Origin of the sequence: Bacillus sp. 491mf, from assembly GCF_900112415.1 — a bacterium.
Classification (GTDB): Bacteria; Bacillota; Bacilli; order Bacillales; family Bacillaceae_G; genus Bacillus_A.
In genome coordinates this window covers 1-57,671 of sequence record NZ_FOLV01000010.1, presented here as the reverse complement: position 1 = coordinate 57,671, position 57,671 = coordinate 1, and the positions used below count along the sequence as shown (strand labels likewise).

The following is a 57,671-nucleotide window of genomic DNA, read 5'->3' as shown; positions in this document are numbered from 1 at the left end:
ATATCATGACCTTGAAAAATTCAAATAATGTTAAAGGGTTTATTAGTTAAAACAAGCATTCCTCCAACAAATTTGCAGCCGTACACTATTGAAGTAACTCCATAAAGTTGGACAGGTTATTTCGTTAGGCAGATTTTTGGGCATAAGATCGCGCGGTATGTATGGACAGTTTATCCTGTTCCAACACCGTAAAGGAGTTATTGTTATGTGTGAGTCCAAAGTAAAAGAGATATTGAAAAGGTACAGTTTTAGAGAATTGAGTAAAATAAACGATTTCTTAATCCTAGAAATTGACGATGACAATTTAGAAGAAACAATAAATTTTGTAAAAAGCAATGATAAGGAAAAACAGAAGAACTTTGACGATATCCTTTATTCTGGTGATAAATATATTGGATTTTTTTTAGAGGGAAATCAATATCTAATAGGAAGCACTGAAAATAAAGGAATTATTATTGATTTTATTGGTGAAGCAGATACTAGATTAATGTTACCAATAAAAGATTTTATTTTTATGATTTCTCACAAGAAACAAGTATTAAATGATATAGATGCAATAAGAGACTAAAATAATCAAAATGGTAATTTATATAAGGTGCTATCGAGTTTTTTCAAGGGGCTGGCGATGTAACTTTCGAAAACTATACTGAAATAAAACCAAATGTAAGTGATAAATTAGAAAGCAAGCGGTATTCCTGTTAATGAACAGCCAACTAAGGTTACACCAGCTGTAGATAAATATGGAAGAGACTATTATTTCAAAGATGGTAAGATTATAAGAGAGCATTCAGGCGGTCATACTTACCTAGATGATCCATCCAAAAATAGAGGGTCACATTTTAGTGATATACATGGAAATCATTATGACCATTAAAATTGAGGTGGGAAGATGAAGTGTTGGAATGAAGTAAAAGAAGATGCATTCTCATACTACAAATGGTTTAGTAAAGATGAAGCAATTAAAAGAGTTGGTAATTTACCAAATTTAAGTGTATACAGTGTTAATGGCTCCATGTTATTTAGCCCAGATGAAAAGAATCAATTCAAAGAAGTATGTGGCACTGAAATCAAGCAAGTATGTATGAAACATGATTTAACTAATGTCTACAAATTCTACTTGCTTGCAGCTATTGAAATCAAAGACACGAACTCTAAGATTGAAAAATACCGAAAAGTATGGAAGGCTCTTCAAACCAAATGGAAACTTGAGGTATTTCATAAGGGTCCAGAAGTTGAGATGGAAGTTGGAGGGAAAACTTTCTACTCAAGTATTGCAGAGTTTTGTCTCGAGAAACTTCCAGCTGCCATTGAAATAGTTTCTAGTAACTCTAAAAGATTTACAATCATTGCAAGTAAAAGTAGTGATATGCTTACGGAAGAAAACATTGGCGGAATCTTCGAAAAAGCATTTAATGAATATAATCAATGGAAAGATGAAATAGATTATTTTAATCTTTCCATTCATCTCTGCCCAAAAGGTGATATAGTTTTTAGATGGGGAGATTCATTAGAGGAAGCAGAAATAGCTGCTATATTTAAAAGAGATATGCTTATCCTTTTAAATAGCTAACTGCAAAACTTTGCTAGAAGTCACTGCATTTCAATTAATAATTATAATATTTTAATAGAGTTAAAGAAAATCCGACTTGCAAGAGCCGGATTTTTTCATTATCTAAGCCAACTTACATATTCCTTATCAAAATACATCCAACCACCAGTTTTCAATTCGTCACCATTTGCGAAAATCTAATTTTCATAGCGATAGAAATGAAGAATTAGAAAGTAAGCTAACCTATCAAGCTGGAGGGTTTGTGGGAAATGGTGTTACTGGATTATGGAAAATTAAATTTATAGAGTAAAAGGGAGTGTATTTGTTGATAAATGAAATTACTAATGAAAATACTAAACAGGATTTAATGCATACTTTTGAGAAAATTTTTATGAGCACCAATCCTTTTCAATATGTGTTTACTAAAAATATAAAGGAAGTAATAATTTTATTTCCAACTGATGGCTATTATTTAACTGAGAAGCAGTTTATTGCACTTCAAGAAACTATGGTTACTTTTAAAGAAAATGAATTTTACATTTCTGAGGTTGAGGGAACAGATATTTTTAAAAATGTTGAGAAGACAAATAGTTATCAAAGTAGACATTGGATAATAGATGACGTTACAAGTTTACATGATTATGATGAAGTCCAATTATTTTTAGAGAATGCTATATATTCAACTCAAGGAAAATGGGGACTTATTGTTTCACATGAAGAACATGCATTACTAGGAGGAACAAGTGAGTTTATTAGGCGGTTTAAGATGAATTATCCAGAATGGGAAGAGTGTACAAATAATCTTTTAAAACAATGGAAGGATAATGAAAGGTTATATGGGGCAAGTTCTATTTGGGTTGATAATTTAATTAAGTCTATTAAATCTATTAAATAAAAAGTATTGCATATCTCCATGAACACAAACAAAAAACAATGGGTATATATGAGTATCTAGGTACGTCTAATTAGAGGTACATGAAGAATAAATTTAGAAATTACTAAAGAATGATTACAGTTCAAAAACGTAGTCTTATTGAAAAGAGAGTGAAGGCTCGTTCGATTAGAAAATAGTTCTTGTAATCGGATAAAAAAGTATAATTTACATCCTTGTATAATATTGAATATAAATTTTTATCTAAAAACAGCTACCGCTGCTCTGGAATTTCTACAAGGTGTTGCCGAATTTGGTCAAGTAATAGGAAAATACTATGATATGCAAACTGGGAAATATCTAGAAACTACTAGAGGCATGATACATTATGGAAAAGATGGTGCGCACATAGTTCCTTCAAAACCATTAGAACCATAAGAAAAGGATGATACAAATGGAATATAATTCTTTAATAAAAACACTAGATGAGTATGGAGGTAGTAAACTGATAATAGAATGGCAAAGTGGATTAAAGATTATCGGTAAACCAGACACACTCTTTGAAACAGACAATGGGTTGGATGACGATGATGTGAATTATACAGAATATGATGCAGTTGCATTTCAAGTAAATCATATTATATCCCATCCTGCTACTAACGAAGGTAGTGTATATGATTGGTTAAGACAAGGGAGAAGTTCATTGATTGAAATTTCTCTCTATGATGATCCACCAGGTGCAGTATTTTTAATCGACGGAAAGAAAGTATGGGAAAGGGAAATACATAAATAATAGTCGCTATTTAAACTTTGACCTTGATTGGCCTTTAACCTTTCAAGGTTTTTTAAAGTTAAATGAAATGTAAATCGATATTTGAATCAAAAGACCACGAAGATAACAAACGTGCAAGATTAATTGCAATGCCTAAAAAACTTATTATTTGATTTATACTTTAAACACGATAGTGACAAAGCTCGTGAAGATGAAATTGAAAAAGAAATTGAAGAAGTAATAGCTATAGAAAATAATGAGATAATAACAGCATATCCTATTCATACGAGGAGGTGAAAAATGAAATATACATATGAATTTTATCGTGATGGGCTTGGGGGATTGAGAATACGTTTACCAAAAGAAATTTTTATTATCTCTCATTTTTTAGAAGATACTTTAGACGATGAGGTAGATGAATATGTACAGATTTTAGATAATGTAGTAGACAAAAAATTTCCACATTATGAAATAGAGGGGAATATAGCAGCCGTTTATATAGAATCTAATTATACAAGTGCAATTAACCTTTTTATGAGCCCTCCAAATAACCAGTGTAGAATTGAAACCTCTGAATTTAGAAAATTACTAGTATTATGGAGAGATAAGGTAGTAGAAGAAGGGAAAGATATAGAATTGTAAAAGAAGACCTCTAAGAGTTTATAGGCTATGTTGTAACTCGTTTGGACAAGAAATTACTTGCTATGTGGAATGTCTTATCAGATTCCTTTTGGTATAGAGCAATAATAAATGGAATTGAGATTGATGTTATCAAAATTGCTGCTGATGTAACTAGCGGTTACTCAACAGGAAGTGTGAGTGCACCTCGTTCATCGGGATTTTAAGATTTAAATGGAAAGGTGATAAAAATGTATAGAGAATTAGATGATCTTTTATCTGCGAATACAACTGAGGACGCATGGTACGATGATGGTTGTATAATTGCAAGCGAGATATTATTAGAGTTTAGCCAAAAAGATTGGGAGGAATTAGCAAGTAAGGCACTTACTAAACCGATAGAATGGCAGAAAAAACTGGCATACTGTATGGATAGTAACTGTAATGTGTGTGAATTCGGAATATTACTATCATTGCTTAGCATTGAAGCTGAAGAACTATTTGTGATATGTATAGATACCCTAAGAAGCTTTACGACTCTAGAAAACAAGCAAATGCTATTGAACGATCCATCCATACTGCATCGAATAAATGAAATACTTCCAAAGGCAAGCAAACCGGTAAAGAAAATACTCGAAGATTTCCTCGTGAAGATTGATTCTTAAAGAATCTAATTGTTTACAACCAATAAATTCAAACATTAAAATCCTTAGCAAATAATTGATAACCTTTTTAAAGTTTATTCCCACACGAATCATATATAGGAATAAGCTTTCCGCATTGAGCCAGTTTCATATGAGAGTGGTTGCGGTGACATTTACATAAAACTTACTATATCAAGCTTTAATGTTTTCACTCTATTTGTGAAAGCAGGGGCTTTTGGGGGAGCATGAGTGGACAATTTAGAGATTATATTAACTGATTTTAATAAGAGAAAAATTGATACGTTAATTTACGAAGAACTTAAATTGTCTATATTAAAAGTTAAATCATCACATTTTTATGATAATGCTTCTGGAAAAGATATGGACTTTTCTCAAGTGAAAAGCATAGAAGAGATTTTATCACCAAAAGGTACAGGAAATATATTTTTAGAAGAATCGCAGTTAGGTATTTCATTAAAAAACGTAGTAATAGTTCTCTCGTTTGATGAACAATATGGTGACATTGTATTTAACTTTCCCGAAAATGAAATATTAAAAGGTAAGAGATACGATAACAAGTTAAGGTTAAAAGGGCTAGTACATTATCTAGTTGATTTGAAAAAAAGTTATGATATTCCAAAAGTTATAGTTGGTTACGAGCCTGCAACTGATGAAGATACTGTGTTAATAGAAATTAATAACACGATAAATAATTATGAAAAAGAAATAGAAAAAATATTTTCTTAATTTATGAGTCTTAAGGATTTTTTAGGGATGGAGTGTCGAATAGAATCAGCTATTCGTGACATGTAGCGATAACCGTTGCTAGGTTGTGATATTATCTCAAATTAAAAAGTATGTCTTATTTCATATTTATTATTTTCAGCATATATTCAAAATAGCAACAGTTACCACCATTCCTATTCTTCAATACCCTATTTCCTCTTTCCCTTTCCTTTTAAAAAGGTACTAATGGCATGTATTAAATTACTAGGAAAGTAAATGGAGTTAAATATGTTGTTGGTTTTAAAAACGGGAAAGTAGGATGATTTTATAAAAAATAGGTGGTATCAAAATGTTTATATGTCATTCGTATATGAAAAGACCTGAAGTAATAATTAGAGATTTAAATAAAGATCTCGAAAATTATTTTATTCATATTTGCAAGACAGATGAAATGAATAGGATAAAAAAAGATATCGACTTAGATTACTTAGAAGGTGTGATTTACTTAAAATACTTCGATAACATTATAATGGATTTCAGATACTGGGATTTAGTTGACCAATTATGGGCGTATATACTCGATATGATTGAGGGATTTCTTGTTAATGATACAGCTGAAACTTATTTTCCAGACCAACCTATTTTGCTTAGTTTCAAGAGTATTTCAAAGAATTACATGCTCTTAAGTATAGATGGGAATGTAAAGAAGAGTTGGACTTTGCCGAAACAAGAGTTTTTAAATACTTTAATTGCTTCTGCAGAAGAGTTTTTTACAGAAATGACAAAAATTTTCTCTTCAGATGTGCAATATGGCTTAGAGCTTGAGAAAATGAAAAGACTAAAGACTAGCATTAATAAGAGTTAGTAGCCATGTGGAATTTTTGGGGTATTCTGGAGTAAATACAGGAGAAATAGCTTTAATAATTTACCAGGTAAGAAAACTCAATGGTTTGAAAGGGACTCAAGTAAAGATCCATATTGCTAAAAAGGGTAACATCCATGGCTACTCGGTAAAATAATGGAGGCTATTTATGAAACAAAAAGTTTTAAATACCATTGGAGGACTTTACCATTGTGGTGATTTTGGGTATGTTTTGCATAATTATATCGATCCTAATGTTTGGACTAATAAATTCACTCATGAAATTAAGGATATTCACATTGATAATCTTACAGATTTTAATTACTCCAAATGTTTTACGCTATATATTCAATCTTCAATACACCCTAGATTACAAATAGGTACCCATAAGTTTAATTCATATATTAGAGAGAATGTGTATTTAAATGGGGTATTAGTTTATATCTCGGCAATCGCTCCATATGCTGCAATACAATATATTAAATATGAGTATGTTGAAGATGATGTTGAAATACAAGAACAATATGAGCCATTCGATGAAGCTACAAAACAAATTGGTAATGAGATTTTGAAGTATTTAGAGAGTGAAGGAATACAACTACTTGAAAAGAATGTACTAGAAATAGAAATACCTAATATTTCATTAGAACTTAGAGAGGAAAATGTAACAGTATTTCACTGCTTATTTGAAGACGGTTATTAAAAGATACTTATAAGATAGGAATAAGGCGCTTGATTGTTTTTTAGGCAAAAGGTGCTTTTTTGTTATATAGAATGCAATAGTTGAAAAGTTCTTCTATTTAATTCTAGAGAACAACATGAATGATAAATTCCTGACATCCATAACTTATGAAGGTAGTAGCATCATAGAGTTTTATTTTAATACTGGGCTAGGAAGAAAATCGTGAGAATTAGGCAAGATAGTATTGGAGAAAGCCGCTTTATCATAGTGTAAGGCCTGAATACAATACACGAACAGGACAGATAGATGGGATGGTGAATCATTATTATTTTGAGAAGAGAAATAAAAAATGGGGAGTATCAAAATGAGTAATCCATTTAAAGTTTTAAATCCACAGGCGCTAATTAGTGTTTTTGGAAAAATACCAAAATTTGAAGAGTCAGAGCTATTAGATGTGCGTCTTAAAAGAGACGGTCCTACGTTAGTTATTCAATTGATGACAAAAGAACATGTCGAAAATAAGCCAAAACGATGGAATAAGTGGGATGTAATTTATATAGAAATAGCTTTCTTTACTATTCGTAACTTAACAATAGAAGGTTTAGGTGCAGAGAATATCATTGATCATTTTGAAATACATACGACAGAAGAAGAGAGTTTATTAAAAATTAAGTGTAAGAATCAAATGATAGTTGAATGTTTATTTGAGTGGGCGAGAGTAGAAGGGGTAACTCCAGGTTTAATAGGATTATCATAACTTTGATGAGAAACAGATAATTCGGTTTATAGTGCACACCACTCTAAAGGTGGGGACTGGTAGACCTGCAGATAAACCTCGAACAGGTAAATTTGAAGGCACAGAAGAGCACATTGTCCATTTAATAAACAATATATGGAAGTGATCATATGTGGTACAGTGATTTAGAAGGAAATAGATTTATATCCACTTTATATAAAGAGGCTCCTTCATTGTTAGATGTACGTATTGTAGCAGTTAAAATTGAAGATGAAGGCAAAAAAGTTTCTATAAATTTTAATATGCCTAAATTCGCAGATAATCCTCCGGAAAAATGGGAACAGTTAAATTATAATACTGTATTTGTCCAACTAGACTTTTTTGATATACAGGAATTAACATTGAAATCTTCCAATGATAAATACAGAGGAGATATTCATATCGAATTAGACAAGGATGGGAAATTTAATATTAACATATCAGGTTCTGTAAGTATGAATCTTAAAGCTGACTACGGTATCATACAATCTGTCAGTGGCTATATTGATACAATTGAATAGTTATCCTTAATTGACTCGATGTTTTTCAAGTTTTTTAATAGATGAGCATAGCAATTTATATATATACAACTTAAAAACCCGACATAAAAACCTCTTTCTTTTTAGGGGAGGACGAGAGCATCTGGCCGTGCATAGAAGCGGTCAGGGCCCTTTCCTGCCACATGCAATGTTTTAAAACAAGGGGAGAAAGTGAATACAGGTCGTGTTGCAGTCTGTATAATAGCAACCTCGACCTATATGTCGAAAAATTAAAATGGATTTATATAGATTTGGAAATTGAATGAATACAGTTCTTTATCTTAAATGTAAAACACAAAATCCACATGATTCGAGAGTGAAATAAAAATGAGTAAATCGGTACTTGAAAAAATAGAATTAGTTAAAAATATTTTAGGTGATGATCCATTTAGTTTGGTTATTGGTGAAATTATAGAGGAAGAAAAACCAATAAATAAAGAATTAGAAGATAATATTCTAAAAGATTATTATTTTATTACAAGAAAATATAAAATATTGAATGGTGGTGTAATTACTATATACGGCCATCAAAGACTTGAAAGTATTCAATTTTATGTGGAAGACATACCAGGTGGTACTGAGAAATGGATTTGTATAGGAACAATAGAAAATTATCCATTATGTATTAATAAAATTAATGGGGATGTATCTTGTTTGTTTGGAGATTTAATTGACCAAAATTTTGTTATTGAATTATATGGTGATTTTAATAATTTCTTACAAAATTATTATTTAGGAAAAAAATATTGCGAATTAGGTAATACGTTTGTTCAATCTGGAGGTACTAGTAATACAGTAGGTAGCAAAGATGATGATTGGTACCAATTACTAGAAGATAATAATTTATTGTAATTAAGTTGATAAGTTATTAATAGATTTTAGATTAGAATTTAGAGAAATAAAATAGTGAGAGAGTGTGGTTACTAAAATGTCTGATGGCTTATATGATGAATTAAAGTTATTAAAACAAAATTTTATCAATAAAAATTTAGAAAAAGAATTTGTAATAGCTGTGCTAGGAAGGTTAGTTCTACAATTTGATTTTATAGATATACTTGAGAGATTTCTCAAAGAAGATGTTAATAGAAGAGACACAATTGGTATCGTATATTCTGATGAGTTTGAATCGTACGAGGAGGAGTATTTTGGAGAAAATAAAGTTTTATTCTACTATGGTGTAGACGAAGATTGGGAAGATATTGTAACCCATAAGGAACTATGTGAATATCTGCAAACTGCTTGTGAATTTTACATTGAAAGACACCCAGATCATACTGTGGAGGTTGAAAAGCTCTTAGTAAAAATAAAAGAAAAATATAATATAAAAGATTAATAATTTTTTTCTTGATTGGCTGTATGCCTTTCAAGTTTTTTTGTATTTTAAAGATCTTTAGGATTAAATTACCAAATATTTAATTAAAATAAGCAGGATGTGTAATGTCTGGATAAATAGAAGCCCATCCTATGAGTGGGGGGCATCGCTCCTGAAATACTTCTAAATTATATTGATTATGCTTCTTATTATTAAACTATCAAGTTGTTTAGTTTGATAAAAGGAGAATACATAGTATATATGACTAATATGTACTCTCCTTTAATTTTTATCATTTAGCTCTTGATAATACACGATATCAGTATTTTGTCAGTAGTACCCATATTTATGAAGCTAATATTTTGAGATATCCCTAAAAAATTTTATATCTCCATAGTTTGGGAATTCAGCTCATTTTTTTGTTTAGAGGACAACCTCTTCTGTTAGCTTGACGGGCATGCGGCAGGCCACCTATTATTGTACATGTGCTCGTACACTTCGTTTTCTCATAGTAATTTTCCATCGCGAAGTGTTAAAATTCGATCACATACATCAAGCATTTTTTCATCGTGTGTAATCATAATCGCTGCTTTTTTATTTTTCTTCACTTCTTGTTTCATTAATTCAACGACTTCTCTTGCACGTTTTGAATCAAGGCTAGCAGTAGGTTCATCAGCTAAGATTAAATCTGGGTTATTCATGAACGCACGAGCAATAGCTACCCGTTGTTTTTCCCCGCCTGAAAGTTGATTTGGATAACGATTCATTCGGTGTGATAATCCAAATGTTTCTAGTAATTTTTCTGCAAATTTACCAGCTTCTTTTTTATCTTCTCCCTTTAACTTAGCGATATACAGAAGTTGTTCTTTCACCGTTAAGAAAGGTACGAGATTCGCAAATTGGAATATAAACCCAATTTTTCTTAAGCGAATATCTGTCATCTCTTTTCCCGATAATTTTGCTATGTTTTGATCATAAATATAAATATTTCCTTTCGAAGGAGAGAGCAGTGCACCTGCAATGGAAAGCAAAGTGCTTTTTCCTGAACCAGATGGACCAACAATGCCAATGAATTCTCCTTCCTTTACATCCAATGTAATTGGGTGTAAAGCTGTTACTTCTGTATCTCCTTCTCCATATACTTTACTTACTTGATCGAGCTTTAATAATGATGATGTATTTTCCCATTTCACTTCCGTTACCATCACATGCCGCCTCCAATTGCTTCTAATGCATCTACTTTCAATACATGATATAGAGAGAACAATGTACCTAATATACTAATTACAATAAAAATACCTGAAAATTGCGCGATTGTTGTTGCTGTTAATAAAAACGGCATAGTGGCTGGCAAAACAGTCCGTACTGCAAGGACTAAACTGATGCTGATTACAACGGAAATGCTAGTTAAAAATACAGATTGTATAACTAAAGCCTTTACTAAATATGAATTTTTTGTTCCGATTGCTTTTAATACACCTAGTTGGTGTGTTTTTTGTAATGTAATGACATAGAAAAAAACGCCAATTAATAATGCTGCAATGACAATTAAAAACGCAATAATCATCGTTAATGTCTGTTGTTGTTCTTTATGACCTGGAATACCTTTCAATACTTCTTTTTTATCTACAACTTTTGCATTCTTAATTTCTTTATCCGTATTTAAAGCGATTACGTTATAATCTTTTTGATGTGGCATTGCAATGCTATCCCATACAGCTTCATTCATGCGAACAACAGGTGTATGGCTAAATATTTGATTTTTTGTAAATCCGACAACTTTGAACACTTTATTAGAAATAGGTTCTACAAGTTCGTCTCCAAGATTTACTCCTTTTTCTTTAATAGATTCATCCGCAATGATTTCATTGTTTTCTAAAGGGGTATTTTTTCCTTCAATTACTTTTGGAGCAATAAATGAATCTGGCTTACTTGAAAAAATAGCAGCATCAACTTTTTTTGAACTTCCTTCTTTTTCAAATGTTGACACTTTCATATACATTGGAACTGCATCTTTTTCATCAACCTGTGCCAATATGTTTTTAACATCCTCTTTTTTAATTTGAGAACGCAACAATTTCCCCTCGGCATCATCGGATAATATAAATTTGTCTGCCTTCATTTCTATAATAGAAGAAGCACTGTTATGAGATAAACCATTTGCCAAACCTGATATGATAAGTACAAGAAATGATAATAATATCATAATTGTACCAACTAATCCGTATCGTAATTTCGATTGTTTTAATTCTTTAAGTGCTAAAAACATTAAGTTCGTTCCTCCTTGTTTCCTGTTATGTACTTATCATAAAGGGGACAGCCGAGATGCATGTAAAAACGGACTATAAACTGTATTTTATTATAAAGTGAAACTTTAATCAGTGGGGGTTTTCTTCATCCCCCACTGATTATTAGTTGAACCAATCGGGCTTTTACGGGCAGTTTATCTCCCACCTAACTTCTTTGCTTTCGCCGAATTTTGAGGTGGGAGTATTACTGCCCGTTAATGCGGGATAAATAAATAGGAACAGAAAAATAGCCCATCATCCAGCGCGAATTTGATAAAAAATTTCGATATATTAAATTTCGCCCCTTTACATATGATGTTCTTTTCAAAATGCGATAATCAGTGCAATGGATAGCATTCATTCTGAGGATGCTGATCCCTGTGAGACAAATAGCGCTGTGAAAAATATAGTTCCAACCATTCTTCCTAAACTGTCAAATGAAAAATTTAGACTCGAAATTGTACCGTAATCTGTTTTTATCCCGCTATTCGTGGGCAGTAAGACCCCCACCTCAAGATTCAGAGAGAAGCAAAGAAGATAAGTGGGGGATGAAGACCCCCCCACTGACGGAAGTTTCACTTTATTTGCTTCGCAAAAAAATGTTCCCAAATTGAAATGATGTAAGTTTAATTGCTTCTTTTCCAAACAATTGAAATGTGTTCTCTAATCCAGCTAACCATGAAAATAATAAAAGTAACAAAAAATAAACCAATTGCCGGGATTGGTAAACAAAATCCATTTCTTAAGTAAGGATTCCTTGCTTTCTTCTTCTCTTGTACTCACACTCTCTTTGAAGGCAAAGAACGTATATGGGAATAAAAGTAAAATAAGAGCGCTAACGATTTGGAATGGAACAGCATATCAAATCCGACTTAACATCCCCCAATTGCTGTTCCAATAATAAAGTCCATCCCCATACATGCACCAATCATTCCCATATAACGATTACGGTTCGTTTCAGTCGTCATATCGATAACAGATGCTGTTGCGGCGGTGTATAATGCACCTACGAAGAAACCATTAATAAATTCTTGATATGTACAATCCCACTATCAATAAAGATGCTTGTTAAGATAAATCTAATAATATAATATAACGATAAAAGGCGTAGGACACCGACTTATTCGATCAGAAATTATTCTCCAAAACTGAGCTGTTAGGAAAGAGGGAATCGAGTAACAAGATAACCGTAATTCTAAATTACATGAATTTACATCTAAATTTACAATTACCTATGGGAGAATAGGAATAATGATGCTGCAACCTAAAAAGATAAAAAATTAAACAATCATTAGCGGGATTATACCATCTTTATCATATCCCCCTTTACTTTTATTATAAAAAGAACATATGACTAAAAAGTCATATGTTTATACTAACGGTTTATTAAAATCTTACAAGCGATATAATAAAATTGAAACAAATTATGCATAATTTAAAAGCGAAGTTAGGATTTTTAAGAATGTCTATTCGATATGCATTACTAAGGCTACTTTCAAAAAAAGAACAAACTGGTTATGACCTACATCATACTTTTCAAGAGCAGCTCATTTATTTTTGGAATTCAGGTCATTCGCAAGTATATAAAGAATTATCAAAAATGGAAAATGATGGTTTTGTTACGTTTGAATATATTTATCAAGAAGGAAGTCCAAATAAAAAAATATACTCGTTAACGAAAGAGGGAAAAAAAGCTCTGATTGAATGGATCATTCATGAAAAAACGAACCCTCCGCGTATAAAAGATGAGTTTTTATTAAAAGCTTCGAGTTTCCATATTATTTCAGTGAAAGAAGCCATTTCTTTATTGCAGAAAGTGATTGAGAAAGAAATGCATGTGATTCGGGAAACGCAAAAGTGGAAAGACCATCAATTCCCTAATCAAACCTCCGTTCAAAAGCAAAAAATAGGAGAATATGTTGCGGTCGAATACGGGATAAGGTATGCAAAAATGTACATTGAATGGTGTGAATGGGCAATTGGCGTGTTAGAATCATTAGAAGCAGAAGAGTAAAAAATTGTAAAGATGTTATTCTTACAACTAGCAAGTTTAGGCTCAAAAGCTTATAGTTTTTGAGCCTTTTGTGTGCGCTCAGCATGCACATATTCTCTAGGTCTAGTCACAGGATTACTGACATAAATCGCAAAGTAATAAAACGAAATGAATTTTTTAGGTATTCTTTATCATCTAGTTCTCTTTTTTTCTTTGAATTTTGAAGTTAGGAGTGTTTACTCAAATTAAAGCCGTATAATCAACGATATTGTATGAGCTTTAAGGAAAGTGTTGACGTGAAGACCATTTAAATTGGTATGAATTGAATGCTGTAAAGACAGTGCAACTTGTACCGACAGAGTAAGGAGTAAATTTGGGCGTCTTGGCGGAGGGGACTCAGGCTATTAGAATAAAATAAGGAGTTAGATAATGATGAGTGAAGAACTAAAAAAACTAATAAAGAATTATGGTATAGATGTGGAAGACGAATTAGATGTTAGTCCATTTGAAATTGCTTATACATTTAGAACTAGAGAATTTTTAGCGAAACAATATGAATTATTAGATAGTGAAGATAAAAAAAGGTTAGCATACTATGATACGGTATTAATTAGTCGGGCAAAAGAGTTTTATGAATATTTCAAACCATTAAAAATATGGGGAAATAGTAACGTTCCAATTGAATACTGGTGGTGGCATTTAGAAAAAATTATATTAGGGGAGCTTATCGTTGAGGTTGAAAAAAATGAAATTAACTATCGTGGAAACATTACTAGGCTAACGATAAAATGAATTTATCTTACCGTATAAACGCTATAAAATAACCGTAATAATCAAAATACTGTAAATATTACGGATTGAATTATGTTTAAATACAAGAATTAGATGCATAATTTCAGTTCGGTAGTAAGTTTGATAACTACAATAAAAAAACGTATTTTTACAACAATAAATATGTATCAAAAGTGATAGTAAAGAGGCAAGAGTTTTTGGAAGATGTTACATGATAAAACTGTACAAGAAATGAATCCTGTAGAATAAGGAAAGGGGGATTTATAGTGAGATATGAGGCGTTAGTTAAGGAGATAGACTCATGTATTGAGGAAGAAATTGTAGTGAAAATTAAAGATATTGAATTAACCGGCTTTGCAAATATTTTTCCATATGAGATAAAAATCGGGGGAATCTACCCTGTGGAATTAAGTCTTTGGTTTCTAGATGATTTTGCAATTGATATACAAGATAGTCAAGAAAAGCAAATTACAAAGCTAGGTGAAGGCTTTAAATATGAGTTTAAAGGCTTACTTACTTCAGATGGGATGTTTGATATAGGAATACGAATTGAAGATGAGATTTTAGAGGATTATGAATACCTATATGGGAAATATATTAAGTTAATAGTTGATAGAATAAATATAGAATTTCTATAATGTGTAAAATTCAAATGCTATATTTAAAAGCAAAAAGGTAAATTATAATGATTACAGTTCGAAACTATTGAAAAGAACTTAAAATAAAGATAAACCGAATCAGGAATAAAGTGATCCCATAAAGTTAGACCGGTTATTTCACTAGGAAACTTTTTGGGGATGGTCCCGGTATTGTACCAATCAATCATGGTTACCCGAATCTCGGATAAGAGATGATATAAAAATGCAGGGGATTTACCTGGAAATGTAAAAACACCTGATGGAGTACCGGTTTGGAGAGAATACAAGGTTGTTAGGGTTGACGAAATAAAACCTGTAACGATTTTTTCAGATACTGCACAACCATAACTTAATAGGCGGTGAGAAAGTGTTAATTGATTGTGTGAAAGAAGTAATTAGTGAAAGGGTGTCAATAGATCCAGAAGATTGCTTTAGAATAGAGCATTGTTGGAATAAGCTCACAAACTTATTGAGTGAAGATACTCAAAAAACAATCGAAGTTCTTAAAGAATTAGATGAAGAGCAGGTTCTTTATGTAAGTGAAGTGTTTGAAGATATAGCTTATAATTTGCAAAGTCAAGATTACATTAATGAACTTGAAAAACTAGAAAAAAAATTTCCTAATCTAAATCTTGCATCTTTTGTAGAGACGGCTAAAGATTTCATGAATTAAAACAAGTATTCGTAAGGGGATTTTTGTGTGAACCTGATAATTATTACCTAGAGCACAAAAATATTAATCGCTCGGAAGATGGTAAAAGGACTGAAATCTATTTACCGCCAGAATGGGTTGAAAAAAGGAGGATAATTATGGAACTTTCAAATGAAGCTTATGAAAAAATACAACTACTATGTTCGGAAGGAGATACCTTAGTAGAACAAAACTTGTTTGATCAGGCAATTGCTAGGTATCTAGATGCATTGTTCTTGGTTCCTGAACCTAAAACTGATTGGGATACAAGTACTTGGATTTATACTGCTTTAGGTGATACTTGCTATTTAAAAGTAGATTATACACAGGCGGTGGAGTATTTTTATGAAGCATTGAATTGCCCAGAAGGTATAACAAATCCGTTTATACTCTTGAGACTTGGCGAAAGTTTCACTGAGTTAGGTGAAAAGGATAAAGCAAAAGAATATTTACTAAGGGCTTATATGCTTGAAGGATATGGGATTTTTTATGATGAAGATGATAAATATTTAGATGTAATTAAAAACGAAATTTAGGAGTGATGAAGTTGGCTTATGTACCTGGGGAACAAGGAGCCTATATTGAAAAATTAATGGATCGATCTAATGATGAATGGGATAAAAACAATTTCGAGAAGAGCATTTTGCTTTTAGAAGAAGCATGGGAGGAGATTCCTGAAGATAAAAATATTTATGATGAGAGTTTTTTAATTGTATGGGGGATTTTAGAAATCTCAATTCAAATAGGTGATTATGATAGACTTAGGCACTGGGTAGATAGAATATTTACAGCTGACCCTGAAAGAGGAGATTTTGGAGAAAGGGAAATGTGGGCGGGGAGAGTGGCTTATGAACTTGGAGAATTTTCTAAAGCGAAAAAGTATATTGAAATTGCCGTTACGAAGTCAAGAGGTAAATGTTTTAGCTCAAAGGATGATGGGAAATATTTAAAATTTTATAAAGAGAATTGATTGTTTTTACATCGGTTTTCTATGGATTGGAGCCCATTTTGATAAAAGTATCATTTATGATACTGGTAACTCAACTAGTTGAAGTAGAAGAGGACTTATAAGTGGAAATATATATCATGGAAATCTAATTGCTGGAGATAGATTACATAACTAGAAATCACTAAAGAGGTTATGATTATGAGAAAATATGTTAAGTTAGAGGTTCCTGAAGTAAATATTCATCCCTTGAGAATAACAGAAGGATGGAAAGTGAACTATAACAATTTTTTTGAAATAGATCCACGAAATTTGGAACCTGATGACGATTGCTGGTTTATGTTTACTGAGAGTTTGTTGCAGCTTTATCATGAGAAATCATCGATCACATTGGATCTCGGGTGGAATCTTGATATTTCCCCTGATGGTAATTACCTAGTTTGGATTATAAAAAACATGGACTGGGAAAACCCTATTCACGAATTTACATCTGATAACTATAAAAAAGTTATTGAATATATTGAATTTCATTTGAAACAAATTACATTTACATGGTGAAAATATAATTGTTATTGGCTGCAGTGATAAAGATATAAAACGACTATCTTACTATTTAATTTATATTTGGATACGAGAATGACAAAACCTGTGGTACTAGATGAAGGAAGACATAGGTACATAAGGCAAGTTAACAAAAAATAAATAAAGGATTTATGTATGGGGTAACAAGAACGATGGTTCCATGAAATTCATAATTCATGACGCTTGTACCATCATGGAGTTTTGTTTTAATACTAAGATAGTATAACAGGTACGAGAATTAGGCGAGATGAAATTTCATTATTCAAGTTTTATCATTATCTTATAAATATTTGGCAGTTTTTGAGAAAGAAGGTCTTGATTTGTGGAAAAATATGGTTTTAGAAATCGAAAAAATAGAGAAAAGCTTCAATGGTAAACTGAATACACCTGCAACAGATACTGAAGTTCAGAGGTTGAGAGAACGTGTGAAAGAGAATTTTAATGTTGATTTACCGAGTGAATACGAAGAGTTTCTTAAAACTGTAAATGGTTTAGATTTTGATGGACTGGTACTTTACGGAGTTGATCCTTCTTTACTAGAAACAGAAAGAGATGAACAAATTTGCGGACTTATAGAAACAAATGAGATTTGGTATGAAAATGAATTTCAAAAAGAGTATCTTTTCCTTGGAGATTCAAATATAGCATGGTTTTGTAAAAACTTATCTGATGGTACGTATCTAGAACTTGACAAACCATCTGGTACAGTGATGGAAACATATGATGATTGTAATACAATGCTTGAAGAAGCATTAAAAGTAACTCTTCTTTAAATGAAGGGATAGAAGCGCTGATGTCTCTTCCTTCTTGTTGCGAATACATACTGATACCGTCCAGCAACAACCATTGCGTATGCCCTACGATATTCAGATAACACTTCTTATCGCCTTAGTAAACCAACATGGCTAGCCTCTCTTCGGTACCAGCTATCGTCCGTTGTCTGTCGATCAACATAGAACACGGCCTATGCACGATAGATTTCGAAGGTAAATACATCATTTCCGTGTTTAATTTTCACATGATACAACTATAAAATCGGGTAGTCCCTGAAAAATGCCTGATATATCATTTATCAGCGCTTTTTTCGATATATCGGCGACTCGACACAACTTATCGGCGCTTTTTTCAATATATCGGCGATTCGACACAATATAAAGACCGTTCGACCACGTTCGACATGCGAGTAGCCCAGCCACCGACACTCCATGATAAAGGATAAAAATAAAGGAGATAAACCATGGCAATTCATATCACAATGAATAAAGAATTTGAAGATGAAGAAATAGTTGTTTATCAGTTCTATCCGTCAGAATATCCAGATAAAGTTGGGAAAATGTACTTTCATAAAAAAGAGCAGATGTTTCATGAAATAGATCCTGTTCCAGTAAAATCAGTTGCAACAAGCGAACATTACTTTTATTGTGCATGTTCTAGAATAGTAATATGCCTTAGAAAGGGTGGGAGATTTTTAGAAGAAATGACGTACGGAGTATAGTCAAATAAACGAGTGTATAAAAAGCTGGAAAAATTCAATTTAATAAACTAGAAAAAAATCCATAGAATTAGAAGCAGCTAAAGGTGAAGGTGCAAATTACTATTTTCTTAAAGCTGTTGGTGCTGTGCAAAAATATGTTAGAAACGTATCAAACTTAGATGAATTTCCTGAATTTCTATTTTCACAGTCATAAAATTTTTAATTAAGGAGTGTTTGGAACAGTGGGAAGATATCCACTGATTGCAATAATCAAAGAGAATGAGAATAAAGCAAATGTAATTTACAGTTTTGGTCCAGATATTCATTCTTGTGAGAGATATCCACAACTTTATAGGAGATGGAGTTTTAAAGTTTTAAAGAATGAAACTAACCCCGATGAAGCATTTGTTTTACCGAATGATATGCCTAAGGAACATATTTCCTTATTATATAAATGTATTCATAAAGTATATGTTCACGTAAAAGAAAATGGTGGCATGGAAAATATGAATAATATAGAATTTCCAGAATACCTTGAGTTTATCGTATAAACTTTATAAACATAAGCTACTAAAAGAACTGGCGATGAATACAAGTAGTGAATATTTAGTAGAAATATTAAATGACCGTGGTATCGCAGATGTATTAATAGTAATAGAGAGAATATCGGTAAGTAAGTATGAAGAAATAAGAGAATCGACTTCTGATATTAAAGCTATAGCTAAAAATACTGGAATACATGAAAGACATATAAGGAGGCCTTTATATATGGCGGTATGTTTAGTAATGACGAAAGAACTTGAAGATGAAGAGATAGTTGTTTATCAATATTATCCCTCTGAATCACCCGATAAAGTCGGAAAACTGTATTTTAATAAAAAGGAAAGAATGTTTTATGATTTAGAACAAGCTTCAGTGAACTCAGAAACAATGAGACAACATTATTTTGATTGTGCATGTACTAGAATTGTCCGATGTCTGAAAAGGAATGAAGGCTTTCCTGATCGCATGGCATATGAAGCATAATAAAGTGAACCAATCGGGCTTTTACGGGCAGTTTATCTCCCACCTAACTTCTTAAGAAAAGCGGAAACGGCCGGAGATTCTAGCCGCTAGAGCTGGACAATGCTTTCGCTGAATTTTGAGGTGGGAGTATTACTGCCCACGAATAGCGGGATAAATATTTTAAAATCTCTTTAGATAAAGCGTTTGCTTAATTAAGGAGTGAATTGAATTGGGAAGATATCCATCAATTATAATAACAAAAGAATTAGACAATAGCGAATATGCAATTTACAGTTTTGGTCCTAGTATTGATATGTGTGATCAATTCCCCGAAATGTACGAAAGATGGAGTTTTAAGATTTTGAAAGATAAGTAAACTAAAAAACGTGATTTTATAGGAGGGGGAGGTTGCTATGAAGAATAGAGCTGAGGCTTTTATAGACGGATTGGAAGAATTATTTGGAAAAGCGGATGTTATTAGGGAAATGAATCTTGAAAATGGAGATGCACCTATCCACGTTTTCTTTTATCGTGATTTACCAGAAACCGGCATGATGACATCTATTACGTATAGGCTATCAGAAGGACATCATCCAGATTGGAAGAATGGGAGACCAGAAATCATTTTAACGCTGGAAACGCAAGATGAAAGTTGGGGATTAGCGACAGCCTATTTTGCATCACAGTTTAAGGGAGAGAAAAGTTTTTCTTACGGTTCGTTGTTTACTTTTGATAAACAGATTTCAGCTGAATCTGAGATGGTAGGATTTTTTGTTTTCGCTCCGGCAACCTTAAGTAAAGATTATGCAGAAATCAAAACATGTGATGGATCAATACATTTAGTGGGTATGTACCCAATTTATAAAGAGGAAATTCAACTATATCAGACGATTGGGTTAAAGAGCTTTTGGCATATGGAAGGGTTTGATCTATATGACACAAAAAGGGAAAATTTAGGATTGGGAATATAAAATGCCGTAATCAAGAATAGTAATTTGCTAATTATATATTTCTAAGTGTGGAAGATTCCTCCTGAATTAATTGATTAGTCATTAATATATAAAGAAATGATGAGTAAGGTAATATAAGTGAATGGTAAAAAAGCCTTTATCGGTGACAATATAATAAAATCTTCAATTAATTAGTAAAAAAATAACCCATAACTATATGAAAAGAATATGTGAAGTGATCTTATTGCCATTAACTTAAGAAATTCTTTATCAAACACCTAAATCAACAGTTTCGCTCCAGTAGGCTTCACCGTCTCTATCGATTTTTATCATAATATCCTCCATTCTGCTGCTATCGCCTCAAACTCACGTTTCAATTAGCTTTTTATGTCCATCTAAAGGTTTTCCTATCGACTTATAATTCTTTCTTCCTATAACCATATATGGATTGAACGGAATTACAAACGTAAGACTTTGTTACCTCCTCAACGAGTATTGTGTAATCCGCTCATAAAAATAGGCTCTATTCTTAAAGAATGCTACTAATGGAGCAACAAATATATTGAAAATCCCACCCAAGATAATAGTATAATCATTGGGGAGGGAGATTATGAAGAAAATAGGGATTGTCATTTGTATCGTTACCTTGTTTATTATTCTATTCATTGGGAGTATAGGCGGCTTTATCTATTTTTTATATAAAAGTCAAAGTAACGATAAAATAGAAACGTACATAAAAAATAAATATGGAATAGATGTAATTGTATCAAGCCGAGGTGCTATTCATGAAGGGAATATGGGTCATACTTGGCATACTGTTCAAGTAAAAAACAACAAAAATATTCAGTTCCGTGTGGAAGTAGATGGGCTGTTTTTTTCATCAATTCTTGGTGATGAATACGAAGATGGGTTACATACTTATGAAGCATATAAATCATTTAAACCGCTTTTAGGACAAATTGGAAAACTAGGGTATGAGCCTGCTCAAGGTGAAAATGTGCTGCAGTATAGAATTGATGAAAGAAGTTCAGTTGATGAAAAGCCAACATCCGAGTTGTTTTTAACACTAAAAACAATTCCAAAACTAGATTTTAGCCAATTTGAAACAAACGAACTAGATCGTTTATTTGCACTCATGCAACTCGTTCAAAAAAACAACCAACTAATCACTGGAATTGAAATATTAGATAACGAAAGTCGTCTTACTGACTTTCGTTTGGAAGACATTCAAAATATTACTACAAAAAAACAACTTTTATTAGTCATGAAAAATAAGTCTGAAGAGTATTGGACGTATCTTATTAGAAAGCAATTGGATGGGAAAACCAATGGTGTTGAAAATGAACATTTAGCATTCAAAGAGATATCTTGTTCCCATGTTGAAGACAGTGATTGTGAGGCTTATGCTGTTACTTTGCAGTTTAGCAATGATATGCTGCAGTTTAAGAAAAACCCGCAGCTGATTGATGATATATATAATGTTTTTTCTTTTTTACAATCTGAAATACCAAATAAAACATTTCGTATGAAATTCCTTAACACAGGAAAAACATCATACCAACGAAATTTTTCCTTTGAATATTTAACCACGAGAGAAAAAGTTGAATTTATCGTGAAAAAATATTTACAAGAAGAATAGTCATGAAAGAGTCGAGTTCTTAATGACTACGAAATTGCCCCATCATATTTTATAAACAAAAATTAAAAATTGTAGTACTTAATGATTCCGTTCACTTAGATTCATTCTTACTAAAACAATTATTTTTAAAATCATAAGAGAATAGATCTGTAATCAACCATTATTATTTCGAATGTATTAATTTGTTAGACCTAGGTAATTATAAATTGAATGAAATCAAAGGCGTACCAGATTTAGACACGCATCGTGTTGGACAAAAAGCATTCATGCTGTCACTATAAAACTTACAAACTTATAGCATTTGCTCATCTACCATAGACAGGCAAGTGCTTTTTTATATTTAAATTGACATGAGGATTTGTGGAATATATGGTAAATATAGTGCTTAATTCTGATTGTTTTAAATATTCAAGGGGAAAATAACCATTTTTTCGTTATAAAAGAGGGGAGAATAAAAGATGTTAACTAACAAAAATGCAGACAAAGTATTCGATAAACTAATGGTAGAAGGTGAGACTTATGTTCATTACTTCTACGTGATGAACATGGCATCTCATTCTCAATACTTAGTTTTTGGCTTGGGTGCACTCGCTTTAAATAAACATTACCTTGTAGGATTCACAAGTAAGAGAATCATACTAATAGAGTTAAGTCCTACAACTGGTGATCCTACTGAAAATATTGTTTATTTAGAATTAGATAAAGTAGAGAAAGTAAGTGTAAAGAGAGGTATGATTAAATCCAATGTCACTATAAAGTTAATAGAGGACAAAGGGGTACTCGAAATGAAGCCGAACAGTTTTACAGTTGGCTTATCAAACCACAAAAAGAGCTTAGTAGAGTTAGAAAAATTGTATGGTTAATGAAAAGTAATGGACGGTGACATCTAAGATTTCTAATTAAACGAATAGGTATGAGAGAGGGATTACATTGTTACCAACAGCATTAGATTATGCAGTTAGAAGTTTATTCTTTGTTCTTCAAACGTTTATTATAGCATTAGCATTAAAATATTGGATTCAAAAAAAATACATAAACGAGTCAGCGTTAATTTGGATATTTACGATCGTGGCAATGATTGGTGTAGTGGTAGTTATATCTTTAAACAAATCTCTAGATTTAACTCAAACAACTTTAGGTATTTTAAGTTTTAGCATGATGCTAAATCAATTTCTTTTTGGATACTACATAATATCATGGGCAATAAAACGTTTTAAAGACTTTAAACTATTTAATAAGATAATTAAATTTGTAAACATAGTGAATGTGGTAATGATAACCATTATTTATATTGGTTACTTATTGTTTTTTGTTTTAAGTTGGTTTGAGTCTAGTTTGAATTCAGGCTTATAGCGGGTTGAATTCTTATTTTTAAGCAATAAAATACAATGGATAATTATAGGTGATAATATCTAAAATTCATTGTTTCATAGAATTTCTCTTTCTTCTGGCAAGTTGCTTTTTTTTAGACGAGACAAGAAATAATCTTGCCTCATGCTCAACTTTACAAGTATAGAAGATTTTTTGACTACGAAATAGGTGAATGATACGATAAATGAGGGTGGGTAATAAAAACAAAAAAGGTAGGTATATCCATGAAGAAAGCAAATAAGTTACTATGTTTTGCAATTCCGTTAATGGTATTAGGGGGTTGCGGAACAAATTCATCAGCAGACAAGCCAAAAGATAAAGTAGAAGCAAAACAAGAAACGAAAGAGAAGTTATCAAAAGACTTATACCCAACACGTATGACTGGTTTATCATCTGAGTTAATGGGTAAAATCGCTACCATAACAGAGTTAGCAATGGATAAGAACAAAGATGAGAAGACGTTAACAAAAGAGATTTTAAAAGAAGAAGAAAACTTACAAAAGATAATCAAGAAGTTCCATCAAATTGAACCACCTAAAGAGTATGCAGACGCTCATAAGACAATCTTAAAAGGGGTAGATTGTTATTCAGAAGCATATGCAAAACAGGCTAAGATTGCAAAAGATGGGTCTACTGATAAAGAAACGGCAAAAGATTTAATGCAAAAGATTAAAGAAGGTAACGATTATATGGTGGAGGGGTATAAACCACTTCAAGAAGCAAATATAGATAAAGCAAACTCCATAAGTGACAAAACAGGAGTAAAGTTTGATACTCCAACTACAAAGTCAGACACGAAAGCAGATAACGGAAGTGAAATTACAATTTCAGAAGAGGGCAGTGAGTGGTATGGTTCTTGGGGTCGTTATGATGGAACTGTATTCCACAAAGCACTAGAGTTTAGAGAAGACCATACATTCACTGGATTTGATGATACAGGTAAAGCTAAGGCATATGAAGACAACCATATGACAGGTGAGTGGTACTACAATGCAGACGAGAAGAAACTGAAGTTATACCCAAAAGAGTTTGTAAAAGACGGTAAGACATACAGTAAAAACGAGATGAGAGGTCTAGTACCATATACAGTTAAGTCATTCACTGGTAACTCATTTGAAATCGTAGATGATAAAGGTACAGCGATAACGGCAGTAAAGAAAAAATAATTTAATATTAAAGTACTAAGAGGTACATATTTATGAATGCAAAGAAACTAGTAATTTTTGTCCTCCCAATTATGCTATTGGGAGGTTGTGGAACAGATTCAACTGACAAAGTAGAAAAGAAATTAGGCTCTAAGATAGAGTCAAAAGAGGAAAAAACAGTAAATTCAACTAGGAAACTAAAAGTTGAAGAATACGCACCTGCTTTAATAGAGCCAATGACTGACGCAACTAAAATTTTTACTGATATTGAAAACCTACTTAAAACAGATAAACCTTATGAAGAGTTTAAGGCAGACCACCAAGTAATGGTGACGTCATTAAATAAAGACTTCAAAAAGATAAAAGAAATCAACCCACCTAATGAATTTGTGGAAGAGCAAAAACAGATGGTTAAAGTAATGGAAACGTATGAAGAAGCATGTAGATTACAAACTGAAGCCTTTTCTGAAAAGAATAAAGAAAAGATGGAATTATCCAAGCAGAAAATGTATGAAGCAGGTAAACTCTCAAAAGAGATAACTACACGAATAGGTGATAGATTAGGAGAAATGGAAAGACAAGGTAAAGGTTAATCTAGAAAATCTAATAAGTCAAACAAAGGGGTATATGTTTATGAAAGCAAAGAAACTGGTAACTTTAGCACTTCCTATTATGTTATTAGGTGGTTGTGGAACAGTAGAGAAACCTTCTAAAGAAGCAAAGACTGAGTCTAAATCAGAGTCAAAAGCAGAAGCAAAAGAGTCTAGTAAAGATGTTCAGAAAGTAAGAGTTTTAGCAGAAGACTACCCTCAATACTTAATAGACTTAGGTAATGAGTTTGAAGCATCATTTAAAACATTAACTACTAATATAAATGATTCTCTTGACGGCAAGAAATCAAAGCAAGACATTCTATCTAGTATAGACAAAGCAAATAAGGTAATCGCTAAGTTTGAGGCAATTGACCCACCTAATAAATATGTAGATACACAAAAGGATATTGAAAAGGCAGTTGTAAAGTATAAGAAATCATTATCTTTGTTAAAAGACGCTTATACAAGAGATAAGTCAAACTCAAATGATAAGAGAACAGACAAGGAAATCGTTGAACAGGCTGAACAGATTTTACATGAAGGTGATAAGTACTGGATTGCAGTCTACAAAGAGATGAAAAACGAAGTAACAAAATCAAAAGGTGGAGGGGTAGAGTCTCAAGACCTAAAAGATTCCACTACAGATGCAGGGGTAGACTACAATGCAGTTAAAAAGAACGTACTAGATGGTACGGAGTTAATTGCTAATTGGGGTGTAACTCGTGATGGTAAGTTTAACCCGTTATTTATCTTAAAAGGCGGGAGTCCTAAGACATTTGAGGTATATACCGCAGGTGATTATCCAAATAAAACAAACTATATCGAAGGTACATGGGAGTACGATAAGTCTAATATGATGTTAAAACTACATATCTCAAAACAAATGGCAAATGGAGTAGTAGCAGAAGTTGTCCATAAAGACATAAACTATAAAGTGCAAAACTACGATACAAAGAGTTTACAATTGTACAATGAGGATTCAAAAGCTATAACTCGATATGTGAAACAAAAGTAGTGCAAGAGGTATGAAAACGTGCTAAAACGTGAGGAAGTACTATCAAGTGAATTAAAGTTAATTATAAAGAAAGCATATCAAGACGGAGAATCTTTCATACCACAAAGAAGTGACGTATCATATAAAGTCCAAAACTTTACAGATAGTAAAATGCAACTATTTGATGGTGATTCTTTCCAAACATACCGTTTTACAAAGCAAAAATAAATGAATGTTGTTAAAAAATACTATTATTATCCATATAATAACAAATTAAAGGAAAGGTGAGGTTAAATTGATCAGTGACTTTAAAAAGGCAGCTTTATCTTCATTAAAAGGTAAATGGGGATTAGGAGCAGGGGCATCGTTTTTATATTATATTATTTCTACTATTGGCACGTTTATTATCGGATTTCCGCTTTTCTTCCTAGGCCTCTTATTCAGTGAAATTATGAATGCTAGTGCTTCCCCTACAGGAGATGAGAGGTTGAATGCAGTAGGTGCTACTTCTTATGTACTTACTTTCGTGATTATATCTCTTGTTTTGATAGGTTTACAAAGCATTATGAGTTATGGATATTGTAATCTTACATTACGTTTAGCGAAAAGAGAATCTACTACAATTGATGATTTGTTTGAGGGATTTCGAAAAAAGAATATATTTAAATCTATAAAGCTAGCTCTGTTAATGAGTGTATACGTATTTTTATGGAGCTTATTGCTGATTGTTCCAGGTATTATAAAATGTTTCTCTTATTCAATGGCTTACTATATTATGTTAGATCATCCAGAATATACGGCGAGCGAAGCGCTTAAAAAGAGCCAAGAAATGATGAAAGGGCACAAATTCGATTTATTTATACTGTCTTTAAGTTTTATCGGATGGTTCATTTTAGGGGCTGTTATTCTATTTTTCACAATTGGTATTCCGTTTCTTTGGATTTATCCATATTACTTTACAACAATATCGCACTTCTACTTGAATTTAGTGAATAGAGATATAGCTATGGAAGAGAAAACAGTTATCTAGAAGGAGAATATGGTTTATTTCGTGCTTCTTCACGATAACAGTACAATTGAAATATCATATAAAAGAGGCTATCCAAAAAAGTGAAACTTTTGGATAGCCTCTTGTTTTGTATGTGCTTAATGAGACGAAAATGTCGGTTTTCTAACTTATATGCATAGAGATTGTGTTTATATAACTCTACTTTTGATTCTCTTTTAATGATAGTGAAAATTTCAAAAAAATATATTGGGCTAGTCTTATTTACTATACAACTTTGCACCTTATTAAATAGGCTATAATGAGTCTTAATATGACTCAAATTAATTAATATAATTAGAAAGGTCAGATGAATTTTGAAGAAAGATAAGAGTAATAACGGAGGAAGTGCTCCTCTAAACGCGGAAAAGATTGCACTTCCAGAAGTTCTAGCTCCTTGTCTTAGTTTCACCCCAATTTCGCAACCTAATGCAGCATATCAAAGTGCAACTACAGGTATAGCTGACGGTACCTCTGTTAGCTCCATCACTGATGGATTCCAAACTGTAACTTTTAGTTCGCCTGTGACATGACGTTAGGTTCCGACTACTTGGGCAACTTGGTCTTCTCCTCCAAAGTCAGAAAGTCCAACTCCTCCTGTTTTAGAAAATTCAAGTCTCGCGCTGATAATGGACTTGAATGTTCCAGTTAGAGTCTTCGGATTTGAACTTGAACCAAACTTTTTTGAGACATTTGTATTTACAGCTATATTTCTTTCAGGTGGTGTACCTGTGGGAAGTATTACTCGGGAAGTAGATGGCTTTGCTGGTGCTAGATTGTTCGTTGCTGAAATAGAATGTACTTGTCCTGCTATCAATCAAGTAATCGTCGCTAGTCTTGATACTTTTGCAATTGCTCAAGTTCGATATTTGGTAGATTGTCTTCCTGAATGTACTGTTCGGAGAATACCTTTCTCTGGTACGATACCACTTCCTACTATTTGCCCTGTTACTCTTAATGGAACTCCGTCTATTAACGTTTGCGCTGATCTTAACTGTACTGTAGGTCAATGTGAAACAGAGGTTATTATTGAATTATGCCCAAATGAGCCTGGAATTCCATGCGTCGTTACTCTCGATACTGTAAAATTCACAGGATTTGCTGAGGTACTTGGCAGCATCCCTATACGATCAGCAGCTTGTGGTCGTTCGGTATTAGATACAGACCTTTTCTTCTCAAAGAGAGTAGCAGTTAGTCAGACTTGTTTTGCTTGTGCAGCAAGCAATTTCAATTGTGATACAGTCGATAGATGTGCATTATTAACACCGCAAGTCACAGCTACTCAGTTCGTTGGAGACGAACTTTTGATTACAGGATTTATTGACTTTAGCTGTGGATCTATCTAACAGTTAGAGATAAAACGTCAAGATGTCACACTTAAATCTGTATGTTATTCCAATATAAGAATAAGGGGGGATTCAAATGCAGGAAGAACTAAGGGGATCAGCATCTGGAAATCAACCTACACTTCATAAAGGGTGCGGTTGTAAAGGGAGTAATACGGTAAATGGAAGTAGACCCCCTCTAAAGGCTAAGGTTACATCAATGAATCCTTCCAGCGAAATAAAAGGACAGTCTATCGAAGTTAAAGTAAATCCTATTAGGGAAGAGCAATCAATACCTCAAGAAATAGAAAAAGAGTCCAACCCATTATTAAAAGAAAACGATCAAGTATTAAATAATGAAACAGGAATTTTAAATAAAATGATATCTTGGTTGAAACGATTCATTCGTTAAGAATAAGGAATTTGAAGTGATAGTTTAGAAACAGAAGTGTTATAAGAGGGGTCACCTTATCAAAAAAAGAAAATTGTACGATTTTTTACTTTTGGTGACGTGACTCCTAATATAAAAAGAAGTTGATTCTGCTCACTCAACTTCTCATGATTATTTATGGTGTACAGCACATCACCTGATTAAAGAACCTTACATTATGTAGGGTTCTTTTACTTTTCTTTTACTGCGTACGCTATTTATCGTGCTGACTATCTCCTTTTTAAAGCTAGTTGCTGGAAATACGGGATTTTAATAAAGCATTAGAACACGTAGTATTCATAAATCAAATCATCCTCCATAAAAGCACAACAAACCCCACAGAGAACAAAAAATGTTTTCTGTGGGGTTTGTTGATTTCAAAGGAGCTCAGGGAAGCTCGGTTAGATCAATTTTATTTTTCTAACACATCTGAACGAGTTATTCATTCATTTCATGAGTTACTTGTAACAAATGTACCTTGCAACTCATAAATTGCTTAAAATTCAAGAAATGATTGTTAAGCAACTTCGATATTCTTATTGTATTAGAAAAACAAGATATAAAGTGTTTTGCATATATATCAGGAATAAGCTTATCTTACTTTAAATGTCTTTCAAATTACTTTCGTAAATATTACAAAAGTCTTTCTTTGATTTTTAAAGATGCTCGGCCGAGATGAATAACAGAATCCGTTTACTCTTTACCTCATGCTAACAATAATATGTGTACTTTTTCTGTACTTGGATCTCTGTATTTTGTAAGGGTTTCTAACGATATACGATGAAACGATATCAATTTAATTGTAGGAAAGAAACTAGTATGGAGAATGTGGAGAAATACACAATTACTTCAAATTATTAGTTGGTAGTAATATGAAAGTTTCCTGTTTATTGGTTAATAAAGGGGATAAATGGTTTTATATTGAAAAGGTTTCCAGATTACGTGATTTCTTTATAATTTCATGAAAGACTTTTGTAACACTTATGCAAGGGATTTGAAAGGTCTTTAAACTATGCTGAACTTCAGAACATTAATTTTAGATGATTCTAAAGTGAATATTTTCACAAAGAGAGGAGAACGGAATGAAAAAGAAATTTAAAACAAATGGAATTGGAAAGAAGGTAATTCCTGCTACAGCGGCATTGGGAATTCTTTTTTCTATGGCACCGATTGCAGAAAATAAGGCTAGCGCAGGGATAGGTGCGGTATTAGATATAGGTATTACTGTATTAGGTGCTGTAGCAAACACTTATGAAGCACTTGGAATAACCCCAGGGAATCCAGACCCAGGCACTCACATTGATGTATATGCAGAAAACGAAACTTACCAGGCTCCTAGTTTTACATCTGGGGAATTTAATATTTCCATGTATCATACACAAGGTGATTCAAATTTTCTTAAACCAGTTAAAGTACGCTATCCAAATGGAAGAATTGAAATTCATCAACTAAGATCTGGGCAGCAGCTTAAAATTACTGAAGCAGGTGCAATTATAGATTTAAACCCTAATGCAGCAAATGTCTCAGAACACGATCTTCTTTACATTACACAAGCACAATTAGACGAAGGAAAGACCGGAGTTGTGATGAATCAAGGCCAACATGCATTTGTAGAAAAAGCATCTGGTAAAAACCCAAGATTCCTTGGTCCACTTTACAAAAAATATTCCGGCGACTCCTTTGGCGATTGGACGGTGATTGCTAGAAATTCAGATTACCTATTTGATCAGATAGCAAATAAATTATCAGATGAGCAAAAACGATTGATAACATTGACTTCAAAGCCAGTATCTAAAGATGTCCTTGACAACTATGTTAATAATGACCCTAAAGCTCGTGCAGATTTTTATGATCGATTATCTGATGTATTGGCAGAGCGTACTAACGTCATAGAGACAGGTCTGCTACTGGAATACATTAGACTAAATGATGGTAAACCTTATCAAATTATCCCTTATAAAAAAGGAACGAATAAAGTAATCGTAAAAACAGGTTCAAAATACCTTTCAGGAAAAGAAGGAAACGAACTTCAATATTCCGATTCGCTTGGCGATGATGAAGTATTTGAACTTGTTCAGGTGGAAAATAATGCAAGTGGTTCATCTCAGTTCCGTTTGAATAACAAGAATGGAGTAAGTTTAGCTGGTGATAGGGATACTTACAAGTTCGGTACTGGCGAGCGTTTCGACTCTGAAATTCGTTTCGATGATAAAAGCAACGATGAAATTCATAATTGGTTAATAGAGTGGTATCCGGGTAAAGAAAATGAGAAACATAAGTATGACGGAGCACAGTTTGTAGCTGATGAAAAAGATTCTACTAAATTGATTGCAAAAGATTCCTCTGGAAACGTGATAAAGAACAGTTGGGTAAACAAAGATTCGAAATATCATTTTGCAGATGCTGAAGGAGCCCTTTTGAAAGGCTGGCAAGACATTAAGGGGAAAACTTATTATTTTGATCCGTCTAATGGCGAATTAGCTACGGCGAGAAATAAAGCTGGTGTAGGACGGATTGAGGGTAAGTTTTATACTTTCGATGATTCTGGCGCTTTGCAACGATCAGTATGGAGCAAGAGTGGATATGATGGTCGTTCCTATTCCGATGATTCTGGAGCACTTATTGAAAATGGTTTACGGGAAATTGATGGTAAAATTTATCATTTCGGAGGTACTGTGGTCCAGAAAGGTGAACTACGTCTAGAAGATCAAAATGTCATCCTTCACTTTTCCGACAAAGGTGTGCTTGAGAGGGTTTCTAATCTAAATGGACAAGTTATAGACAGTGCTATTAATGTTAAGTTTGACAACAAAATATTAGCATTTAATAAAGACGGTTCGATTTTGAAAACAGGAATCAACAAAAATGCGAACACAATAGCATATTATAGTTTAGAAGATGGACCTTCCTATACCGGTTGGAAAATGATAGACGGTAAAAGATACTACTTCGAAAATGGCCTCAATTCTACGTTCAATGCGCATAAAGACATTGACGGAAAAAGATATTATTTTCATGAAGATGGATCAGTTAACCGAGCAGGGTTTGAAAAAATAGATGGTAAGATATACCACTTTGACAATAACGGCGTAGCACAAACGGGCTGGCAAACTATCGATAATAAATATTATTACTTCGATGAGAATGGGGCAGCTAAAACAGGATGGTTCAACGTTGGTGGGGGATATAGACCTTGGCCTCTTGCATACGGATACCTTTGGTATTGTGCTAGAGAAGATGGTTCACTTTATGCAGACGGTTGGTTTAAAATCGACGGTAAAGATTATCACTTTGACCAGTGGGGACATAAAATGTAAAATAATAACAAGGGAATGCTTGTATGCTGATGTGTACTGCATTCCCTTATTCTATGTATACTATATTTCTATATTATGAAAACACTGATGGATTTTTCTTGACAGATTAGCAAGAAATCGAGGGGAAAACATGCTATGAAGTCTTGAGAATCCTTTACTGTACAAAGTGACCACCGTTAAAAAATAAAACATAATTAAATTTGTATAGTATCGGAGGTGTAACGAAATGAAACAACTACATATAAGATTATCACTTATACAATTAGTTCTGTTAGTACTGAACTTATTTATATTTTCTTCAGCCATGCCATTTTTACCTTGGTTTGTTGAAAGTCCTCTTGGTTGGTTAGGTATATTGGCTACCACTCCTTTCTTGTTAATTATCGGTAGAATACTACCACAACTAAAAAAAAGCAAAAAATTTCGCATAACAAGAACAAGAAAAGTAATTCCTTTTCTTGCAGCTATTGTTTCACTAGTTATTATGTTTTCACCTACCACAGAATTATCAATTGTAATAGCTCTTATCGTTAATGGGCTAATGGCTATCATGACAATTGGATATTTGTTACAAGATTTTATAGGCTGAATAAAAAATATAAATCCATAAAGTGTATTCGTTAAAATCATTAATTATCGTACTATATAACTTTAGAACCATATCATTTATAATCAAATAATTCGCAAATAGGAGGAGCCAATATCTATAGTTTAGCTCCTGCTGTTGTGATGCATCCCTTCAGTAAAACTGAAAATTTTATAGAAAAATGAATATAGCCTATAAAAGTATAGATAGTACTTGTTGTTCAAAATTATTTTAATAACCATTTCGCTTTAATGTTCGATAAATAGTAGTTCTATCAACATTTAAAAAATCAGCAATTTCTTGTTTCGTTTTTCCTTGATCAAGTAACTCAAGTATTAGATCCGTTTTAGACTTATTGATTTTAGGAGTTCTCCCCAGTTTTCCACCATTTTCTACATACTTCATACGTCCAGCCTGCGTTCGCTCCAGTATATAGTTTCGTTCAATGTCAGCAAATAAAGATAAGATTGTAACCATTACTTTCGTAGTCATATCATCTTTCTTCCGCGTATCAATGTTATCGTTAATAGCAATAACCCCAATATCATGTTTGATCAGTTTTTCATGCGTACGGATCATATCAGAAAGATTTCTACCTAAACGATCTAGTTTATAGACAATAAGTGTATCTCCTGGATTGAGCCGCTGCATAAGAATTTGAAATTGTTCTCTCTCCATGTTTTTTCCACTTTGTTTTTCTTCAAAAATACATTCTTCCAACAATTCAATTTTGTTAGCCTCGCAATATGTAAGTATTTCGTTTTTTTGAAATGTATAGTCTTGTTGCGGAGTTGACACCCGAATATATGCGTAATTCATTTTTTTGCCCCTAACGTTGCATAAATCTATTTTTCTATTTTGCTACGAATATCGTATTATTTTCGGGATTCAATTTGCAACATAATATATGCAACGTCGTGACGCTATAAAAATCAAGCCCAAGAGAAGTGTTGCATATATGTTAATTTTTGCAACACCTAGTTGGACCTATTCTCCTCTTAGAGTACAGGGTATTGACTTAAATGTGTCGTAACGTACAATTTTCTTTTTTTTGATAAGGTGATCCCTAACATAGAACTAACATTCTATTTGTTATAATGAGGTGGGAGGGATAGACTTGAGATTATTAATTGTAGAAGATGAAAAAATGCTTTCAGACGTTTTAACTAAAGGTTTAGAATTAGAAGGCTATGCTGTGGATCAATCATTTGATGGTGAAGATGCTATCTTTCAAATAGAAGTAAATCAATATGATTTGGTGGTGTTGGATTTAAATCTACCCAAAAAGGATGGATTAGAAGTATTGGCACACATCAGAACTCAGCAGGAAATGATAAAGACAATCATATTATCTGCTCGCGTCTCTATTGAAGATAGGGTTAAAGGTATCGAACAAGGTGCAGATGATTATTTAATTAAACCATTTGATTTTGGAGAACTATCTGTTAGAATTAGGAATTTACTGCATAGAGAATTCAAACAGATCCCTTTAGATATTCAATTTTTCAACTTAACTTTACAGACAAAAAATAAAAAAATTGTTACAAAAGATAAAGAGTTAGAATTGACAAATAAAGAATTTGGAATCATAGAATATTTAGTTTTTAATCGTGGCAGAGTAATTAGTCCAGAAGAAATAATAGATCATGTATGGAATGATGAAGTTAATCCTTTTTCTAGTTCACTAAGGTATCATATATCAGTTTTAAAGAAAAAAATGCGAGAAGTTTTTAACGTAGAAATAATAGAAACAGTAAGAGGTCAAGGGTATATAATCGAAGAGGAGAAATAGATGACGAGATTTAATAGATTATCACTTCAAATGAGAATAACAGTTTTGACAGGAATGATTTTAACAATTGTGTCTGTTGCAATGACTGTATTTGCGATTTCAAATGGTCAGCAATTAATTGTGCCAGCACAAGAATCTGTGCCAGCAATGGAAACAATTTCACCAAATAATGAATTTTTACCTTCCACAAATACAACTGATCAAATTGAAATGAAACAGACTTTTGATTATAGAAGTATTATTTTTGGCTTTTTTTCAATCGTTATTGGAACAGGACTCGTTTATATTGTTTCTGGACATGCTATTAAACCTGTTATTGAATTAAAGAAAGGCATAGAAAAAATAGATGAATCAAATTTATCAGAACGGTTAGAAAAAAAAGATGCGAGTGATGAAATAATAAAGCTGACCGATAGTGTAAATCATATGTTAGATCGAATTGAAGAAGCATTTTCTAGACAAAAACAATTTGCAGCTAGTGCAGCTCATGAACTAAAAACGCCTTTGAGTATTATGAAAGCAAGTTTACAAGTGACAAATAAAGAAATAGCTACTCAATCGGAAGAAGAGATTAAAAATAATGCTCTACAATTAAAAAATATCAATCGATTAAGTCAAATTGTTGATGATTTGTTGCTTATTGCAAACACCACTCAATTTGTAAAAATCACCAATGAAGAAGTCTACTTAGATTTATTATTAGAAGAAATAATAGAAGAATTATCACCTTTGTATCAAGAGTACCAGATTAATTTAGTTCTAAATTTAGAAGAGTGTAGTATTATTGGAAATCCTGATTTATTATATCGAGTTTTTTATAATCTAATTGAAAATGCCTACAAGTATAATGAATTGAACGGTAAAATTTGGATTAAAAGTTATTTAAAGAATGATGATTTAAAAATTGAAATTTGTAATACAGGAAAAACGATTGATAATAAACACATTAATCATTTAACGGATGCTTTTTACAGGGTAGATTCATCTTGGTCTAGAGAATATTCTGGCGCAGGTTTGGGTTTAACAATTGTAAAAAATATTTTAGAGAGACATGAAATAGAATGGTGCATTAAAAATGATAAAAATAATTTGACATGTATTAATTTAATCCAGAGAAAGAGTAAAACTAGTTGATATTCCAACTAATTTTACTCTTTTTTTTACCTAACGAAAATCTAACAATGAATTTGTTAAACTGTTTTTAACTTAAAGAGAGGGGAAGTATAGTGAGAAAAAATAAACTAAAGAAATTTTTACTTTTTGCAACTTTTCTCATCATGATTGGTGGTTTTGGATTCTATCATTATTATGAAAAGAGACAAGAGGAACAAAAAATACCTGAATTATGGAGAGAGTATCCTGTAAGTAAGGGGAATATTACTTCTCATTTTGACGGTGGGGGAAAGGTCTTTTTTGATGAAACAACTTATACAAAACCATACTGGATGATGGTAGATAAAGTTTTTGTTAAAGAAGGGGATATCGTCAAAAAAGAACAGCCTATTTTGAGAGATAGTTTAGGAAATGTCATCTTATCAGAAAGTAATGGTATTGTTACAAAAATTCAGGCTGAAAACAAAAAAGAAATTCAGTATAAACAGCCAATTGTTACAATTGGAAGTTCTGACAAAAAATCTGCTCGTATAAAAGTTAAGCAAGATAATATAAATGCTGTCGAAATAGGTCAAGAGGTTAAATTGAATTTCATTGGGGATTCAAGTACTGAAATAGCTAGTAAAGTGACTGAGATAAATGGTTTACCTAAAGATGGGCAAGAAGGGGTTGAATATGAGGTAACAGTTCAATTTGATAATAATGAAGTAGTTCTTTTACCAGGAATGACTTGTTCAGCTAAGTTTATTGAAAAGAGTTTAACAGATGTGTTAACTATTTCAAATAAAGCGATTCAAATAAAAAATGGTAAACAGTATGTTCAAATTCGTAATAAAAAAGAAGAAGTTAAACAAATAGAGATAAAAACAGGTTTCTCTGATGGCCGTGTCAGTGAAGTACTAGAAGGATTAAAAGAGGGCGATATAGCGGTTGTGAAAGGATGAAGCTATGAATATTGTTGAATTAATTAGGATGATATTAACGAATTTAATTCAAAATAAATATAAAGTCATCCTGACTTCATTAGGAATTGTTATAGGAACTATGACCATTATTTCGGTAATAGCAATTGGTCAAGGTGGTGAAAAGAAAATTGAAGATCAGTTCAAAAATTTATCAGCTGAAACAATCTATATAAATTATCAACCACCACTAAATAATGATAAACAACAAAAAAAAGAGCGCTTAGGAATGAAAGAAATAGATGTAATTAAGGATGAAAATCCGTTATTAAAGAAAATCTATTTACGAGAAATATTATATAGTGAAGTAAAAGTGAATGGTAAGAAAAAAAGTACGTCAATCGTAGGTGTAAGTGAAGGATATTCAGAAGTATCAAATTATAAAATAGAAAAAGGAAACGACTTTTCTTTAACTGATTTTACTGAAGGAACAAGATGTATTGTATTAGGAAACAATTTGGCAACTCAATATTTTGGTTCTTCAGAACAAGCATTGGATAAAGAAATTACTATTAAGGGTTACTCTTACAAAGTTATAGGAGTGTTAAAGAAAATTTCTGATGGTCTTCAAGGAGTTAATCCAGACGATACGATATTTTTACCTTATGAAACATTAAGTTTAAATGATTTAATTGGTGATCAGTCTATTCCACAGGGAGTAGCTTTAGCAACAGGTAAAGATAAAATAAAGCCAGCGATGAAGCGTATTAAAAGTAGTTTAAACTATGTCTTTGATGACAGCAATATGTATGAAGTAGAAGACGCTGGTAGTAGAATTGATGCTGCTATGTCATCAGCTAAAACAATGAATGTTTTATTGATATCAATGGCAGTTATTGTATTTATCGTCAGTGGCATTGGCATTATGAATGTACTTTTTGTATCTGTCAATGAGAGAACGAAAGAGATTGGAATTTTAAAAGCAATTGGAACGAGTCAGCAGGATATATTAAAACTGTTTTTATATGAATCAATAGGAATAGGAGTAATGGGAGGAAGTTTCGGAGTAATATTTAGTTACATATTATTACCATTCTTGAAAAACAGTAGTATTCCAGTACACGATAGTTTTCAAGGGAAAATAATAGCCATTGGGTTTGCTATTTTAACGGCAACTGTATTTGGGTTTTACCCCGCCTATAAGGCATCAAAACTCACACCAGTTAAGGCTCTAAATAAAAATTGAAAGTAGGAAAAACAAATGAAAAAAATAGGTTATGTAGTAGGTGCATTCTCTTTATTCTTTTTAATAACGGGGTGTAAGAATATTACAGAAAAAAATAATACAGAACAATCAACAAATAAAATACAATCAGTTGAAAAAGAGGGGCAATCGGCTAAAACAGATATTAAATTTGGGAAAGTTACTAAGATAGTAGGTAATGAATTAGAACTAAAAATAGGAAAAAATCCAATTGAAGAAGAGAAAGTAAGTGAAGAAAAGTCTGACCCTAATAATAAGGGAGAGGTTCCAGCAGCAAAATCAGGTGAAGCAAAATCGATAGAGGATCTTCCAAAAGAATTGGACTACACAGGTGAGGAAATGAGTCTTAAGGTTGATGCAGGTGTTGAAGTTGTTGATCAAGGAAAAGAAGCTAATTTAACTGCAATAAAAAAAGGTGCGATTGTTGTGGTAGAAATTGATAAGAAAGAAAAAGTTAAAACAATTATGATTATCAATTAAGATAGGTGGTAACTATTTTTGAAAACAAATGATGTGATTCAATTAAAAAAAATAAATAAAAGTTATCAGATTGGGAAAGAAAAAGTAAAAGTTTTAAATAATATTAACTTAAATGTTTATAAAGGCGATTATATTGCTATATTAGGAGCATCTGGTTCTGGAAAATCAACATTGATGAATATTATAGGGTGCATGGATTTAGCTGATTGTGGAGACTACTTATTAAATAATCAATTGATTGGAACATATGATGATTCAGAGCTGGCAACGATAAGGAATCAAGAAATAGGCTTTATTTTTCAAAATTATCATCTAATACCTCAATATACAGTTCTTCAGAATATTATTTTACCACTCTTAGTAAGAGGGATGAAACGAAAAGAAGCACAAGAAAAAGCTGAAGAAATGATTCATCTGGTTGGTTTATCTGAGCGAACGCATCATAAACCCAAAGAATTATCTGGTGGACAACAACAAAGAGTAGCAATTGCTAGAGCATTAATTACAAAACCAACATTGCTTTTAGCTGATGAACCGACAGGAGCATTAGATTCAACGACTGGACAGGAAATATTAGAGTTGTTTCAAAGATTGAATGATATGGGGAATACAATCATTGTGATAACTCATGATAATACGGTTGCTAATCACGCAAGGAGAATATTAAGATTAACGGATGGGGTTTTGTGTGAAAAGTAAGCTATAGTAATTTATATCATGTAATAGGTTATCATTTTATTGTTGTTGGCGGTTGTTAATTAATATCTACTATTTAAACAAATAGCGTTCTAAGCAAACAGGTTTAAATATTTACAATAACCTAAATTTCAGATGGAATGATTGTAAGTATCAAAGATAAGAATACTGTGATTATTCTTACAGGACGATTATAAAAAAGGTTTGAATAAACGTTTAAAGAAGATTCAAAAGAGTATGTTAAGATGATTATGTTTGATTTTGATAAAGAGTCTTTGGGGAATTCTAAGTTTTATAATCCTATTGGAGCTAAAAATTCAATTCTCAGTTATTTTATGCCTAAAGGTGCTAATCCCAATGATGATAAAACTTTCACAGATAGAGACATTGCAACGTTAACTTATCATATATTTAAACTGAATCTCAAATTAACTGAAAATCATACTATGGTTACTGCCACATGGGGTTGCTGCTTTGCGTACAAAAGGGGTGGATATTCCCGAAGAATATTTACAACATATATCTCCGCTTGGTTGGGAGCATATTACATTAACAGGGGATTATGTTTGGAACTTAAATCAAAAGGCAAACTTTAATAATTTAAGACCATTACGAGAAAAAAATCCAATAAAAAGGTAGTAAAATAAATAACCGGTTCCTTAACGTACAGGGAACCGGTTAAATTGTGTCCGAAATGTGTCGTAACGTACAATTTTCTTTTTTTGATAAGGTGACCCCTAAGAGGAGAGTGTATGTTTTTATGACATGTACTCTTTTTTTGTGTAAGAGATACTTAATAGCTATAAGAGTCTGAATTCTATGTTGGCTTGATAACGAAGTAGCAAGCCGCCTAAATTAGTTATTAACGTAGGCATGTGCTGTAACCGAATCTATTAATCTAGCATACTATGTAGAGAAGCAACTTGAAAGATAGAAAAAGTTGCTGAGGAAGTGAATAAAATAGCAACATTTGAAATTGGAGCGAGATGTCTTTTCAATCTTCGAAACGAACGCTTTTTCCTATTAGTTGAAGATGAAGTTGAAGTTCCAAGCCAAGGTGTAGAGCTTGATCCAGTTAATGTTTATAAAATTGACGAGCAAATTTTCAATGCTATCAAAAATGAAGGAGATGTACAGGTATGTGTACCAGTTAATGCACTTCCAGTTGTACCACCTGGATTTGAATTAGAACGTAAATGTATCTTTACAGCTAATAATATACACTGGGCAGTCTTTGAATTAGAGAATGGAACGCAGGAATTGATTTTATTAACGATCACTGCAGCTTTATTTAACTCATTGAAAAATTTTGGTGTTCGTGAATGTGAACCTCAAAGGCTCATATAATAAACTTAGTGGGCTTTAAATAGAATATTCTATGAAAAAATTAACTCCTCGTAGTTTTCTGCGGGGGGTTAATTTTTTGTGCTTTTTGTTTTAATTATGTCTTTGATAAAAGAGCTTCAATTACTAAAAAGAGAACACTCCTCTTAAAAAACAGAGGAGTGTCCCATCAATCTCAAGAAGCATCCGCACTCTCAAACTGACTATTATAAAGCGAAGCATAGAAACCATCAGCTTTCAACAATTCTTCATGATTACCTTGTTCTACAATATCCCCGTCTTTCATCACAAGGATTAAATCGGCATCACGGATTGTTGATAGTCTATGAGCGATGATGAAGCTTGTTCGGTCTTTCATGAGGTTTTCCATCGCTTTTTGAATGAGTACTTCTGTACGCGTATCGATGGAGCTAGTTGCTTCGTCGAGTATTAATATTTTCGGATCCGCTAGAAGGGCGCGGGCAATTGTTAATAATTGCTTTTGTCCTTGGGATACGTTGCTTGCTTCTTCGTTTAGTTCCATGTTGTATCTATTTGGTAATGTTTTGACGAAGCTGTGCACGTGAGCGGCCTTCGCTGCTTCGATGACTTCTTCGTCCGTTGCATCAAGTCTGCCGTAACGGATGTTTTCCATGATGGATCCGTTAAATAGCCAAGTGTCTTGCAGTACCATTCCGAACATACTGCGCAAGTCTTCACGAGTGAAGTCTTTTATATCGTGACCGTCTATACAGATTGCACCGCTATTTATGTCGTAGAAACGCATTAATAGTTTTACGATTGTCGTTTTTCCTGCTCCGGTTGGACCGACGATTGCGACCTTTTGGCCAGGTTTGATAGTAGCAGAGAAGTTGTTGATGATCGTTTTGTCTGCATTGTAACCAAACTCAACATCTTTGAAGGTAACTTCTCCGTTTACTTTTTGCAGATTCACTGGATTTTCTGATTCTGGCACTTCTTCTTCTTCCTCTAAAAATTCAAAAACTCTTTCAGCAGCAGCAGCTGTCGATTGAAGTACGTTCGCGATTTGCGCGACTTGAGCGATTGGCTGCGTAAAGTTTCTTACATATTGTACAAAGGCTAAAATGTCCCCAACTGCGATGGTTCTTTTTACCGCAAGCCATCCACCTAAAATCGATACAGCGACATAACCAATATTCCCGATAAACATCATAATCGGCATCATCATTCCAGATAAAAATTGCGACTTCCATGCCGAGTGGTAAAGGGTATCATTTACCTCTTCGAATTTCTTCACTTCTTCTTCTTCTTTGTTAAAGGCTTTAACGATATTGTGACCACTATAAATTTCTTCAACTTGCCCGTTTACGTGTCCTAAATATTCTTGCTGGGATTTGAAGTATTTTTGTGATCGTTTTACGACTGCCATAATGAGAATCATCGATACTGGCAAGATTAACAGTGCGACTAATGTCATTTGCCAGCTAATTGATAACATCATGATAAATACACCGATAATTGTAATGACTGATGTGATGATTTGCGACATACTTTGATTTAACGTTTGGCTCACTGTATCTACGTCATTTGTAATTCTTGATAATACTTCTCCGTGCGTTGTTTTATCAAAGTATTTCAGCGGCATCCGGTTAATTTTTTCATCGATTTCTTTTCTGAAGTTATAAGATACCTTTTGGGCTACCCCGGAAATGATATAGCCTTGGATAATGCCAAACGCAGCGCTCAGTATATATAATCCAAGAAGTAACAAGGCGATGTTTCCGATATAGGTAAAGTCAATTGCCGCACCGGTTGCTCCTGTTACTTTATCTACAAGTCCTTCGAAAAGTTTTGTTGTTGCTTTTCCTAAAATTTTTGGACCGACGATTGTAAAGGCTGCACTACCGATCGCGAAAAAGATAACGACTAAGATTGATAATTTATAAGGTTTCAAGTACTCGAGGAGCTTACTCATCGTTCCTTTGAAGTTTTTTGCTTTCTCAATCTTTTGCATGCCGCCGCCCATATGACCGCCGCCATGACCACCTTGTTTGTTGTGCTCTATTTTTCGTTTGCTCATGATGACAACTCCTCTCTTGAAAGTTGTGATAAAGCAATTTGCTTATAAACTTCACAGTTCTCCATAAGCTCTTCATGCGTACCAGTTCCGACGATTTTTCCTTCATCCAGTACAATGATCTTATCTGCATTCATAATCGTACTGATTCTTTGCGCAACAAGTAAAAGAGTACTTCCTGCAATTTCATTGTTTAAAGCTCTGCGAAGCGCAGCGTCTGTCTTAAAGTCAAGAGCTGAGAAACTATCATCAAATATGAAGATTTCCGATTTTTTCGTAAGAGCACGGGCAATCGAAAGCCTTTGTTTTTGACCACCAGAAACGTTCGTACCACCTTGTGATATCTCTGTCTTGAAACTTTCAGGTTTTTCGTTAATAAACTCCATCGCTTGCGCAATTTCTGACGCTTTTACTAATTCTTCTTCACTTGCTTCTTTCTTACCGTATTTCAAGTTACTTTCAATCGTACCGGAGAATAAAACTCCTTTTTGCGGTACATAACCAATTTTTTCTCTTAATTCCTTTTGAGATACTTCTCTAACATTCGTACCATCTATTAAGATTTCCCCGCTTGTGACGTCGTAAAAGCGCGGAATTAAGTTGATTAATGTTGATTTCCCGCTACCTGTACTTCCAATGAAAGCTGTCGTTTCACCAGGTTTTGCAGTAAAGGTGATATTGGAAAGTACATCTTCTTCTGCACCTGGATATCTAAAGCTAACATTTTTAAATTCAACGTAACCTTTCTTGCCAGGCGAGAATGTTTTTGGCTCCGCTGCATCATGAATGGAAAGGTCAGTATCTAAAACTTCTGCGATACGTTGTGCGGATACAGAAGCACGTGGAACCATAATCGATACAAAAGAGATCATTAAGAAGGCCATGATAATTTGCATTGTATATTGCATAAATGCCATCATATCACCAACTTGCATATTTCCCATATCTACTTGGTGTGATCCAACCCAAATAATGAGTAACGTCACAGCATTCATGATAAACATCATCATTGGCATCATAAATGACATTAAACGGCTTACAAATAAATTTGTTTTTGTTAAATCTTGATTTCCTTTTTCAAATTTCTTTTCTTCATGTTTTTGATTGTTAAACGCACGAATGACAAGCATACCTGTTAACGATTCACGCGTGATTAAGTTAATTTTATCGACTAACTTTTGAATCATTTTAAATTTAGGGATAGCTACGCTAAATAAACCAATGACTAAGCTTAAAATTGCGATAACCGCAACGCCGATAATCCATCCCATGGAAAGGTCAGTACTTAGTACTTTAATGATGCCGCCTATACCTAAAATTGGTGCATAGAAGACGATTCGAAGCATCATCACCATCAGTGTTTGCACTTGCTGGATATCATTTGTACTTCTTGTGATTAACGAGGCAGTAGAAAACTTATCAAACTCAGCATTCGAGAAATTTGTAACTTTCCGGAACACTTTCTTTCGCAAATCTCTGCCAAGCCCAGCTGATACTTTTGCAGCCAGTAAACTCACGATAACGGTAGCTGCCATACTTACTAATGATAAAAGCAGCATTTTCCCGCCAGAAGTAAGAATATAATTGGATTGAAGTTTATCTGTATCGATACCAATCTTTTTATATTCATTCTCAATGAATGAAACAGCCGCCTGTGTTACCATGCTGCCTGGCATCTTTTTAAACTTTTCATCCGCTTTTTCTTTCATCGCATCGATTTGATCTTGAGGGAGTTTCGCAATGACTGTGAAAGGATCTGTATTTGGCGGAAGCTTCATTTCTGTTTTGCTGTCATTACCGCCTTTTTCAATTCCTTGTGTTATTAACATCGGTTTCCCAAAGATATCATTCAGTTCACTGATTGTATTTTTATCCGTTGTATGTAGCTTATAAAGTGGTTCTTTATCAAGCTTTGGATAATCTTTTAAGTCATTTTTCAGTTCACTTTGGGAAAGATTGTTCTTATCTAACAGAACATAGTTGTCAGTTACTGTTTTCTTCTCTTTGTCATTCATAAAGAGCGTAAGTTTATCCATCTCACTTTTACGAATAACTTCAGGTACTGCGTTTTCGACACCTTTTTGTTGAATCCCTACATTGACAATGTTAGACATGTAGTCTGGCAGTGATAGATCGCATACTGCCTGCACAGTTAAAAGACATACAACCGCAATGATGGAAGTAACAAATGGTTTTAAATGTTTGATGATCTTTAACATTCAATGCATCTCTCCATTTTCCGTTTCTAATTTTGAATTTTTTCTTTTTTCTTCAGTTTACTCGCTCTTTATCTATTTTCGAACACAGATTAATTTTATGACTACATTAAGAGGTAATGCAAATTTTAGAGCTTAAAATATAAAGATAAATTGAAAACTTGAGGAGAGAGGATTTGGTCATGCGTGTTGATTAACGAAAAATAGATAGTTCTCTCTCTCGCCGTGCAAGTTCACTGAAAAGGGATGAGAAAGAAGTTGGTGAAGAACCCCCACTGATTAAGGTTTCACTTTATAACGACAATTTCATACGTGATGTATCTCACAACATAAATGGCTATATAACTTTACAATGAGGATATAAATTGATAGGAGGGTTTAATTGTGATTAACCGTGATTTTAACAAAAATCCATTTATTGTGATATGGGAGTTAACGAGAGCATGCCAATTAAAATGTCTTCATTGTCGTGCGGAAGCTCAGTATCATCGTCATCCTCTTGAGCTAACATTTGAAGAAGGTAAAAAATTAATTGATGATATATATGAAATGAATAATCCGATGCTTGTTTTTACTGGGGGTGATCCGTTAATGCGCCCGGACGTATATGATATTGCAGATTATGCGATAAAAAAAGGTGTTCGAGTATCTATGACACCAAGTGCTACTCCAAATGTTACGAAAGAAACAATTCAAAAAGCAAAAGAAGTAGGGCTTGCAAGATGGGCATTTAGTTTAGATGGGCCAACAGCTGAAATACATGATCATTTTAGGGGGACAGAGGGATCATTTGAATTAACAATGAATGCGATTCGTTATTTGCATGAATTGAAAATTCCTATTCAAATTAATACGGTTATTTCTACTTATAATGTGGATGTACTTGAAGATATGGCAAAGTTAGTAGAGAAATTAGAGTGTGTGCTTTGGAGTGTATTTTTCTTAGTTCCAACTGGGCGCGGCAAGGAAACAGATATGATTTCACCAGCCGAGCATGAAAGAGTATTCCAATGGCTATATCAATTAAGTAAAAAGGTTTCTTTTGATATTAAAACAACGGCTGCTCAGCACTACAGACGCGTTGTTATTCAACAAAAAATGAGAGAGAATAAAAAAGCAAATCAGGCTATTCAATATCAAGATGTATTGATGAATGGAATGACGGGGCAAATTGATGGACTTGGTCGTGCTCCAAAAGGGGTAAATGATGGAAATGGCTTTGTATTTATCTCTCATATTGGAGATGTGTATCCAAGTGGGTTATTACCTATCAAAGCCGGGAATGTTCGAACAACACCACTAGCTGATATTTATCGAAACTCTCCGATCTTCCAAGACTTGCGTAACCCGGACAAGTATAAAGGAAAGTGTGGGGTTTGTGAGTTCCGATATGTTTGCGGAGGATCTCGTTCTAGAGCCTTTGCGATGACTGGAGATTACATGGAAAGTGAACCTTTCTGTGTATACATTCCAAAAGCATTACGAAAACAGAAACAAAACGTATAAAAATGGGACATGAGTACTTTTTACTCACGTCCCATTTTTTGAATGAGCATTTAGAGGGAAGTAAAACATATTGAAATCCTATTAATAGCCCCTTATAAACCCCTACCAAGCCCCTTGCAAGTAATAAATCATTACAAAAACAAAAGAATTACTGCTACAAGAATCTTAAAAAAACAAAAACAAAAAAACTACTACAAGAATTTAAAAAATAAAAACAAAAGAACTACTACTACAAGAATTTCAAAAAAAATAAAAATCAAATTACCAAATTCCCGCTTTTCTCCTTATATATAGTAAGGAACAGCATTTTAAAAACGGGAGGAATATAGATGGCGGTATATCGAAATGTGCAGGTGAATTTTTGGCAAGATGAGTTTGTGCTCGACTTAACGCCGGAGGAACGCTATTTTTACATATATTTGCTGACATGTTCGAAAACGACGCAGTGCGGAATGTATCCGTTGCCACAGCGTTTAGCAGAGATGGAAACGGGCTACAACAGGGAGACTGTTGATAAATTGTTGCAGCGGTTTATCGAATATGGAAAGATCTTATACGATGCGAAAACGAAGGAGTTATATATCATAAATTGGCTTCGTTATAACCCAATTACAAATCCGAACGTTGAGAAATGTGTACTTCGGGAGTTAAAGACTGTGAAAAGTAAACAATTTGTTCAGATGTTTCTTCAAAAGTGCTTGGAGGAAGAGATGAATATTCCGCTGTTGGTAGCGCATTTCGGTATTCCGGTTGAAACGCCAGAAGAAGAGCCTGAAAGCTGCGGGGCAGAGAAGGAAATAGAACCGGGCACGAATGTATTTGCGTTTTATGAACAAAACTTTGGCAGCTTGTCACCGTATACGGCTGAGGAACTGACTGCGTGGATAGAAGATTTGTCAGAGGAACTCGTCATAAAAGCACTCCAAATTGCCCATGAAAACAATAAGCGGACGCTTGCGTATGTGAAGGGAATTTTGCGAGATTGGCACGGAAAGGGATTTACGAGAGTCAGCGAAGTAGAGGAGGCGGCGGTGAAGTTTCGGAAGAAAGGGTCGTCCATTGTTTTGGAGACTGAGCAGTTTCTAGAGGAATGCGAGGAGTGGAAGAAAAACGTGCCATCTGAAGATGAACTGCAGAAGTTCTTAACAGAAAAGGGGTGGCGTCCATGAGCATTCAAAACGTCGAAGCGGAACAAACGGTATTGGGTTCACTCCTCCTTGATGGAGAGCTTATTAAAGAGTGCAGGTTGACGGAACACCACTTTTCTACTGCTTTGCATCAAGCGATATTTAAGCTAATACGGGAAGTAGAGGAAGACGGCCAGCCGCTTGATCTCGTTACGCTCGTTTCGAAAATAGATCCTTCTTTTTTAGCGCAAATTGGCGGGATTGAGTACTTTGTTAACATCATCGAAAGTGTACCGACGACTGCCAACTTCACTTATTACGAGGGGCTAGTTCGAAGTGCCTGGAAAATGCGCCGTGCAGGAATGGTCGGGCACAGTATGAGTGAACGACTTTTGGCGGAGAAGGATGAGAAAATCATCGGCGAGGCGATTACGGCTCTTTGTGAACTAGAAGAGGAAGAGTGTACGTTAGATTTTGACTTAAAGGATACGCTAGTTGGCTTATATGAAGAGTTTCACCAAGACGTAGAAGAACTAACAGGTATTGAAACTGGTTTTTCCGCTTTAAACAAGATGACGTGTGGTCTGCAAGATGGTGAATTTGTTGTAATTGGAGCGCGGCCTTCGATGGGGAAAACAGCGTTCGCTTTAAACATTGCCTTTCATGCAGCTAGATCGGGCGTTGCAGTTGGATTGTTTTCTTTAGAGATGAGTGACAAGCAACTGTTAAAACGGATGGTTTCCTGCGCCGGCGGAGTATCAGGGAAGAGGCTGAAAAATCCGAAGCATCGTTTCACGATCGAAGACTGGGAAAAAACGAGTTATGCCTTCGCGGAAATTGGCGATCTCTCGCTAGAGATTTATGATAAAGCAGGTGTGACAACACAGGAAATTTGGGTGCAGGTTCGCAAGCTAAAAAGAAAGCATCCTAATAAAAAACTGCTCGTCATTATAGATTACTTACAGCTCATTACAGGCGATGCGAAATATAGAGGAAATAGGTTTCAAGAAATGAGCGAAATCTCCCGCAAACTGAAGTTGCTAGCTCGCGATTTAAACGTGTGCGTCGTAGCACTGTCGCAGCTATCCCGCGCGGTTGAGTCGCGCCAAGATAAACGTCCGCTTTTATCTGACTTAAGAGAAACAGGACAAATTGAACAAGATGCCGACATCATAATGTTCATGTACCGAGACGATTATTATGATAAGGAAACAGAGCATAGAGATGTGACAGAAATTCATGTGGCGAAGCATCGGAACGGGCCAGTTGGGGTAGTGAAACTTTGGTTTTTGAAGGAGTATGGGCGATTTGTAGAGTGATGTATCTATTGAAGGAACACGAAGTTATTGATATGCGATGATTTTGGTCGTCTATCCCGCTATTCGCGGGCAGTAAGACTCCCGCCTCAAAATTCAGCGAAAGCAAAGAATTTAGGTGGGGGATAAACTGCTGGCATGCGCCCGATTGGTGATAGAAGTTTCACTTTATATTTTACTATTTTTTGTGTTATTTACTTTTGTATTAAATGCTGTTACTATATTGATATCATTTTCATAGCTTAATGCATACTCTTTTGGAAGCGCTTAATTGAAAAATTATATGCATTTCAAATGTATGATCTGTTGTAAATGTATCTAAATACAAGCAGTTTCTCTGTCACATGTTATTGGAGAAGAGGAATTGCTTTTTATCGTTAAAACTATGAAAAAATGAATGTATGATGTGAGGAGGTATCGTTGTGAAAAACAGTTTTGTTTTTCACAAGAATATATATGGGGAATGTTGGATTATTACTTTCTGGTGCAGCGCTCTTTTTAAATAGCTTTGTGATGCTAGGAAAAGCGGACGAAAAGAGTGTAGGTGTTTTTAATTTATTTGTAGGTGTACTGCAAATTATTATTCCTTTCTATTTAATTGTAGTATCTGATCAAAGTAATTGGACAGTTTATTTATATGCAGCTACTTTTTTATTTGGTTTCACTTATTTATATGTAGGAATTACTTTCATTGCAGGATTGAAGGGTGATGGATTAGGCTGGTTTTCTCTTTGGGTAGCGATTATTGCAATACTCTACATGATTGTAGCTATTATACATTTTCATGATATCGTTAATGCGTTAACTTGGTTGATGTGGGCATTTCTATGGTTCTTATTTTTTATTTCGAATGCACAGAAAAAGAACATCAATTATTATGTTGGAAAAATAGCTTTTGTACAGTCATGGGTTACACTAACTGGCCCTGCTCTTCTTTCCCTTATAGGTGTATGGGAAACTTCTTATGTATATAACTTATGGATATGTATATCTATTCTTTCGATTATATATTTCTGTGTTTGTACATTTAAGTTGAAAGGGAATGTAAATGCTGTTCATAAAAATATAGATACGCACACCGTTGAAAAGTGTGGAAACACGAAGTGAAGTTAATTTATTAAGCTAGGATTGATCACAATCCTAGTTTAGCTGAATAAGAGAATGGAGCATCATCAAAAATGATTTTGATGATGCTTTTTTTGTAGAAATAAAACTTTTGAGCGGCCTCGTTTTTGGCATGAAAATAAAGTGAAACTTTAATCAGTGGGAGTATTACTGCCCACGAGTAGCGGGATAAAGAATGGTCTTTATGTCCGAAAGATGAAATAGATCATTCTTGCTAACTACAGAATAATGATCATGGAGTCCATACGAAAAATCCCTCGATACTATAGAAAGTATTGAGGGATTTTGATTGATAAAGAGGGGGGAGTTGCTAAAATTTGCAAGATGCTAGTTTTTCAAGCTAATACCTCAATTATAGATGTGTGTGATCGTTTATAAGATTATCATAATGTAGAAGCTGTAGGGTGTTGTATTTTTTCTTTGTTAGATGAAAAAAATAAACGTTTAAAATGTTTGTTTTGTGAGATTATTTTATAGGTAGTGTATAATATCCTCTCTGCTTAGAGGTTGCCCAAAAGTTTCACTTTTCGATATGATTCAGCTCAGCGAATCGACTACTTACATGTCGAATATCGTCGAGTGGTCTTTAAAACGTGTCGAAGCGCCGATATATTGCAAAGAGTGGTCGATAACGAAAAAGAGATGATTAACAACGAGCAGATTGCATGAAATAGAGAATAGAAATACTTATTTCATTATTTCGCTTTGCGTTGCTTGTCCACTTACGATTGGTGTATATCGTAATATATTTCTTAATTATTAAATTGATTATCACCAGCAAAAAAAGTAAAATAATAGTAGAGATGTAATGAAAGGGGAATTGAAATTTTACATGTGGCAAATCTTGTAATGATTACGAAATGAAATGAATAGCGTGCTTTTCCTATCTATACGGGTGGAGTGTGTCTATTTATTGAGATGATAATCATACAAGGGATGCATGGTGTGGAGTGATCATTCCATTTACTAGGCGGATACCTGTGTGTATCGGCTTTTTATTTGTTATGAGAATAATACATCTCTACTTATACATATCATCGTGTCCCTATTTAATAGGGGGAATATGAAATGACACATTTACAAAATAAAGTTGCACTTATAACAGGAGTAAGTAGTCCAAGAGGGATTGGCGCGGCTATATGCCGCGAATTCGCTTCTCAAGGTATCGATATTTTCTTTACGCATTGGCAGTCTGAAATTGGTTGGCCAGAGACTTTTGAAAAAGAGATTTTGGAATTAGGAGTTCGCTGTGACAGCTTAGAAATGGATCTGTCAGATGCAAATGCTGCCTTTGCAATAATGGATACTGTTTCAAAGCAGTTTGGTTCTCTTTCGATTTTAGTGAATAATGCAGCATATTCAACGAGTGATGGATATGAAGAGTTAGATGCTCATACACTTGATAACCATTATGCTGTTAATATGAGAGCGACTTTTCTTCTTTGTACGGAATTTGCTCGTCGTTTTGAGAAATCGAATAGAGGCGAAGGAAGAATTATTAATATGACATCTGGACAAGAGCTCGGGCCAATGATTGGGGAATTGGCCTATGCTGCAACGAAAGGAGCAATTGTTGCTTTTACGAAGTCGTTATCGGCAGAGCTTGCACCTTTAGGGATTACGGTTAATGCGGTAAACCCAGGACCAACAGATTCAACGTGGATGACGGATGAAATTAGAAAACATCTGTTACCTAAATTTTTAATGGGACGCATTGGTATGCCGGAAGATGCAGCGCGCATCGTGGCATTTCTTGCTAGTTGTGATGCAAGGTGGGTCACGGGTCAAGTGATTAACTCAGAAGGTGGGTTTTTGCGAAGTTAAATGAAGTAACATTGATAAGTGTATTTATATTAATGTTAAATAAGAAAAGACATCCAAAAGGATGTCTTTTCTTATTTTTTAGATCTACATATTAATTGGGTTTGATAGAGTTGGGTTTTTACTGTAAAGATTGAAGAAAAAAATGTGTTATAACTCTATGTCATTGTAACATTATTTTAGAAGAGGTATTTATGCAATTTTACATACATGGAATGTTTAATATGGTGATTCTTAACTCGAAAATTTAATTACTCGAAAATTCTCTCCTTGTATATTTCTAATATCTAAAGCTTCTCTATCGTTAGTATGTCCTGTTAAATAAACAGTTTCTGAATCCTTTTTTACTACAAACATTGCATGATAATAACTTCCGCCTGATTTTTTTTGAAGTTGTATAACATCCCCAACTTCAATATCCCTCATAATATTTAATTTATCTGGAGTAATTACTCTTTGAGTTTTACTCCAAAAAGTATAAAAATCTTCGACGTTTATCCATGTACTAGATTCAGTAAAAATATTATCACCTTGTTTTTTGCTGTACCAGTAATTTTTATTTGTATCAATTCCTGAAGGTTTTATAGTTGATGGAAGTGTTTCTTGTATTCCGCCAGCTTTTAGAATTTGAGAGACATAATTCATACAATCGTTTGGATCCCATTTTGCATACTCAGGATTCCTCTTGTTCCACCAGTTATTCACATAATCTAATGCATTTTTTATATTAATTTGTTGAGTTCCGATTAAATTATCAGTCACTAATTCATCTTGGTTTTTTTGATAGTTATCTGTTGTTGATGCTAAAGCAATTGTATTGTCTAGTGTATTTTGAGTAACCAAAATGCCCAAAAATAATGTTGTGCATATAATTTTTTTCTTAAATTTCATACAAACCTCTCCTTACTATTGTTTTTTGAATTTAATTATATTGTTTTGGTGATATCGCGTACATTTTACATAAATTAAGAGATTCCTTTGTTTTATTTTTTTAATAGGGTATTTATGTTAATCCGAAATAAATCTTATTAAACTCGGATTATTTTTATACACTATCAAAAACCTAATATTGTAAAAATTTCCACAAACTAATGAAGAAACCTTTTAAAAAAAATTGAGAAACATTTGTTATAAATAAGAAACCATTTCATGCTATTATGATTCCTCCTAAACATTATTTGGCAGTCTAGGGATCTGTGGCGGTATCCCATACCCATCAACCCTCAAATACAAAAAACGTTATCCTTTCTAATAGTTTAGCTTGTTTAGAAAGAATAACGTTTTTTTAATTCATCACAAATAAATGCTGCGTTATTGGCGACTGTCGCTGAGTCAAATCGTCTTGTTTACGAATACAGTATTATCATGGTACAATATGGATATTAACGACGGAAAGGATGATGGGTGGACGATGATTAACTAATCTTATTTTTACATGTTGAAATTTGATATTTCAATTAATAAAAAATAGGATTAGTCTGCCCATTTTCCATAAGAACGTATTGCTATTCCATACAATAGCTTATTTGGGTATAAATAATATAACGACTAATCCTGCCAAATATAATTGGGAGGATTTTTTTGTTCTCCTTTTATCGGAAGGGATCGATAGTATGAAGGAACTTTTAAAATTAAAAGATGTTTATGTAGAAATAATGGAACATTCTTTGTTAGAACAAATGAAAGTTACAGTGAAGCAAGGAGATGTTATTGGAGTTATAGGGCGAAACGGTGCTGGGAAATCAACTGTTTTGCAATTGATAAATGGAAAAATAGAACCGACAAAAGGGCAGCTAGAATGGCAACAGATGAATGTAACGATGGCATATGTTGAACAAGAGAAAGAGGTCTTTACATCTAATGAAGTAACGACAGTAGAAGCGGAACTTCTTGCGAAATGGGACGTACCAACGAACGATTTTCATACGTTAAGTGGTGGCGAAAAACTGAAAATTCGACTTGCGAAAGGATTTGCGCAAAATTCAACCCTTTTAATGTTAGATGAACCGACAAATCACTTAGACGAACATGGTACAGAACTTTTGATTGAACAGATAAAAAGCTATCGTGGAACAATCATTGTTGTATCACATGATCGGTATTTCTTAGATGTTGTTGCGACGAAAATTTGGTCGATAGAAGATAGACAGTTAATTGAGCATAAGGGGAATTACACGAGTTATATGAAATTTCGAGAACAAAAAAGGCTTACGCAGCAGCGCGAATATGAAAAGCAACAAAAAAACATTGAACGTATAGAATCGCAAATAAAAGAATTAACATCATGGTCACAAAAAGCACATGCACAGTCAACGAAACAAGAGGGATATAAAGAATATTATCGTGTTAAGGCGAAGCGAACGGATGCACAAGTGAAGTCAAAACAAAAACGTCTGGAAAAGGAGCTTGAAAAAGAGAAAATAGAGCGTGTTAAGCCAGACCAAGTTGTAGAGTTTTCCATTCAAACGAATAAAAAGGTAGGGAAGCGTTTTTTAGAAGTGAAGCAATTAGGAAAATGTCTTGAGGGAAGAACATTATTTGAGAAAGTGAATTTCACAATTCAACATGGCGAGAAAATAGCAATCGTTGGTCCGAATGGCTGCGGGAAAACAACGTTATTGAAGATGATTATGGGGCATGAAGTGGCCCGAGGAGAAGTATGGGTTTCACCATCTGCAAACATTGGTTATTTAACACAAGAAGTATTTGATTTACCACTTGAAAAAAGACCAGAACAATTATTTTATAAAGAGACTTTTGAAGAAAGAGGAAAAGTCCAAAATTTAATGAGACATTTAGGGTTTACATCTTCACAATGGAAAGAGCCAATTAAGCACATGAGTATGGGTGAGCGTGTAAAGTGTAAGCTCATGAAGTATATTTTAGATGAAAAAGATGTGCTGATTTTAGATGAACCGACCAATCATCTTGATTTACCTTCCCGCGAACAGCTTGAAGCTACATTAGCAGATTATAATGGCACATTGCTTATTGTTTCGCATGATCGGTACTTCCTTGAAAAAACGACTAACAGTAAACTAGTGTTTTCAAACAATCATATACAAAAGCAATTGAAAGAACCATCTCAAAAAATAGATAATCTCACCGAATTACGTTTAAAGCTTGAAACAGAAAGACAAGAAGTTTTAGGGAAACTTAGCTTTTTAACTCCTAAAGATGAAGCGTACACGGAGCTTGATAAAAGATTCAATGAACTTACAAAGCAAATAAAGGAGCTTTAATACTCGGATAAGAATGTATGAGTTGCTTAGAAAAAAGAAAAGCTGCTTTCTCTTAGTGTAGAGGAAAGCAGCTTTTCTTTTTCATTTGCTTTGTACGTCATCGTGATCTTTATCAACAATCATTTCTCTTCATTATAAAAGCATGAGTTCAATACCAAACTCATGCCTAGGAATTAGTCAAATTTCAAGAATTAAGACAGATAGAAGTGTTGCTACCAAAACTAAGCCAATCGTTAAAGCTTTAGTAACTGCAATAAACGCTGATATAGATTTATTGGAAAAGAATATCAGGGCTTATCTCATTTGAAAAGGGAAAATTAGTTTCATTTCTCTTAACCTCATCAATCAATTCTCGAAAATGACAGGATTTTTGCAGCGAAATAGAAAGAAAAATAGTGATGGCCGAGATACGTATCTCGGCCATCACTACTCCTATACATAGCCAGTCCTTCCAAGGCCATGAAAAAAATGCTTTTCTGCCTTTTTTTTCATAGAGTGACTGAGTAGTTACATACTGCGCGGAGTTTGTCCGCTATTTAACAATCAGAACATGAGGAAAGTAATTGATAATCTATATAACTAGGATCATAGTAAATGAATTGGTTTCCTCCTAAATTTAACCATCCATTTTGTTCGTAATATACTTTATAAGCTTCATTTTGATATAATGTACGAATCACATTACCATTCAAAGAAGGTTGATCTCTTAAATTCACATTATCACCTGTAATTGTAGCAACACCTATATAGTTGCAATAACAAATATAGCTAGGATCATAATAAACAAATTCATTTCCTCCTAAGTTTAACCATCCATTTTGTTCGTAATATACTTTATAGGATTCATTACGATTTAATTTTCCAATGACATTGCCACTCAAAGAAGGTTGATCTCGTAAATTTACATTATCACCTGCGATTGTAGCGACTCCTATAAATGCGCTGCTAGGTCCGTTGTTATTATTACCGGTATCCAAATCTACATAGGATATATTCAAATCGACATCCCCGTTAATGCCTTCTATACTTCCGGTATCTGTGTATTGCCAAATATCACAATCCATTCCAGGGCCGCTTGTACTATAACGTGCAACCCATAACAAGGTGTTTTGTAAACGTGAAATGTTTAGGCTATTTTTGAAGAAATATAGATTGCTATAAACGCCAGTACTAGAATACCCCGCATTTTTTAATTCTGTTAAAAATGCATTCACAGCATCTGTTAACGTATTCGGATCTAAATTTCCATCATTGACTTCTACATCGACAAATACAGGGGCAGTTAACGTGACGCTCTGTAAATTTTTAATAAAGAAAGCAGCCTCTTGTCTTGCATCATTAATAGAGATTGCTCGAAAAAAGTGGTAAGCTCCTGTCAGAATACCAACATTGTTCGCACCGTTTATATTGTATTGAAAAGTTGGATCTACAAAATTGCTACCTTGCTCAGAGCCTTCTGTTACTTTTGCAATCATAAAGGTTACTTGATTCGGATCATTCTTTACTTGATTCCAATCAATTCTACCTTCATGGTGACTCACGTCAATTCCAAATGACATAATATAACACTCCAAAAAAAATATTTAATCTTTTGAGGGATTATACTATTTTATATTCTGAATATCTTAAAATGTTAATAAATATGTAAGGGAATTTGTATTATTTCTATTATTTCTCATTTAAATTATGATAGGATTCGACTAAGACATATGTATTGCAGTCGAACCCTATGACCATCAAGCTCATGTTATAAACAAAAATCTTGTTTTCATTTGGATAGAAAAATGCTTGCTTTTATCATTTGAGAGATTATTTGTTTCGTAAGCTGTTCTTTATATTTACCAAACAGGTTTTACGCTCGATGATAATTTCCCTTCATTTGCTTCATACACTAATTTTGTTAAATCTTCTTTGAGCATTTGCATTCGTTCAGCACCTATGTTTTCAATCCAGCGCCCCTCAATTTTAGCTAGTATCTCATCTTTTGCTTTTACTGCTAACCAACCTCGTTCGGTTAAAACAATAATTTTCCCTCTTTTATCTGTGGGATGACTCTGACGCATTACATAACCACCTTTTTCAAGATGATCGACCATTTTACTCACAGCTTGCTTTGTAATTCCTAAGTATTCAGCTAGTTCTATCCCTGTTGCTCCGTCAGGGATGATGCGTTTAAACATAAAACCATGTGCAGGTCTAATATCTCCAAAACCTAATTCATTCATTCTGTTATTTAGTTCATCAATCAATGTACTAAAGGATAATGACAAAAGTGATGTAAGATCTAATTCACGAATTACTTGATGATTCATCTATAATTCCTCCTTAAATAAGGTCAATTAAGTTGACTTTATTTGAATTTTATTGTACTATGCGTAATGTGGTCAATCAAGTTGACTATATTTTAAGAGAAATGGGATATCCTTTTTAACATATTTCGAAAAGAATTCCCCTTCCTCAAGGAATGAGAAGGGTGAAGCCCAATGAGTAGGGAGGGGATGAATTTTGGTTGGCGTAAGCCAAAAGGTTGAAAAA

62 protein-coding genes and 2 pseudogenes are annotated in these 57,671 nt (G+C 33.5%); 54 read left to right on the top strand and 10 right to left on the bottom strand.

All coding sequences use genetic code 11. The annotated features are described in order from the left end of the window. The first annotated feature begins 205 nt into the window (after positions 1 to 205). The 16 genes and pseudogenes from BM211_RS11885 to cdiI all read left to right on the top strand — a co-directional run bounded on the left by BM211_RS11885 (position 206) and on the right by cdiI (position 9,371). Positions 206 to 568 (top strand): hypothetical protein, encoded by a 363-nt coding sequence (locus BM211_RS11885; protein ID WP_035437925.1) that lies wholly within the window; start codon positions 206 to 208, stop codon positions 566 to 568. Positions 569 to 691: 123 nt separating this feature from the next. Then, positions 692 to 874, top strand: a complete 183-nt coding sequence (locus BM211_RS11880; RefSeq protein ID WP_256217095.1) for an HNH/endonuclease VII fold putative polymorphic toxin — start codon at positions 692 to 694, stop codon at positions 872 to 874. Between the two features lie 15 nt (positions 875 to 889). Beyond that, entirely contained in the window at positions 890 to 1,570 is a 681-nt protein-coding gene (locus BM211_RS11875) for a hypothetical protein (RefSeq protein ID WP_090997457.1), read from the top strand. Positions 1,571 to 1,874: 304 nt separating this feature from the next. Next, positions 1,875 to 2,444, top strand: a complete 570-nt coding sequence (locus tag BM211_RS11870) for a hypothetical protein (RefSeq protein WP_035437921.1) — start codon at positions 1,875 to 1,877, stop codon at positions 2,442 to 2,444. A gap of 285 nt (positions 2,445 to 2,729) precedes the next feature. Then, positions 2,730 to 2,858, top strand: a pseudogene (locus BM211_RS11865) (polymorphic toxin type 50 domain-containing protein); the annotation flags it as partial. A 16-nt stretch (positions 2,859 to 2,874) separates the two neighbouring features. Beyond that, the gene (locus BM211_RS11860; RefSeq protein WP_035437919.1) at positions 2,875 to 3,213 is read left to right on the top strand and encodes a hypothetical protein; all 339 of its coding nucleotides are present in this window, start codon (positions 2,875 to 2,877) and stop codon (positions 3,211 to 3,213) included. A 279-nt stretch (positions 3,214 to 3,492) separates the two neighbouring features. Further along, positions 3,493 to 3,834, top strand: a complete 342-nt coding sequence (locus BM211_RS11855) for a hypothetical protein (RefSeq protein WP_035437918.1) — start codon at positions 3,493 to 3,495, stop codon at positions 3,832 to 3,834. 62 nt (positions 3,835 to 3,896) lie between these two features. Continuing rightward, entirely contained in the window at positions 3,897 to 4,037 is a 141-nt protein-coding gene (locus BM211_RS26740) for a hypothetical protein (RefSeq protein ID WP_197059969.1), read from the top strand. A 24-nt stretch (positions 4,038 to 4,061) separates the two neighbouring features. Then, entirely contained in the window at positions 4,062 to 4,475 is a 414-nt protein-coding gene (locus BM211_RS11850) for a hypothetical protein (protein ID WP_090997454.1), read from the top strand. Positions 4,476 to 4,703: 228 nt separating this feature from the next. After that, complete coding sequence (locus tag BM211_RS11845; RefSeq protein WP_090997451.1) at positions 4,704 to 5,201, top strand: hypothetical protein; 498 nt, start codon at positions 4,704 to 4,706, stop codon at positions 5,199 to 5,201. A 349-nt stretch (positions 5,202 to 5,550) separates the two neighbouring features. Then, the gene (locus BM211_RS11840; protein ID WP_141771629.1) at positions 5,551 to 6,045 is read left to right on the top strand and encodes a hypothetical protein; all 495 of its coding nucleotides are present in this window, start codon (positions 5,551 to 5,553) and stop codon (positions 6,043 to 6,045) included. Between the two features lie 166 nt (positions 6,046 to 6,211). Further along, positions 6,212 to 6,745 carry a hypothetical protein gene (locus BM211_RS11835; RefSeq protein ID WP_035437912.1) on the top strand — a complete coding sequence of 178 codons (534 nt, stop codon included), beginning with the start codon at positions 6,212 to 6,214 and terminating at the stop codon, positions 6,743 to 6,745. Between the two features lie 343 nt (positions 6,746 to 7,088). After that, on the top strand, positions 7,089 to 7,481 hold the full coding sequence (locus BM211_RS11830; RefSeq protein WP_035438018.1) for an immunity 50 family protein: 393 nt from the start codon (positions 7,089 to 7,091) through the stop codon (positions 7,479 to 7,481). Positions 7,482 to 7,630: 149 nt separating this feature from the next. Then, positions 7,631 to 8,020 (top strand): Imm50 family immunity protein, encoded by a 390-nt coding sequence (locus tag BM211_RS11825; protein WP_035437910.1) that lies wholly within the window; start codon positions 7,631 to 7,633, stop codon positions 8,018 to 8,020. Between the two features lie 345 nt (positions 8,021 to 8,365). Then, entirely contained in the window at positions 8,366 to 8,890 is a 525-nt protein-coding gene (locus tag BM211_RS11820; protein ID WP_035437908.1) for a hypothetical protein, read from the top strand. 76 nt (positions 8,891 to 8,966) lie between these two features. Beyond that, positions 8,967 to 9,371, top strand: coding sequence for a ribonuclease toxin immunity protein CdiI (gene cdiI, locus BM211_RS11815; RefSeq protein WP_090997447.1), 405 nt, complete (start codon positions 8,967 to 8,969; stop codon positions 9,369 to 9,371). A gap of 485 nt (positions 9,372 to 9,856) precedes the next feature. Here the strand turns inward: cdiI and BM211_RS11810 are convergent, their stop codons facing one another. The 4 genes from BM211_RS11810 to BM211_RS27525 all read right to left on the bottom strand — a co-directional run bounded on the left by BM211_RS11810 (position 9,857) and on the right by BM211_RS27525 (position 12,663). Continuing rightward, positions 9,857 to 10,555, bottom strand: a complete 699-nt coding sequence (locus BM211_RS11810) for an ABC transporter ATP-binding protein (RefSeq protein ID WP_090997443.1) — start codon at positions 10,553 to 10,555, stop codon at positions 9,857 to 9,859. Beyond that, complete coding sequence (locus BM211_RS11805) at positions 10,555 to 11,619, bottom strand: ABC transporter permease (protein ID WP_090997440.1); 1,065 nt, start codon at positions 11,617 to 11,619, stop codon at positions 10,555 to 10,557. Before BM211_RS11805 ends, BM211_RS11810 begins: the two co-directional genes overlap by 1 nt. A 599-nt stretch (positions 11,620 to 12,218) precedes the next feature. After that, the gene (locus tag BM211_RS26735) at positions 12,219 to 12,377 is read right to left on the bottom strand and encodes a hypothetical protein (protein ID WP_218160802.1); all 159 of its coding nucleotides are present in this window, start codon (positions 12,375 to 12,377) and stop codon (positions 12,219 to 12,221) included. Positions 12,378 to 12,510: 133 nt separating this feature from the next. After that, positions 12,511 to 12,663: a hypothetical protein gene (locus BM211_RS27525; protein WP_371261875.1), complete on the bottom strand. Its 153-nt coding sequence runs from the start codon at positions 12,661 to 12,663 to the stop codon at positions 12,511 to 12,513. Between the two features lie 401 nt (positions 12,664 to 13,064). Between BM211_RS27525 and BM211_RS11800 the strand changes: the two genes are divergently transcribed. The 24 genes from BM211_RS11800 to BM211_RS11675 all read left to right on the top strand — a co-directional run bounded on the left by BM211_RS11800 (position 13,065) and on the right by BM211_RS11675 (position 33,157). Further along, positions 13,065 to 13,652: a PadR family transcriptional regulator gene (locus BM211_RS11800; protein WP_256217084.1), complete on the top strand. Its 588-nt coding sequence runs from the start codon at positions 13,065 to 13,067 to the stop codon at positions 13,650 to 13,652. A 411-nt stretch (positions 13,653 to 14,063) separates the two neighbouring features. Then, a complete protein-coding gene (locus BM211_RS11795) occupies positions 14,064 to 14,423 on the top strand; it encodes a hypothetical protein (protein ID WP_218160801.1) in 360 nt (119 codons plus the stop codon). A gap of 266 nt (positions 14,424 to 14,689) precedes the next feature. Further along, the gene (locus tag BM211_RS11790) at positions 14,690 to 15,061 is read left to right on the top strand and encodes a hypothetical protein (RefSeq protein WP_090997436.1); all 372 of its coding nucleotides are present in this window, start codon (positions 14,690 to 14,692) and stop codon (positions 15,059 to 15,061) included. A gap of 382 nt (positions 15,062 to 15,443) precedes the next feature. Continuing rightward, positions 15,444 to 15,734, top strand: a complete 291-nt coding sequence (locus BM211_RS11785; protein WP_218160800.1) for a hypothetical protein — start codon at positions 15,444 to 15,446, stop codon at positions 15,732 to 15,734. A 137-nt stretch (positions 15,735 to 15,871) separates the two neighbouring features. Next, entirely contained in the window at positions 15,872 to 16,288 is a 417-nt protein-coding gene (locus BM211_RS11780; RefSeq protein WP_090997429.1) for a tetratricopeptide repeat protein, read from the top strand. A gap of 5 nt (positions 16,289 to 16,293) precedes the next feature. Next, the gene (locus tag BM211_RS11775) at positions 16,294 to 16,722 is read left to right on the top strand and encodes a hypothetical protein (protein WP_256217083.1); all 429 of its coding nucleotides are present in this window, start codon (positions 16,294 to 16,296) and stop codon (positions 16,720 to 16,722) included. Positions 16,723 to 16,899: 177 nt separating this feature from the next. Beyond that, entirely contained in the window at positions 16,900 to 17,256 is a 357-nt protein-coding gene (locus BM211_RS11770; RefSeq protein ID WP_090997423.1) for a hypothetical protein, read from the top strand. A gap of 344 nt (positions 17,257 to 17,600) precedes the next feature. Beyond that, positions 17,601 to 18,053 carry a YrhA family protein gene (locus tag BM211_RS11765; RefSeq protein WP_090997420.1) on the top strand — a complete coding sequence of 151 codons (453 nt, stop codon included), beginning with the start codon at positions 17,601 to 17,603 and terminating at the stop codon, positions 18,051 to 18,053. Between the two features lie 464 nt (positions 18,054 to 18,517). Continuing rightward, complete coding sequence (locus tag BM211_RS11760; RefSeq protein WP_090997417.1) at positions 18,518 to 18,775, top strand: hypothetical protein; 258 nt, start codon at positions 18,518 to 18,520, stop codon at positions 18,773 to 18,775. A 221-nt stretch (positions 18,776 to 18,996) separates the two neighbouring features. After that, positions 18,997 to 19,305, top strand: a complete 309-nt coding sequence (locus BM211_RS11750; RefSeq protein WP_090997415.1) for a hypothetical protein — start codon at positions 18,997 to 18,999, stop codon at positions 19,303 to 19,305. 217 nt (positions 19,306 to 19,522) lie between these two features. Beyond that, positions 19,523 to 19,780 (top strand): hypothetical protein, encoded by a 258-nt coding sequence (locus BM211_RS11745; protein WP_090997677.1) that lies wholly within the window; start codon positions 19,523 to 19,525, stop codon positions 19,778 to 19,780. A 392-nt stretch (positions 19,781 to 20,172) separates the two neighbouring features. Next, complete coding sequence (locus tag BM211_RS11740; protein WP_090997412.1) at positions 20,173 to 20,730, top strand: suppressor of fused domain protein; 558 nt, start codon at positions 20,173 to 20,175, stop codon at positions 20,728 to 20,730. A 589-nt stretch (positions 20,731 to 21,319) separates the two neighbouring features. Further along, positions 21,320 to 22,348, top strand: a complete 1,029-nt coding sequence (locus tag BM211_RS11735; protein WP_090997409.1) for a hypothetical protein — start codon at positions 21,320 to 21,322, stop codon at positions 22,346 to 22,348. A 458-nt stretch (positions 22,349 to 22,806) separates the two neighbouring features. Beyond that, positions 22,807 to 23,211, top strand: coding sequence for a PH domain-containing protein (locus BM211_RS11730; protein ID WP_090997406.1), 405 nt, complete (start codon positions 22,807 to 22,809; stop codon positions 23,209 to 23,211). A 67-nt stretch (positions 23,212 to 23,278) separates the two neighbouring features. After that, on the top strand, positions 23,279 to 23,701 hold the full coding sequence (locus BM211_RS11725; RefSeq protein ID WP_090997403.1) for a hypothetical protein: 423 nt from the start codon (positions 23,279 to 23,281) through the stop codon (positions 23,699 to 23,701). Positions 23,702 to 23,943: 242 nt separating this feature from the next. Continuing rightward, positions 23,944 to 24,885, top strand: a complete 942-nt coding sequence (locus tag BM211_RS11720; protein WP_090997401.1) for a DUF7018 domain-containing (lipo)protein — start codon at positions 23,944 to 23,946, stop codon at positions 24,883 to 24,885. A 32-nt stretch (positions 24,886 to 24,917) separates the two neighbouring features. Continuing rightward, positions 24,918 to 25,457 (top strand): DUF7018 domain-containing (lipo)protein, encoded by a 540-nt coding sequence (locus BM211_RS11715; RefSeq protein WP_035437883.1) that lies wholly within the window; start codon positions 24,918 to 24,920, stop codon positions 25,455 to 25,457. Positions 25,458 to 25,497: 40 nt separating this feature from the next. Beyond that, on the top strand, positions 25,498 to 26,472 hold the full coding sequence (locus tag BM211_RS11710) for a DUF7018 domain-containing (lipo)protein (RefSeq protein WP_035437882.1): 975 nt from the start codon (positions 25,498 to 25,500) through the stop codon (positions 26,470 to 26,472). Positions 26,473 to 26,490: 18 nt separating this feature from the next. Next, complete coding sequence (locus tag BM211_RS11705; RefSeq protein WP_035437880.1) at positions 26,491 to 26,679, top strand: hypothetical protein; 189 nt, start codon at positions 26,491 to 26,493, stop codon at positions 26,677 to 26,679. A 67-nt stretch (positions 26,680 to 26,746) separates the two neighbouring features. Next, positions 26,747 to 27,481, top strand: a complete 735-nt coding sequence (locus BM211_RS11700; RefSeq protein ID WP_090997398.1) for a DUF975 family protein — start codon at positions 26,747 to 26,749, stop codon at positions 27,479 to 27,481. 644 nt (positions 27,482 to 28,125) lie between these two features. Then, positions 28,126 to 28,842 carry a hypothetical protein gene (locus BM211_RS11690; RefSeq protein ID WP_218160799.1) on the top strand — a complete coding sequence of 239 codons (717 nt, stop codon included), beginning with the start codon at positions 28,126 to 28,128 and terminating at the stop codon, positions 28,840 to 28,842. 76 nt (positions 28,843 to 28,918) lie between these two features. After that, positions 28,919 to 29,233, top strand: a complete 315-nt coding sequence (locus BM211_RS11685) for a hypothetical protein (protein ID WP_090997390.1) — start codon at positions 28,919 to 28,921, stop codon at positions 29,231 to 29,233. 1,100 nt (positions 29,234 to 30,333) lie between these two features. After that, positions 30,334 to 32,568, top strand: coding sequence for an N-acetylmuramoyl-L-alanine amidase family protein (locus BM211_RS11680; protein WP_090997388.1), 2,235 nt, complete (start codon positions 30,334 to 30,336; stop codon positions 32,566 to 32,568). A 226-nt stretch (positions 32,569 to 32,794) separates the two neighbouring features. After that, complete coding sequence (locus BM211_RS11675) at positions 32,795 to 33,157, top strand: hypothetical protein (protein ID WP_090997385.1); 363 nt, start codon at positions 32,795 to 32,797, stop codon at positions 33,155 to 33,157. 228 nt (positions 33,158 to 33,385) lie between these two features. Here the strand turns inward: BM211_RS11675 and BM211_RS11670 are convergent, their stop codons facing one another. Beyond that, positions 33,386 to 33,973 (bottom strand): recombinase family protein, encoded by a 588-nt coding sequence (locus BM211_RS11670; protein ID WP_090997382.1) that lies wholly within the window; start codon positions 33,971 to 33,973, stop codon positions 33,386 to 33,388. 298 nt (positions 33,974 to 34,271) lie between these two features. Between BM211_RS11670 and BM211_RS11665 the strand changes: the two genes are divergently transcribed. The 8 genes and pseudogenes from BM211_RS11665 (at position 34,272) to BM211_RS11635 (ending at position 40,748) form a co-directional block, all read left to right on the top strand. Beyond that, positions 34,272 to 34,946 (top strand): response regulator transcription factor, encoded by a 675-nt coding sequence (locus BM211_RS11665; protein WP_090997378.1) that lies wholly within the window; start codon positions 34,272 to 34,274, stop codon positions 34,944 to 34,946. Beyond that, complete coding sequence (locus tag BM211_RS11660; protein ID WP_090997375.1) at positions 34,947 to 36,080, top strand: sensor histidine kinase; 1,134 nt, start codon at positions 34,947 to 34,949, stop codon at positions 36,078 to 36,080. A gap of 92 nt (positions 36,081 to 36,172) precedes the next feature. Beyond that, the gene (locus tag BM211_RS11655) at positions 36,173 to 37,003 is read left to right on the top strand and encodes an efflux RND transporter periplasmic adaptor subunit (RefSeq protein WP_090997372.1); all 831 of its coding nucleotides are present in this window, start codon (positions 36,173 to 36,175) and stop codon (positions 37,001 to 37,003) included. Between the two features lie 4 nt (positions 37,004 to 37,007). Then, positions 37,008 to 38,207, top strand: a complete 1,200-nt coding sequence (locus BM211_RS11650) for an ABC transporter permease (RefSeq protein WP_090997369.1) — start codon at positions 37,008 to 37,010, stop codon at positions 38,205 to 38,207. Positions 38,208 to 38,222: 15 nt separating this feature from the next. After that, complete coding sequence (locus BM211_RS11645) at positions 38,223 to 38,705, top strand: hypothetical protein (protein WP_090997366.1); 483 nt, start codon at positions 38,223 to 38,225, stop codon at positions 38,703 to 38,705. An 18-nt stretch (positions 38,706 to 38,723) separates the two neighbouring features. Further along, positions 38,724 to 39,404, top strand: a complete 681-nt coding sequence (locus tag BM211_RS11640) for an ABC transporter ATP-binding protein (RefSeq protein ID WP_090997363.1) — start codon at positions 38,724 to 38,726, stop codon at positions 39,402 to 39,404. Between the two features lie 462 nt (positions 39,405 to 39,866). Further along, a pseudogene (locus BM211_RS25930) lies at positions 39,867 to 40,040 on the top strand (Tn3 family transposase); the annotation flags it as partial. A gap of 321 nt (positions 40,041 to 40,361) precedes the next feature. Next, positions 40,362 to 40,748, top strand: coding sequence for a spore coat protein (locus BM211_RS11635; RefSeq protein ID WP_090997672.1), 387 nt, complete (start codon positions 40,362 to 40,364; stop codon positions 40,746 to 40,748). A gap of 172 nt (positions 40,749 to 40,920) precedes the next feature. Here BM211_RS11635 and BM211_RS11630 read toward each other — a convergent pair whose 3' ends face one another. Further along, positions 40,921 to 42,786, bottom strand: coding sequence for an ABC transporter ATP-binding protein (locus tag BM211_RS11630; RefSeq protein ID WP_090997359.1), 1,866 nt, complete (start codon positions 42,784 to 42,786; stop codon positions 40,921 to 40,923). Continuing rightward, complete coding sequence (locus BM211_RS11625; RefSeq protein WP_090997356.1) at positions 42,783 to 45,002, bottom strand: ABC transporter ATP-binding protein; 2,220 nt, start codon at positions 45,000 to 45,002, stop codon at positions 42,783 to 42,785. The genes BM211_RS11630 and BM211_RS11625 overlap by 4 nt, the downstream gene beginning before the upstream one ends. A 381-nt stretch (positions 45,003 to 45,383) precedes the next feature. On the opposite strand from BM211_RS11625, the gene BM211_RS11620 reads away from it, so the two are divergent. From BM211_RS11620 to BM211_RS11600, 5 genes are all read left to right on the top strand, one after another. Further along, positions 45,384 to 46,505: a TIGR04053 family radical SAM/SPASM domain-containing protein gene (locus BM211_RS11620; RefSeq protein WP_090997353.1), complete on the top strand. Its 1,122-nt coding sequence runs from the start codon at positions 45,384 to 45,386 to the stop codon at positions 46,503 to 46,505. A 329-nt stretch (positions 46,506 to 46,834) separates the two neighbouring features. Beyond that, positions 46,835 to 47,674, top strand: a complete 840-nt coding sequence (locus BM211_RS11615) for a DnaD domain-containing protein (RefSeq protein WP_035437871.1) — start codon at positions 46,835 to 46,837, stop codon at positions 47,672 to 47,674. Continuing rightward, a complete protein-coding gene (gene dnaB, locus BM211_RS11610; RefSeq protein ID WP_035437870.1) occupies positions 47,671 to 48,951 on the top strand; it encodes a replicative DNA helicase in 1,281 nt (426 codons plus the stop codon). The genes BM211_RS11615 and dnaB overlap by 4 nt, the downstream gene beginning before the upstream one ends. A gap of 453 nt (positions 48,952 to 49,404) precedes the next feature. Further along, positions 49,405 to 50,055 carry an AmiS/UreI family transporter gene (locus BM211_RS11605; RefSeq protein ID WP_231559763.1) on the top strand — a complete coding sequence of 217 codons (651 nt, stop codon included), beginning with the start codon at positions 49,405 to 49,407 and terminating at the stop codon, positions 50,053 to 50,055. Positions 50,056 to 51,141: 1,086 nt separating this feature from the next. Beyond that, positions 51,142 to 51,897 carry an SDR family oxidoreductase gene (locus BM211_RS11600; RefSeq protein ID WP_090997350.1) on the top strand — a complete coding sequence of 252 codons (756 nt, stop codon included), beginning with the start codon at positions 51,142 to 51,144 and terminating at the stop codon, positions 51,895 to 51,897. A 231-nt stretch (positions 51,898 to 52,128) separates the two neighbouring features. Here BM211_RS11600 and BM211_RS11595 read toward each other — a convergent pair whose 3' ends face one another. Then, positions 52,129 to 52,785: an amidase domain-containing protein gene (locus BM211_RS11595; protein WP_035437866.1), complete on the bottom strand. Its 657-nt coding sequence runs from the start codon at positions 52,783 to 52,785 to the stop codon at positions 52,129 to 52,131. Positions 52,786 to 53,507: 722 nt separating this feature from the next. On the opposite strand from BM211_RS11595, the gene abc-f reads away from it, so the two are divergent. Next, positions 53,508 to 55,136, top strand: a complete 1,629-nt coding sequence (gene abc-f, locus BM211_RS11590) for a ribosomal protection-like ABC-F family protein (protein ID WP_035437864.1) — start codon at positions 53,508 to 53,510, stop codon at positions 55,134 to 55,136. Between the two features lie 536 nt (positions 55,137 to 55,672). On the opposite strand, the gene BM211_RS11585 is transcribed toward abc-f, so the two are convergent. Both BM211_RS11585 and BM211_RS11580 read right to left on the bottom strand, forming a co-directional pair. Further along, the gene (locus tag BM211_RS11585; RefSeq protein ID WP_035437862.1) at positions 55,673 to 56,695 is read right to left on the bottom strand and encodes a GH25 family lysozyme; all 1,023 of its coding nucleotides are present in this window, start codon (positions 56,693 to 56,695) and stop codon (positions 55,673 to 55,675) included. A gap of 279 nt (positions 56,696 to 56,974) precedes the next feature. After that, entirely contained in the window at positions 56,975 to 57,448 is a 474-nt protein-coding gene (locus BM211_RS11580) for a MarR family winged helix-turn-helix transcriptional regulator (RefSeq protein WP_090997347.1), read from the bottom strand. Positions 57,449 to 57,671 lie beyond the last annotated feature (223 nt).

Coding starts and splice junctions, on each gene's coding strand:
- BM211_RS11805 (WP_090997440.1), bottom strand. CDS start 11,619: ATGTTTTTAGCACTTAAAGAATTAAAACAATCGAAATTACGATACGGA.
- BM211_RS11875 (WP_090997457.1), top strand. CDS start 890: ATGAAGTGTTGGAATGAAGTAAAAGAAGATGCATTCTCATACTACAAA.
- BM211_RS11645 (WP_090997366.1), top strand. CDS start 38,223: ATGAAAAAAATAGGTTATGTAGTAGGTGCATTCTCTTTATTCTTTTTA.
- BM211_RS11835 (WP_035437912.1), top strand. CDS start 6,212: ATGAAACAAAAAGTTTTAAATACCATTGGAGGACTTTACCATTGTGGT.
- BM211_RS11680 (WP_090997388.1), top strand. CDS start 30,334: ATGAAAAAGAAATTTAAAACAAATGGAATTGGAAAGAAGGTAATTCCT.
- dnaB (WP_035437870.1), top strand. CDS start 47,671: ATGAGCATTCAAAACGTCGAAGCGGAACAAACGGTATTGGGTTCACTC.
- BM211_RS11660 (WP_090997375.1), top strand. CDS start 34,947: ATGACGAGATTTAATAGATTATCACTTCAAATGAGAATAACAGTTTTG.
- BM211_RS11600 (WP_090997350.1), top strand. CDS start 51,142: ATGACACATTTACAAAATAAAGTTGCACTTATAACAGGAGTAAGTAGT.
- BM211_RS11830 (WP_035438018.1), top strand. CDS start 7,089: ATGAGTAATCCATTTAAAGTTTTAAATCCACAGGCGCTAATTAGTGTT.
- BM211_RS11860 (WP_035437919.1), top strand. CDS start 2,875: ATGGAATATAATTCTTTAATAAAAACACTAGATGAGTATGGAGGTAGT.
- BM211_RS11720 (WP_090997401.1), top strand. CDS start 23,944: ATGAAGAAAGCAAATAAGTTACTATGTTTTGCAATTCCGTTAATGGTA.
- BM211_RS11770 (WP_090997423.1), top strand. CDS start 16,900: ATGAGAAAATATGTTAAGTTAGAGGTTCCTGAAGTAAATATTCATCCC.
- BM211_RS11735 (WP_090997409.1), top strand. CDS start 21,320: ATGAAGAAAATAGGGATTGTCATTTGTATCGTTACCTTGTTTATTATT.
- abc-f (WP_035437864.1), top strand. CDS start 53,508: ATGAAGGAACTTTTAAAATTAAAAGATGTTTATGTAGAAATAATGGAA.
- BM211_RS11740 (WP_090997412.1), top strand. CDS start 20,173: ATGAAGAATAGAGCTGAGGCTTTTATAGACGGATTGGAAGAATTATTT.
- BM211_RS11780 (WP_090997429.1), top strand. CDS start 15,872: ATGGAACTTTCAAATGAAGCTTATGAAAAAATACAACTACTATGTTCG.
- BM211_RS11715 (WP_035437883.1), top strand. CDS start 24,918: ATGAATGCAAAGAAACTAGTAATTTTTGTCCTCCCAATTATGCTATTG.
- BM211_RS11650 (WP_090997369.1), top strand. CDS start 37,008: ATGAATATTGTTGAATTAATTAGGATGATATTAACGAATTTAATTCAA.
- BM211_RS11685 (WP_090997390.1), top strand. CDS start 28,919: ATGCAGGAAGAACTAAGGGGATCAGCATCTGGAAATCAACCTACACTT.
- BM211_RS11710 (WP_035437882.1), top strand. CDS start 25,498: ATGAAAGCAAAGAAACTGGTAACTTTAGCACTTCCTATTATGTTATTA.
- BM211_RS11760 (WP_090997417.1), top strand. CDS start 18,518: ATGGCAATTCATATCACAATGAATAAAGAATTTGAAGATGAAGAAATA.
- cdiI (WP_090997447.1), top strand. CDS start 8,967: ATGTCTGATGGCTTATATGATGAATTAAAGTTATTAAAACAAAATTTT.
- BM211_RS11825 (WP_035437910.1), top strand. CDS start 7,631: ATGTGGTACAGTGATTTAGAAGGAAATAGATTTATATCCACTTTATAT.
- BM211_RS11810 (WP_090997443.1), bottom strand. CDS start 10,555: ATGGTAACGGAAGTGAAATGGGAAAATACATCATCATTATTAAAGCTC.
- BM211_RS11580 (WP_090997347.1), bottom strand. CDS start 57,448: ATGAATCATCAAGTAATTCGTGAATTAGATCTTACATCACTTTTGTCA.
- BM211_RS11595 (WP_035437866.1), bottom strand. CDS start 52,785: ATGAAATTTAAGAAAAAAATTATATGCACAACATTATTTTTGGGCATT.
- BM211_RS11795 (WP_218160801.1), top strand. CDS start 14,064: ATGAGTGAAGAACTAAAAAAACTAATAAAGAATTATGGTATAGATGTG.
- BM211_RS11775 (WP_256217083.1), top strand. CDS start 16,294: ATGAAGTTGGCTTATGTACCTGGGGAACAAGGAGCCTATATTGAAAAA.
- BM211_RS11630 (WP_090997359.1), bottom strand. CDS start 42,786: ATGAGCAAACGAAAAATAGAGCACAACAAACAAGGTGGTCATGGCGGC.
- BM211_RS11690 (WP_218160799.1), top strand. CDS start 28,126: ATGGACTTGAATGTTCCAGTTAGAGTCTTCGGATTTGAACTTGAACCA.
- BM211_RS11605 (WP_231559763.1), top strand. CDS start 49,405: ATGGGGAATGTTGGATTATTACTTTCTGGTGCAGCGCTCTTTTTAAAT.
- BM211_RS26740 (WP_197059969.1), top strand. CDS start 3,897: ATGTGGAATGTCTTATCAGATTCCTTTTGGTATAGAGCAATAATAAAT.
- BM211_RS11885 (WP_035437925.1), top strand. CDS start 206: ATGTGTGAGTCCAAAGTAAAAGAGATATTGAAAAGGTACAGTTTTAGA.
- BM211_RS11840 (WP_141771629.1), top strand. CDS start 5,551: ATGAAAAGACCTGAAGTAATAATTAGAGATTTAAATAAAGATCTCGAA.
- BM211_RS11615 (WP_035437871.1), top strand. CDS start 46,835: ATGGCGGTATATCGAAATGTGCAGGTGAATTTTTGGCAAGATGAGTTT.
- BM211_RS11855 (WP_035437918.1), top strand. CDS start 3,493: ATGAAATATACATATGAATTTTATCGTGATGGGCTTGGGGGATTGAGA.
- BM211_RS11850 (WP_090997454.1), top strand. CDS start 4,062: ATGTATAGAGAATTAGATGATCTTTTATCTGCGAATACAACTGAGGAC.
- BM211_RS11800 (WP_256217084.1), top strand. CDS start 13,065: ATGCATAATTTAAAAGCGAAGTTAGGATTTTTAAGAATGTCTATTCGA.
- BM211_RS11585 (WP_035437862.1), bottom strand. CDS start 56,695: ATGTCATTTGGAATTGACGTGAGTCACCATGAAGGTAGAATTGATTGG.
- BM211_RS11820 (WP_035437908.1), top strand. CDS start 8,366: ATGAGTAAATCGGTACTTGAAAAAATAGAATTAGTTAAAAATATTTTA.
- BM211_RS11670 (WP_090997382.1), bottom strand. CDS start 33,973: ATGAATTACGCATATATTCGGGTGTCAACTCCGCAACAAGACTATACA.
- BM211_RS11625 (WP_090997356.1), bottom strand. CDS start 45,002: ATGTTAAAGATCATCAAACATTTAAAACCATTTGTTACTTCCATCATT.
- BM211_RS11730 (WP_090997406.1), top strand. CDS start 22,807: ATGTTAACTAACAAAAATGCAGACAAAGTATTCGATAAACTAATGGTA.
- BM211_RS11675 (WP_090997385.1), top strand. CDS start 32,795: ATGAAACAACTACATATAAGATTATCACTTATACAATTAGTTCTGTTA.
- BM211_RS26735 (WP_218160802.1), bottom strand. CDS start 12,377: ATGGATTTTGTTTACCAATCCCGGCAATTGGTTTATTTTTTGTTACTT.
- BM211_RS11745 (WP_090997677.1), top strand. CDS start 19,523: ATGGCGGTATGTTTAGTAATGACGAAAGAACTTGAAGATGAAGAGATA.